The 57671-nt window shown below is 46.0% G+C and carries 45 protein-coding genes (1 of these 45 running past the window's edge); 21 read left to right on the top strand and 24 right to left on the bottom strand.

Translation table 11 applies throughout. The features are described from left to right. The 3 genes from HGH90_RS30870 to HGH90_RS30860 all read right to left on the bottom strand — a co-directional run. Positions 1–1033: the 5' portion of a thiamine pyrophosphate-dependent enzyme gene (locus HGH90_RS30870; RefSeq protein WP_168765019.1), read on the bottom strand. 941 nt of this gene lie to the left of the window's left edge; the window shows 1033 of its 1974 coding nt (coding positions 1–1033); it begins with the start codon at positions 1031–1033; its stop codon lies off the left edge, out of view. A 34-nt stretch (positions 1034–1067) separates the two neighbouring features. Next, positions 1068–1418, bottom strand: coding sequence for a phage holin family protein (locus HGH90_RS30865; RefSeq protein WP_168738248.1), 351 nt, complete (start codon positions 1416–1418; stop codon positions 1068–1070). A 156-nt stretch (positions 1419–1574) separates the two neighbouring features. Next, positions 1575–2510, bottom strand: coding sequence for a hydroxypyruvate isomerase family protein (locus tag HGH90_RS30860; protein ID WP_168765020.1), 936 nt, complete (start codon positions 2508–2510; stop codon positions 1575–1577). A gap of 170 nt (positions 2511–2680) precedes the next feature. Here HGH90_RS30860 and HGH90_RS30855 point away from each other — a divergent pair, with 170 nt between their 5' ends. The 3 genes from HGH90_RS30855 to HGH90_RS30845 all read left to right on the top strand — a co-directional run bounded on the left by HGH90_RS30855 (position 2681) and on the right by HGH90_RS30845 (position 6413). Continuing rightward, positions 2681–3646 carry a formylglycine-generating enzyme family protein gene (locus tag HGH90_RS30855; protein ID WP_168765021.1) on the top strand — a complete coding sequence of 322 codons (966 nt, stop codon included), beginning with the start codon at positions 2681–2683 and terminating at the stop codon, positions 3644–3646. 45 nt (positions 3647–3691) lie between these two features. Beyond that, positions 3692–5023, top strand: a complete 1332-nt coding sequence (locus tag HGH90_RS30850; protein ID WP_168765022.1) for a Gfo/Idh/MocA family protein — start codon at positions 3692–3694, stop codon at positions 5021–5023. Between the two features lie 97 nt (positions 5024–5120). Beyond that, positions 5121–6413: a D-alanyl-D-alanine carboxypeptidase/D-alanyl-D-alanine-endopeptidase gene (locus HGH90_RS30845; protein WP_169192742.1), complete on the top strand. Its 1293-nt coding sequence runs from the start codon at positions 5121–5123 to the stop codon at positions 6411–6413. Here HGH90_RS30845 and HGH90_RS30840 read toward each other — a convergent pair whose 3' ends face one another. After that, a complete protein-coding gene (locus HGH90_RS30840) occupies positions 6414–7070 on the bottom strand; it encodes a hypothetical protein (protein WP_169192741.1) in 657 nt (218 codons plus the stop codon). A 459-nt stretch (positions 7071–7529) separates the two neighbouring features. Here HGH90_RS30840 and HGH90_RS30835 point away from each other — a divergent pair, with 459 nt between their 5' ends. Together HGH90_RS30835 and HGH90_RS30830 are read left to right on the top strand one after the other, a co-directional pair. After that, positions 7530–10598: a SusC/RagA family TonB-linked outer membrane protein gene (locus HGH90_RS30835; RefSeq protein ID WP_169192740.1), complete on the top strand. Its 3069-nt coding sequence runs from the start codon at positions 7530–7532 to the stop codon at positions 10596–10598. Between the two features lie 10 nt (positions 10599–10608). Further along, the gene (locus tag HGH90_RS30830) at positions 10609–12360 is read left to right on the top strand and encodes a RagB/SusD family nutrient uptake outer membrane protein (RefSeq protein WP_168765026.1); all 1752 of its coding nucleotides are present in this window, start codon (positions 10609–10611) and stop codon (positions 12358–12360) included. Positions 12361–12430: 70 nt separating this feature from the next. Here the strand turns inward: HGH90_RS30830 and HGH90_RS30825 are convergent, their stop codons facing one another. The 3 genes from HGH90_RS30825 to HGH90_RS30815 are packed head-to-tail and all read right to left on the bottom strand — an operon-like array spanning position 12431 to position 16383. Continuing rightward, positions 12431–13885 (bottom strand): Gfo/Idh/MocA family protein, encoded by a 1455-nt coding sequence (locus tag HGH90_RS30825; protein WP_145661809.1) that lies wholly within the window; start codon positions 13883–13885, stop codon positions 12431–12433. 48 nt (positions 13886–13933) lie between these two features. After that, positions 13934–14626 carry a gluconate 2-dehydrogenase subunit 3 family protein gene (locus tag HGH90_RS30820; protein ID WP_169192739.1) on the bottom strand — a complete coding sequence of 231 codons (693 nt, stop codon included), beginning with the start codon at positions 14624–14626 and terminating at the stop codon, positions 13934–13936. Between the two features lie 17 nt (positions 14627–14643). Then, positions 14644–16383 carry a GMC family oxidoreductase gene (locus HGH90_RS30815; protein WP_168765028.1) on the bottom strand — a complete coding sequence of 580 codons (1740 nt, stop codon included), beginning with the start codon at positions 16381–16383 and terminating at the stop codon, positions 14644–14646. An 82-nt stretch (positions 16384–16465) separates the two neighbouring features. On the opposite strand from HGH90_RS30815, the gene HGH90_RS30810 reads away from it, so the two are divergent. Beyond that, positions 16466–17932: a gluconokinase gene (locus HGH90_RS30810; RefSeq protein ID WP_169192738.1), complete on the top strand. Its 1467-nt coding sequence runs from the start codon at positions 16466–16468 to the stop codon at positions 17930–17932. 96 nt (positions 17933–18028) lie between these two features. Here the strand turns inward: HGH90_RS30810 and mutL are convergent, their stop codons facing one another. Continuing rightward, the gene (mutL, locus tag HGH90_RS30805) at positions 18029–19930 is read right to left on the bottom strand and encodes a DNA mismatch repair endonuclease MutL (RefSeq protein ID WP_169192737.1); all 1902 of its coding nucleotides are present in this window, start codon (positions 19928–19930) and stop codon (positions 18029–18031) included. A gap of 325 nt (positions 19931–20255) precedes the next feature. Here mutL and msrB point away from each other — a divergent pair, with 325 nt between their 5' ends. Further along, positions 20256–20747 carry a peptide-methionine (R)-S-oxide reductase MsrB gene (msrB, locus tag HGH90_RS30800; protein WP_169192736.1) on the top strand — a complete coding sequence of 164 codons (492 nt, stop codon included), beginning with the start codon at positions 20256–20258 and terminating at the stop codon, positions 20745–20747. An 85-nt stretch (positions 20748–20832) separates the two neighbouring features. After that, the gene (locus HGH90_RS30795; protein ID WP_168765032.1) at positions 20833–21849 is read left to right on the top strand and encodes an SRPBCC family protein; all 1017 of its coding nucleotides are present in this window, start codon (positions 20833–20835) and stop codon (positions 21847–21849) included. Positions 21850–21894: 45 nt separating this feature from the next. Here the strand turns inward: HGH90_RS30795 and HGH90_RS30790 are convergent, their stop codons facing one another. After that, positions 21895–22173, bottom strand: a complete 279-nt coding sequence (locus HGH90_RS30790; RefSeq protein WP_168765033.1) for a YciI family protein — start codon at positions 22171–22173, stop codon at positions 21895–21897. Positions 22174–22391: 218 nt separating this feature from the next. On the opposite strand from HGH90_RS30790, the gene HGH90_RS30785 reads away from it, so the two are divergent. From HGH90_RS30785 to HGH90_RS30775, 3 genes are all read left to right on the top strand, one after another. Then, positions 22392–24170 (top strand): DUF4836 family protein, encoded by a 1779-nt coding sequence (locus HGH90_RS30785; RefSeq protein ID WP_169192735.1) that lies wholly within the window; start codon positions 22392–22394, stop codon positions 24168–24170. Between the two features lie 117 nt (positions 24171–24287). Further along, positions 24288–24938 (top strand): ATP-binding cassette domain-containing protein, encoded by a 651-nt coding sequence (locus HGH90_RS30780; RefSeq protein ID WP_169192734.1) that lies wholly within the window; start codon positions 24288–24290, stop codon positions 24936–24938. A 9-nt stretch (positions 24939–24947) separates the two neighbouring features. Then, positions 24948–26141, top strand: coding sequence for a hypothetical protein (locus HGH90_RS30775; protein ID WP_168765036.1), 1194 nt, complete (start codon positions 24948–24950; stop codon positions 26139–26141). Here HGH90_RS30775 and HGH90_RS30770 read toward each other — a convergent pair. The 3 genes from HGH90_RS30770 to HGH90_RS30760 form a co-directional block, all read right to left on the bottom strand. After that, on the bottom strand, positions 26138–28675 hold the full coding sequence (locus HGH90_RS30770; protein ID WP_169192733.1) for a DUF3857 domain-containing protein: 2538 nt from the start codon (positions 28673–28675) through the stop codon (positions 26138–26140). The two genes, HGH90_RS30775 and HGH90_RS30770, sit on opposite strands and share 4 nt — an antisense overlap. Before the next feature lie 99 nt (positions 28676–28774). After that, the gene (locus tag HGH90_RS30765) at positions 28775–29875 is read right to left on the bottom strand and encodes a DUF2891 domain-containing protein (RefSeq protein ID WP_317166196.1); all 1101 of its coding nucleotides are present in this window, start codon (positions 29873–29875) and stop codon (positions 28775–28777) included. Between the two features lie 15 nt (positions 29876–29890). Beyond that, on the bottom strand, positions 29891–31126 hold the full coding sequence (locus HGH90_RS30760; RefSeq protein ID WP_211172714.1) for an NAD(P)/FAD-dependent oxidoreductase: 1236 nt from the start codon (positions 31124–31126) through the stop codon (positions 29891–29893). A gap of 181 nt (positions 31127–31307) precedes the next feature. Here HGH90_RS30760 and HGH90_RS30755 point away from each other — a divergent pair, with 181 nt between their 5' ends. The 5 genes from HGH90_RS30755 (at position 31308) to HGH90_RS30735 (ending at position 35446) form a co-directional block, all read left to right on the top strand. After that, on the top strand, positions 31308–31610 hold the full coding sequence (locus HGH90_RS30755) for a YbaB/EbfC family nucleoid-associated protein (RefSeq protein ID WP_145661772.1): 303 nt from the start codon (positions 31308–31310) through the stop codon (positions 31608–31610). A gap of 199 nt (positions 31611–31809) precedes the next feature. Next, positions 31810–33042 carry a PepSY-associated TM helix domain-containing protein gene (locus tag HGH90_RS30750; protein WP_169192732.1) on the top strand — a complete coding sequence of 411 codons (1233 nt, stop codon included), beginning with the start codon at positions 31810–31812 and terminating at the stop codon, positions 33040–33042. Between the two features lie 240 nt (positions 33043–33282). After that, positions 33283–33648, top strand: a complete 366-nt coding sequence (locus HGH90_RS30745; protein WP_168765039.1) for a hypothetical protein — start codon at positions 33283–33285, stop codon at positions 33646–33648. Further along, positions 33635–34189 (top strand): N-acetyltransferase, encoded by a 555-nt coding sequence (locus HGH90_RS30740; RefSeq protein WP_168765040.1) that lies wholly within the window; start codon positions 33635–33637, stop codon positions 34187–34189. Before HGH90_RS30745 ends, HGH90_RS30740 begins: the two co-directional genes overlap by 14 nt. A 126-nt stretch (positions 34190–34315) precedes the next feature. Next, entirely contained in the window at positions 34316–35446 is a 1131-nt protein-coding gene (locus tag HGH90_RS30735; protein WP_168765041.1) for a TPR end-of-group domain-containing protein, read from the top strand. On the opposite strand, the gene HGH90_RS30730 is transcribed toward HGH90_RS30735, so the two are convergent. From HGH90_RS30730 to HGH90_RS30710, 5 genes are all read right to left on the bottom strand, one after another. Continuing rightward, the gene (locus tag HGH90_RS30730; RefSeq protein WP_168765042.1) at positions 35443–36135 is read right to left on the bottom strand and encodes a DUF2306 domain-containing protein; all 693 of its coding nucleotides are present in this window, start codon (positions 36133–36135) and stop codon (positions 35443–35445) included. The genes HGH90_RS30735 and HGH90_RS30730 overlap by 4 nt on opposite strands. Before the next feature lie 6 nt (positions 36136–36141). Then, entirely contained in the window at positions 36142–36912 is a 771-nt protein-coding gene (locus tag HGH90_RS30725; protein ID WP_168765043.1) for a hypothetical protein, read from the bottom strand. 37 nt (positions 36913–36949) lie between these two features. Continuing rightward, positions 36950–37642, bottom strand: a complete 693-nt coding sequence (locus HGH90_RS30720; protein WP_168765044.1) for a hypothetical protein — start codon at positions 37640–37642, stop codon at positions 36950–36952. A gap of 82 nt (positions 37643–37724) precedes the next feature. Further along, entirely contained in the window at positions 37725–38753 is a 1029-nt protein-coding gene (gene obgE, locus HGH90_RS30715) for a GTPase ObgE (RefSeq protein ID WP_317166195.1), read from the bottom strand. A gap of 173 nt (positions 38754–38926) precedes the next feature. Next, complete coding sequence (locus HGH90_RS30710) at positions 38927–39514, bottom strand: adenylate kinase (RefSeq protein WP_169192731.1); 588 nt, start codon at positions 39512–39514, stop codon at positions 38927–38929. A 281-nt stretch (positions 39515–39795) separates the two neighbouring features. On the opposite strand from HGH90_RS30710, the gene HGH90_RS30705 reads away from it, so the two are divergent. Further along, positions 39796–42783, top strand: coding sequence for a glycoside hydrolase family 3 N-terminal domain-containing protein (locus HGH90_RS30705; RefSeq protein WP_169192730.1), 2988 nt, complete (start codon positions 39796–39798; stop codon positions 42781–42783). A gap of 108 nt (positions 42784–42891) precedes the next feature. On the opposite strand, the gene HGH90_RS30700 is transcribed toward HGH90_RS30705, so the two are convergent. Then, positions 42892–43350: a hypothetical protein gene (locus HGH90_RS30700; RefSeq protein ID WP_169192729.1), complete on the bottom strand. Its 459-nt coding sequence runs from the start codon at positions 43348–43350 to the stop codon at positions 42892–42894. Between the two features lie 178 nt (positions 43351–43528). Here HGH90_RS30700 and HGH90_RS30695 point away from each other — a divergent pair, with 178 nt between their 5' ends. After that, positions 43529–44590, top strand: a complete 1062-nt coding sequence (locus tag HGH90_RS30695) for a COX15/CtaA family protein (RefSeq protein ID WP_169192728.1) — start codon at positions 43529–43531, stop codon at positions 44588–44590. 83 nt (positions 44591–44673) lie between these two features. Next, the gene (locus tag HGH90_RS30690) at positions 44674–46905 is read left to right on the top strand and encodes a patatin-like phospholipase family protein (protein WP_169192727.1); all 2232 of its coding nucleotides are present in this window, start codon (positions 44674–44676) and stop codon (positions 46903–46905) included. Between the two features lie 4 nt (positions 46906–46909). Here the strand turns inward: HGH90_RS30690 and HGH90_RS30685 are convergent, their stop codons facing one another. Next, positions 46910–47914: an alpha/beta fold hydrolase gene (locus HGH90_RS30685; RefSeq protein ID WP_169192726.1), complete on the bottom strand. Its 1005-nt coding sequence runs from the start codon at positions 47912–47914 to the stop codon at positions 46910–46912. A gap of 263 nt (positions 47915–48177) precedes the next feature. Here HGH90_RS30685 and typA point away from each other — a divergent pair, with 263 nt between their 5' ends. After that, on the top strand, positions 48178–49986 hold the full coding sequence (gene typA / locus HGH90_RS30680; protein WP_169192725.1) for a translational GTPase TypA: 1809 nt from the start codon (positions 48178–48180) through the stop codon (positions 49984–49986). A 218-nt stretch (positions 49987–50204) separates the two neighbouring features. Here typA and recA read toward each other — a convergent pair whose 3' ends face one another. From recA to HGH90_RS30655, 5 genes are all read right to left on the bottom strand, one after another. Next, positions 50205–51215 carry a recombinase RecA gene (gene recA, locus HGH90_RS30675; RefSeq protein ID WP_168765050.1) on the bottom strand — a complete coding sequence of 337 codons (1011 nt, stop codon included), beginning with the start codon at positions 51213–51215 and terminating at the stop codon, positions 50205–50207. Between the two features lie 560 nt (positions 51216–51775). Next, positions 51776–52471, bottom strand: coding sequence for a hypothetical protein (locus HGH90_RS30670; protein ID WP_168765051.1), 696 nt, complete (start codon positions 52469–52471; stop codon positions 51776–51778). 10 nt (positions 52472–52481) lie between these two features. After that, the gene (gene rpoN, locus HGH90_RS30665; protein WP_247679919.1) at positions 52482–53906 is read right to left on the bottom strand and encodes an RNA polymerase factor sigma-54; all 1425 of its coding nucleotides are present in this window, start codon (positions 53904–53906) and stop codon (positions 52482–52484) included. 127 nt (positions 53907–54033) lie between these two features. Beyond that, positions 54034–54633 carry a ribonuclease HII gene (locus HGH90_RS30660; protein ID WP_168765053.1) on the bottom strand — a complete coding sequence of 200 codons (600 nt, stop codon included), beginning with the start codon at positions 54631–54633 and terminating at the stop codon, positions 54034–54036. A gap of 87 nt (positions 54634–54720) precedes the next feature. Next, a complete protein-coding gene (locus HGH90_RS30655) occupies positions 54721–55158 on the bottom strand; it encodes a hypothetical protein (protein ID WP_168765054.1) in 438 nt (145 codons plus the stop codon). A 199-nt stretch (positions 55159–55357) separates the two neighbouring features. On the opposite strand from HGH90_RS30655, the gene HGH90_RS30650 reads away from it, so the two are divergent. Beyond that, positions 55358–57520 carry a S46 family peptidase gene (locus HGH90_RS30650; protein ID WP_169192724.1) on the top strand — a complete coding sequence of 721 codons (2163 nt, stop codon included), beginning with the start codon at positions 55358–55360 and terminating at the stop codon, positions 57518–57520. The last annotated feature ends 151 nt before the right edge of the window (positions 57521–57671 follow it).

The following is a 57671-nucleotide window of genomic DNA, read 5'->3' as shown; positions in this document are numbered from 1 at the left end:
CGTTGATGAAGCGTTTTTCGGAGGAGGGGCCGGTAGCAGCGATTACCGCTGGTGCCGGTGCGTAAACATCGGCCAGCTCTTTCCCGGTGTTCGCCAGGATGGGCGTATCTGCCAATCCCTTGACCACATCCGTTTCAATATGCTGGCGCAGGGCATCGCGGACGTTGGTCATGTCGGAAGCCGACAGCAGGCCCGATTCCTCCAGGAAGGTTTCATATTGCCGGATAGGGTCTTTTTTCGCCCATTCTTCAAACAGGGCCGGGGGCACATACTTAACGCCGCTGGCTTCTTCATGGCCACGCATACGGAAAGTCATCGCCTCAATCAACACGGGCTTCTGCTCCTGGATGGCATAAGCCCTGGCAGTACGTATCGTCTGATATACTTCCAGCAGGTTGTTGCCATCTACCTGTACACCCTCTATGCCATATCCGATGGCTTTGTCTACCAGGTTTTTGCAATGATATTGTTCGGCAATAGGAGTACTTAACCCATAACCATTATTTTCTATGAGGAAGATAACGGGTAAACCCCATACCGCGGCCACATTCAATGCCTCGTGGAATTCTCCTTCACTGGTGCCGCCTTCGCCGGTAAAGGCCAGCGATACTTTCTTTTCTTTTTTCAATTGATGTGCCAGCGCAATGCCATCAGCAATGGAGAGCTGTGGGCCCAGGTGCGAAATCATACCACAGATATGATGTTCGGGGCTGCCGAAATGGAAAGACCGCTCCCGGCCTTTGCTATAGCCATGTTCGCTGCCTTGCCATTGCAGCAGAAGTTTATCCAGCGGCATTTCACGGGTAGTAAATACGCCAAGATTGCGGTGCAACGGCAGTATCCATTCATCTGATTCCAGCGCCAGGGTGGCGCCTACCGCAATGGCTTCCTGGCCAATACCGGAAAACCATTTGCTGATCTTTCCCTGCCGAAGTAACAACAACATCTTTTCCTCTATCAAACGAGGAAATACCAAGGCTTTGTAGAACGATATCAGTTGTGCATCGCTCAGGTTTGACCGGTCAAAATGCATATAAACCAACTTTTTACAGGCTATAAAGACGGAATTAATCCTGGTTGCCACCGGCAATATTGATCAGGATACTATTAATGATGGTCATGATAATACTGAAGAGGAGTGCCCACCAAAAGCCGTCTACCTTAAATCCAGGGACCAGTTTAGCGGCCAGCAATATAATCAGGGCGTTGATCACAAACAGGAAAAGTCCGAGCGTAAGAATGGTAACGGGAAAAGTAAGAATCACCAATAGTGGTCTTACCAAAGCATTCAATACCGCCAAGACCAGGGCGAGTATCAGCGCAGTTATAAAGTCATCTACTTTTACGGCCGGTTTTAGCAGGTAAGCGGTTAACATGGCGGCGAATGCACTAACTAGTATGCGGATTAAGAAACCCATAGCAGATTGATTTACTAGTTAAGTTACCGAAAAAAGCAGAAAGCGGAAAGCAGAAAGAAAAAAGCTATCGTGGAGATTGATAACCGCGATTTTCAAATGCTGGCTAAAAATCAATCTCCACGATAGCTTTTTTCTTTCTGCTTTCCACTTTCTGGTTTACAGAAAGTTGTCAGCGTCTCTATAAGCTTTAATCAGGGCGGATTCACCGTCAGTGCCCTTTCCGGCCATACCGTGCTCCATTCCCAATACGCCTTTATATCCTTTTTGATGGAGATGTTTAAAGATGTTTTTATAGTTGACTTCGCCGGTGCCCGGCTCTTTCCGGCCAGGGTTATCGCCGATCTGTATATAAGCAATTTCATCCCAGCACATATCCATTACAGGAATCAAGTTGCCGGTATTGCGTTGCATATGGTAGAGATCATATAAGATTTTGCAGGAAGGACTTTTTACAGCTTTACAGATTTCAAAGGTTTGCTCGGCGGTACGCAGAAAAAGGTCTGCATTATCACTCAAAGGTTCCAGTACCATTACCAATCCATGTGGTTCAAATATTTCAGCTCCGGCGCGGAGGGCATCCACCACATGAGCAGTTTGTATACCCATAGGCAGATTGCGTTCGAAGTAGCCGGGAACAACCGTAGCCCATTTGGCGTTGCAGCGTTTGGCTGTTTCTATGCTGTCTTTACAGGTTTTGATAAAAGCGTCTTTGAATTCCTGCTTGCCGGTGGTCAATGAAGTTTTCCAGTTGTTGCCAGTATCCACTACAAAAACGCCCATCTGCATACCGAGTTTAGCCAGCAAATCGCCTATTTTGGATTGTTCAGCAGCGGGGCGGCCCAGCATCCCATTATCTTCAATAGCCCGGAAACCCTGATCGTACATGAATTTTATCTGGTCAAGGAAACCATCGCTTTTGGCGCTGTTTTTAAACATGCCATCATGCGGGGCGTAATTCATGTTGAATGTCTTACCTGCAGCAGCTTCAGGATGATTGCCGGTAGCTGCCTGAGCGGCATTGGTAAGGCCGCCTAATGCGAGTGCGGAAATGCCCGCCAGGGTGCCGTTTTGCAGAAATTGTCTTCTTTCCATAACGTTGAATTTTATTCTCCGGAAGCTAAATTTAATAGGTTTTATAAGGAAATGCTAATATCTGTGAAAAATTTTCAATTCATCAGTCATTTTTCGCATTCATCAAAAAAGATTGCTTTCCAGATTAGTTTTTTTTAAATTCACTCCTCATATTCTCAATCAAGCTATAGATGACTAAATCGCATGTGACCTTACTGTTGAGCGGACTGCTCAGCCAGGTTGTTATCGCACAAACCAAAACGGCATTTGAACCATACAGCCAACAGATTCCAGGAACCGATGTCAGTTTTAAGATGGTACCCATTAAAGGCGGCAGCTTTACACTGGGTAGTCCGGCCAGTGAAAAAGGCAGGAAGAATGATGAAGGGCCGGCAAAAACGGTACAGATTTCCGATTTCTGGATGGGCGCTACAGAAGTCACCTTCGATGAATATGATGTATACGCTGATGCGGAAAAAGATAAAACACCCATACCTGATGGCATGACCCGTCCCAGCCCTCCATATATCGATCTTACGTTAGGAATGGGTAAGGCGGGCGGTTTTCCGGCCAATAGCATGAGCCAGTATGGCGCCCTGATGTATTGCCAATGGTTGTACACCAAAACCGGCGTATTTTATCGCCTGCCCACAGCTGCGGAATGGGAATATGCCTGCAGGGCTGGAGCCACTACGGCTTATCCTTTCGGTACTGACGCCACTCAGCTGAAAGACTATGCCTGGTTTAGCGGCAATAGCGAACAGAAATACCATAAAGTAGCACAACTGAAACCCAACGCATGGGGCTTATATGATATGCTCGGTAACGTAGAAGAATGGACCCTGGATCAATATGACGAAAGTGGTGTGGCCAATGCTAAAGACAAAGACCCCTGGACTGTACCCACTGCTAAAACACCTCGTTTGCTGAAAGGAGGTAGTTACCAGGACGATGCAGTATTACTGCGCAGCGCTGCCCGGTTGAAATCAGATCCGGTATGGAACCGCCGCGATCCCCAGATACCCAAAAGCTCCTGGTGGAATGCTGATGCGCCTTTTGTGGGATTCAGGATTATACGGCCAGTGAAACAACCTTCTGAAGAAGAAGCCAAACAGTTTTTTGCAGATATTATCGCGAAATATAAAGGTGCACGCTAGACTAGATTATCATCCTAAAAATCTAAAAAAACATCTTATTCATTTATGAACAACGAAAACAAATTCCACGGTGAGGGCCGCCGCGATTTCGTAAAGCAAACTACCTTACTCGCAGGTGGATTGCTGGCAATGCCCCTCTTATCTAAAGCTAACTTCTTCTCCGGCGCCAATGGCGTGATTAAAATTGCGTTGATCGGCTGCGGCGGCCGTGGTACAGGCGCAGCTACCCAGGCACTCAGCACAAAAGAAAATGTGCAGCTGGTAGCAATGGCAGATGCCTTCCCCGACAGATTGAAAGACAGCTATGACAATATTAAAGATGCCCTGGGCGATAAAGCCGACCGCGTAAACGTACCGGAAAGCAATAAGTTCATAGGCTTTGATGCATATAAACAAGCCATCGCGCTCGCCGACGTAGTGATATTGGCTACACCTCCCGGTTTCAGACCTATCCATTTCGAAGAGGCCATTAAACAGGGTAAGCACGTGTTTATGGAAAAGCCGGTGGCTACCGATCCTGCCGGTATTAAGAAAGTGCTGGAAGCAGCCGCCCTGGCCAAAACTAAAAAACTGAACGTAGTAGTAGGTTTACAACGCCGTTATCAGAACTCCTACCGCGAGTTGTACAAACGCTTCCAGGATGGTATCATCGGAGATATGCTTTCCGCACAGGTATGGTGGAACCAGGGGGCTTTATGGGTAAAACCACGTAAACCCGAGTATACTGAAATGGAATATCAGATGCGCAACTGGTATTATTTCAACTGGCTTTGCGGGGATCATATCGTAGAACAACATATTCACAATATCGACGTTGGTAACTGGTTTATGGGCGCTACCCCGGTAACAGCCAGTGGTATGGGCGGCCGCGCGGTACGTACAGGCAAAGAATATGGAGAAATTTTTGATCACCACTATGTAGAATATCGTTATGCTAACGGCGTAGTAATGAATAGCCAGTGCCGTCACTGGAAAGACGCGCCCAGTAAGGTTGATGAAGAGATTGTAGGAACAAAGGGCCGGATCTACTGCGACAAGGGCACCATCGTAGATCATAAAGGAAAGGTATTGTACCAGTTTGATAAGAAGAAAGAAAACAATCCTTACCAGACGGAGCACGATGAGCTGTTTGCTGCCATTGCGAAAGGAGAGTACAAATTTGCGGATGCAGAAAGAGGAGCACATACTACGCTTTCTGCTATCATAGGTCGGTTGGCTACTTATTCCGGTCAGGTAATTGACTGGAACGTGGCCTTGAACTCAGGCCTGGATATACATCCGAAAAGATACGCGTTTGATGCAGAACCGCCAGTAATGCCGGATGCATCGGGTAATTATGCTTATGCCAAACCAGGTATCACTAAATATTTTACCTGATAAGTAATATAGCCATTTTAAACAGGTCAGGGATTTGCGGGAGGAACCAGTCATAGTTCTTCTCACAAATCCCTGATTCATTTTGTAAATTCCGCCTATGAAAAAGCTTTTCTTCCTGCTTATCTTCTCCTGGATACTAACACCTGTTGCGGCACAAACTGCAGCCATCAAAAAATGGGCGGAAACGGAGTTATTGCATAAAACGCCTATGGAACAGGCCCATGCCGGTATTTGCATCTATGAGCCTGCCACAGGTAAATACTGGTATCAATACCAGGATGATAAATATTTCACCCCCGCCTCCAATATGAAAATTTTTTCCCTGTATGCAGGGATGAAGTTGTTAGGAGATTCTCTTCCCGCAGCCCGTTACTATGAAAATGATACAGCGCTATTTGTAAAAGGTATGGCGGATCCTTCTTTCCTTCATCCCGACTATACTTATCAGCCCTTACTGCAATTACTGCAGCAAACTAATAAGAAAATATACCTGGTGCCAGCAATGAACGCCAATCAACGCTATGGCGCCGGCTGGTCGTGGAGTGATTTCGCAGATGATTACCAGCCGGAATTGAATGAATGGCCTATGTATGGTAATGTGGTGCGTATCCGGCACCATCTGGACAGCAACAGCATTTGCCCCCCATTATACGACCTGGATATTACGGCAGATGATACCCTGAGTGAATCTATTGTTACCCGGGACGAACGCCATAATTTCTTCTACCTGAAATATAACCCGAAAGATAAGAGCGTCCTGGAAGCAGAGGTACCATTCATTGCCGGATCTGTGCAGGAACTTCGGCAGCGGCTGGAAGATACCTTGCATAAACGTATAGGGCTAGCCGTTAATCCTCCGGCTGCCCGGTTCAATGTCTTACACAGTATTCCTGCAGATTCCTTATATACACCGATGATGCAGCGTAGCGATAACTTTTTTGCCGAGCAAACACTTATGATGGTGGCCTCCGCGCTTTGGGATACCATCAGCAGTACCCGCGTCATGGAATACGTGTTGTCGCAAGTGCTAAAGGCGTTACCACACCCGCCTACCTGGGAAGATGGATCTGGCCTGTCGAGGTATAACCTTTTTACGCCCCGGGATTTCGTTACCGTACTGTCGCTATTGAAAGCGCAGTATCCACAAGATCGCCTATGGCACATCTTTCCAACAGGAGGGAAAGGAACATTGAGAAATTATTACCAGCAACAGTTTGTACATGCGAAAACAGGTACGCTAACCGGCGTGGTAGCCCTGAGTGGCTACCTGGTGACGAAGAAGAATAAGGCACTGGTATTTAGCGTACTGGTGAATAACCACCATGAAACGGCCAGCAGTGTTAGGAAAGCAATAGAGCGGCTGCTAACGATGATATGGAGAGAATATTAATCAGGGCATCAGCGTATAAGACACGATCCGTGTAGTATCCTGTTCCTGGTCGGCTTCTATTAGTCCAATGCCTTTACCGTAATAGCTGGTGGAAAGGGTGCCAACCGGAACCGCGTTTCCCAAAACAAGCGCAAAAGCATCCATTCTTACCGCAATTACTTCCGCGTAGTCCTTGCCGTTAACGGCTTTGGTAATGCCTTTTTGGGTAACCGTAAATTGGATAATGCCGGAGGTGCTGATGCCACCATTGGTTACGGAAATGGTATCCTGCCAGGAAGTACCTGCGGGCACATTATCTTTCAGATAGGTAAGTTTCAGATCGTCGGCCTTATAGCCCTGGAAGGTAAGAATACTGGCTACCTGCGTATAAATGCCGGTATTACAGGCGGAGCAGGTGAATACACTGTCGTTGCCAATCTTCTTATATACATTGCCATTAATGGTGGTGTCTCCCGAAACGGTGAGCGTATAATGGGTGGTATCCTTTGCACTGTTCACATTTACATAAGAAAAAGAAGAGCCATTGGTATAGGGTGCATAATCGCAGTTACCCGCGGGTGGCTGGGAGTTATCCCCCTCCCGGCTCATTTCTTTACTACAGGCAAACAGCAGGGTAACTGCAGCCAGCATAACGATGAGGACGTAACATTTCTTCATAAAGAATGGTCTTATACACCTATAACGTTTACAAGTATAAATTTATGCAAAAAAAGCCATTGACGCCGATTGCTAATAGCTTTTTAATGCGGCCATTTATCGGCAACTAATAATGGCCCAACAAGCGTTTCAAAAATTAAGCGCTCACTTCCTCATAAATATTAGAGATAACCGTTAAAAAGACATTTATTTTTAGAAAATAATTAAGACATTTATAAATATCTTACAAAGACGTGATAGCCCGTTTGAAAGATATTGAAAACCGATTCATAGATAAAAAACGTAGCATTATAGATTTCACTTGTTGTAGCGCGATAGGCCCTGATTGGGGAAAATGAAAAACTATTATTAAACCAAAATTTGAGTCGTTCAAAAGCACATGCCGTTATGATTACCGATTTAGCTAAGCGATAGCTAATAAACCAAATTTTTTATTATCATCTCTAAATCACTTGTAGCATGAATCCACGTTATGCAAAGGCTATGCTATTGCTATGCCTCTTTGCGACCACAACGAGCGCCGTTACTGCGCGCGCCCCAATGCCAGGAGTTTGGCAGCAGGGCAATCTAGTTGTTAAAGGAAAAGTAAAAGACATCAATGGGAACCCATTGCCTGGGGTAACCGTGTTGGTGAAAGACACTAAGAAGGGCGCCACCACAGATGAAAAAGGAAACTATGTACTGAGTGATGTAAAAAAAGACGCAGTATTGGTATTCCAGTATATTGGCTTCGACCCACAGGAAATAAAGGTGGAAGGAAAACCCAGCGTTAATGCGGTATTAAAAGAGAACCAGAAGACGCTGGATGAGTATGTAGTCGTTGGATACGGTACCCAGAAGAAAGTAACTAAAACCGGCGCCGTATCTTCTGTAAAAGGAGCGGAATTACAGCAATCGCCTAACGTAAATATCTCTAACTCGCTCGTAGGGCGTATTCCAGGGATTATTGCCGTGAACAATAGTGGAGAACCCGGTTACGATGGTTCCCGGATATTCATCCGTGGTCGTAGCACCCTGGGCAACAGTGCACCACTGGTGGTGATAGATGGATTTCCCCGTGATGGTTTTGAGCGAATGAATCCTAATGACATTGAAAGCGTTTCTATCCTGAAAGATGCGGCGGCGGCTATTTATGGATCCCGTGCAGCCAACGGCGTTATATTGGTAACTACCAAACGGGGGAAAGGTGGTAAACCTACACTGGGATATGGCTACAATCAATCATTTGTTACGCCTACCAGGTTGCCTAAAATGGCCGATGCGCCCACTTATGCACGTGTAGTCAATGAAATCCTGAAGTATGGCGGCGATAAGCCGAAATATACCGAAGATGAAATCAAGAAGTTCGGCGACGGCTCCGATCCCTGGTTGTATCCTAACACCAACTGGTATGATGCCGCTATTAAAAAGATTTCCCTGCAAAACAGGCATGATCTTTCTTTGAGTGGCGGTACCGAAAAAATGTCGTATTACGTATCATTAGGATCGCTGTTCCAGGACGGTATTTATAAAAGCAGCGCCACTAACTACAAACAACAGAATGTCAGGGCCAATCTTGATGCGGTAGTAAATGACTATATCCGCCTGCGTTTCGACCTGGCTGGCCGTTTGGAAAACAGGAATTTTCCGCCACGTAGCGCCGGCTCTATTTTCAGATCACTCATGCGCGGCCGCCCAACAGAAAATGCCATCTGGCCCAATGGATTACCAGGTCCGGATATTGAATATGGTGATAACCCCGTTGTAACAGGAACGAACGCCATCGGTTATACGAATGATAAAAATTACGTTATTAACACCAATATGTCAGCCGTAGTAAATATTCCATGGGTACAGGGAATGTTTGTAGATGGTAGCTTTGCTTATGACCAGAATTTCGATTTCGTAAAATCTTATATTAAGCCATGGACCTTATATACACTCAACGACGTAAATGATCCAACACATAAGTTAAATGCGGGATCAAGAGGCGTGAGTGCACCACAGCTGAATGAATCCTTTGGTACACTCCGACAGATCACTTACAACATTAAGCTGAACTATGTCCGTTCTTTTGGTAAACATAATGTCAGCAGCTTTATCGCCTTTGAACAGGCAACGCTGCGGAACGACAACTTTGCTGCCAGCAGAAAGTACTTTATCAGCGATAAATTAGATCAGCTGAGCTTGGGCGCAGATAAGGAAAAAGATAATAGCGGTGGCGGTTTTGAGTATGCGCGTCGTAACTACTTCGGCCGTGTCTCCTATAACTACAATGAAACCTACCTGTTTGATTTCAACATGCGTTATGATGGCACACAAAACTTCCCTAAAGGTCGCCGCATGGGTCTTTTCCCTGGCGCTTCTGCCGGGTGGGTATTATCTAACGAGCCATTCTGGAAGAAAAGTATCCGCACACTCGACTACTTCAAGATCCGCGCTGCATGGGGACAAATGGGTAACGATCTGATCGACCAGTTCCAGTATCTCAGCACCTACGGTTTCAGCAGTGGCGGCGTAATGTTTGGCGGTGATCTGAATAAAGGACTTTACCAGTTGAGATCTCCCAATGAAGCCATCACCTGGGAAGTGGCCAACAACTATGATGTAGGGGTGGAAGCAAAGGTATTGGGCGATAAACTGGCATTGGAAGCAGACTATTTTATGACGCGCCGTTCCAACATCCTGGTGGCCCGGAGCCAGTCTATGCCGGGATATACCGGAATGACCCTGCCACAGGAGAATATCGCGAAAGTGCAAAACAAAGGCTTCGAGTTAGTGATGAGCCATAAACGGGACATCAAAAAATTCCATTATGAAGTAATCGGAACCGTTACCCATGCACAAAATAAAGTGTTGTTCTTTGATGAAACGCCGAACCTTCCCGTATGGCAACAAGCCACCGGTAAACAAATAGGCGCCCCGCTTTATTACCAGGCTATCGGCATCTATAAAACACAGGAAGAAGTAGACAAGAGCGCGCACGTAGGCGGCGCCAGGGCAGGAGATGTAATTTTCAAAGACGTGAATGAAGATGGCGTCATTGATGATCTCGACCGCATTCGCCAGGACCGTACAGAAAACCCTACCTGGATCTTTGGACTAACGGTTACTGCGAAATTTAAAAATTTTGATTTCACCATGTTATGGCAGGGCGCTACCGGTGCGAGCCAGTACCTGCGCACAGAATCCGGTTTGATTGGGAACTTTCCGATGGCTTATGTAGAGGACCGCTGGACAGAAAGCAACCCCAATGGTTCCTGGCCCAGAGCGTATGACCGTGACCGTGAGTACTGGGTAAATCGCCAGAATACTTTCTGGTATTGGAATACCAACTATGCCCGTTTAAAGACGCTGGACCTTGGTTATAATTTCCCATCGCCCATGTGCAAACGCATAGGTTTACAAAATCTGCGTGTATATGTAAGTGGACAGAACCTGCTCACCATCGACAAAGTGAAGATTTTTGATCCGGAAGCACCCAGTGGTAGCGGACAATACTATCCACAAACCAAGATCTATAATGTGGGATTAAACGTAACCTTTTAACTAGTGTGTTATGAAAAAGACAACCATCATCAAATATATAGCGGGCGCATTTATTGTATGTGCGGCAAGCAGTTGTAACAAGGATTTCCTGGAGAAAAAACCTCTCACAGAATATGAAGAATCGGATGTTTGGAAAGACGTCGGCCTGGTACAGGCATTTGTAAATGACTTGTATGTGCAGATGCGTCCGGGATATAACGAAGTAATGCTGTCTTCAATGACAGATGAAAGCCGTTTTATTCACGATTATAATACTTCCAGGGTAGTACAAGGGAATGCTAGTGCCGATGATGTGGGCGCCATTAATGATTTCGCCCGCTGGGATCCGCATTATAAAGCAATTCGCAATTGTAACATGTTCCTGGAAAAGATAGCCTCCGTACCTATTACCGATGAGTCCCGGCGGACCCGGATGACCGGAGAGGTACATTTTATGCGCGCCTGGTATTACCAGATGTTGGTAAGGTATTATGGCGGTGTGCCCCTGATTACCCGGACATTCAATATCAAAGGTGATGAGCAGGCCATTTTGAATGTAAAGCGCGCTTCTTTTGATGAATGTATCAAATTCATTGTGGCAGAATGTGACTCCGCCATTAAGCAGCTGCCATCAGCTTACGATGTGGTAGCCAATAAGGGAAGGGTAACCGCTGCCGCGGCGATGGCGCTGAAGTCCAGGATACTGCTCTTTGCCGCCAGCGACTTGTTCAATGATAGTAAAGTGCCTAATGAGTTGATGGGATATAAGTCCGGCAGTCAGACCGACCGTTACAAACTGGCCATGGCCGCAGCCGATGATATCATCAAGTTGAATACTTTCCGACTGTATAAACCTACAGACAATGCCACAGATAACTATAGCCGTATATTCCTGGATAAGGATAACCCTGAGCTGATCTTTGTAAAGTTGTATGACAAGGCCTTGTTAGGTACCTCTCACGACCTGTATAATGGACCCAACGGGTATCACAACTGGGGAGGCAATGTGCCAATTGAAAACTTTGTAACTGGTTACCAGATGAAAGATGGTACTCCTTTTTCCTGGAGTAATGCGGCTCAGGCCAAAGCGCCATATACCGACAGAGATCCCCGTTTTTATGCCACTATCTTGTACGATGGTGCAAAATGGAAACCTCGTCCGTCGGATGCGGCTAAAATAGATCCTGTAGGAGTTATCCAAACGGGTAAATATGAAGCACCCAATGGTAAAGACAGTGTATGGGGGCTTGATACGCGCAACAGCACCATCGAAAACTGGAACGGTACCTTCTCCGGCTACTACCTACGCAAGTTCATGGATAAGAACCTGGACGCCCAATTTTTTCGGGGCGACCAGTCCTGGGTGTTCTTCCGGTATGCTGAAATATTGCTGAACTATGCGGAAGCAGCTATTTGGTCGGGCGATGAGGACAAGGGGAGAGCGGCATTAAATCTGGTGAGAGAACGTGCAGGTATGCCGTTGATCACTGCCTCGGGCGCGGCGCTGAAAGCAGCATTGAAATATGAAAGACGGTATGAACTGGCATTTGAAGAGCACCGTTTCTTTGATGCGCGCAGATGGAGAGATGCAGAAACCGCTTTTAATGAAAATGCAAAAGGCATTGAAGTGCTCGGTTCCCAGATTGCCGGCCATCCTTTTAGGTATAATGTGATCAGTATCCAGGACAGGAAGTTTGTAAAAGCTAAAAACTACCTGTTACCTATTCCTGCCAATGAAATCAGGAAAAATTCGAATCTGCAGCAGCAGGTTGATTATCAATAGTATTGACATGGGGTTATAAAAAAAATGCCGCGAGATCATCGCGGCATTTTTTTATAAATAACGTTAACGATTATACGCCGAGTGACCAGCCATCGCGGTACGTACGTTTTACAAACTGGTTAGCCTCATCGAAGTTGGTAATCTTCATATTCTGGCCATCCCATAGCAGTTTTACATAGCGGCCTGGATAGTCAAAGCCTTTGCCATTCGCTTTTGGCTTGCGGATATCGAAGCTGCGTATGGCCAGGTTGGCCATCAGAATAGATTCCGTGAGTGGTCCAGCAATATCAAATGGAGAGCTGAGGGCTTTTTGTTGTTTACTGCCAAAACCGGCAATGGCGGCGTTTACCCATTGTACGTAGTGACCTTCCGGAACACGTGCAATGGTTTGTGGTACATTTGCTTCTGTTGTCCGGGAAGTAGGCAGCAGTTTTGGATACATACCGTAGGTACCGCACATCATTTTACCTTTATCTCCTATAAATAAGGCGCCGTTACCACCGTCTCCCATGGTTTCATTAGGACCCAGTTCTTCCGGACGTTCTGGCTGAATGCCACCGTCCATCCAGTGAAGTGTTACTTCTTTACCATTTTTACCTGGGAATTTCATGATAACATGAGAAGAAGGAGGGCAGCTTTCCGGGAAGTATCCTCGGGTAAATTCACCTACGTATACGCTACCTACGCTACACTCTACGGAAGTAGGATAGCCCAGGCCAAGTACACGGAAAGGCGGTTCAATAATATGACAGCCCATGTCGCCGATAGCGCCGGTACCGTAATCCCACCAGCCGCGCCAGTTGAATGGCACCAGGTTATCTACATAATCCTTTTTAGGAGCAGTACCTAACCACAGGTCCCAGTCCAGTTCTTTGGGAACATCCTGTTTGCCGGTAGGCCAGGGAATACCCTGTGGCCATACGGGGCGATCGGTCCAGCAGTAAACGGTATGTACATCACCTACTAAACCGGCATTGTACCATTCCATCAGCTGACGAACGCCATCGCCGGAGGAGCCCTGGTTACCCATCTGGCTTACCACCTTATATTTATTGGCGCCCTGTGTGAGCATACGGGCTTCGTAAATATCGTGTGTCAGTGGTTTCTGTACGTATACGTCTTTTTTCAGCTGCATGGCGCCCATCGCGGCTACGGCGTGGGTGTGGTCTGGTGTTGACACAGACACCGCATCAAAATTTTTATGCTCCTTTTCGAACATCTGCCGGAAGTCCTTATAGAATTTAGCTTTAGGGAACTTCTTAACTGCTTCCGCTGCGCGGCGTTCATCTACATCGCACAGGAAAGTAATATCAGCAGGACCTTTGGCGAATTCAGAGATATCGCTGAATCCTTTTCCGCCCACGCCGATACCTGCTACGCGCAGGCGATCGCTGGGGGCTACATAGCCGCGGCCAAGTACGTGACGTGGAACTATCATGAAACCGGCGGCAGCCAGCGCACCGTTTCTCAGGAATGATCTGCGGGAAACGTTGTTTTCTCCCTCATTCTTTTTTTCTGGAATCATTGATGTGAAGTTTTCTGGATTTAAATTATGAAATAGCTAGTTAGGTCGTTATTCCCAGGTCATCAGCTTACTCCTGTCTTCGATTTTCAGGCAGGTAGCCAGCGTTTTTTCATCATAAGCATACCCGTACTGTTGTAATACATCGGCAGGCACGCCATCCCATTCGTTGGGGGTGTTGCCTACGTAATTCAGGTCTTTGATGCCTATCTTGCTAGTGAAAAATCCGGTGGCGGTAAGGTTCCGCATCCTGTTAAAAAAGGCAACGCCCTGGCTATTTTCCGGTGCTGCTTTTTCCGGATAAGCAATCAGGTCTACTATCGCAATGCGTTGCTGTTCGCTGCAATCTGCAAATGATTTGTTGTACCGCTTAGCACATTGCAGGTCCAGCCAACGGAGCCCACCCCGCATGGGGAGCTGATGCTCCGGCATATCTTTTACAATAAATTCAATGAATTCAGGCACTTTGGCATCGGATGCGCTACCGGAGTGGGCGTCTGCCGGAATGATAATATCTGCCAGGATGGTGATGGTTTTCATTTCTTCCGGGGAGAAGAATTTTTCATCCATCAGCGCTTTATCCCGTTTTGCTTCATCCGCTGTGCGGCCATAGCCGGGCGTTTTGGCTACCTCGTCTTTATGGCCGGTATCGCCTTTTTTATCTTCACATCCGGTGGCAGCTAAGATGGTACCTACTGATAGGGTTCCCAATGCCAGGGCCTTCAATGATTCTCTTCTGTCCATGAAAAAAGCTTAAATGATTAGATACTCTGTTTTTTCAATTGGTCTACGATATATTCAGATGCTCGCATTGACAGGGCCAGGATGGTCCAGGTAGGATTTTTATCCGCCTGAGATACAAACGCGCCGCCATCTACTACGAAGAGATTTTTAACCTCATGTGCCTGGTTAAATTTGTTTAACACAGATTTACGTGGATCATCACCCATACGGGTAGTACCTACTTCGTGGATAATACGACCGGGATTTTCCAGGCCATACTTGGTATCTGCACCGGGTTTGGTACCGTTGGCGATGCCTCCCATTTCATGGATAATCTGCTCGAAAGTATCCTGCATATGTTTGGCCTGTTTGATTTCGTGGTCGCTCCAGGTATAATGGAAGCGAAGTACCGGGATACCAAATTTATCTACCACGTTTGGATCTATTTCACAGTAATTATCTTCCCGGGCAATACACTCGCCCCTGCCCGCAAAGCCGATGTGGGCACCATAGAAGCGGCGATAGTCGTCTTTCAGGGAAGCGCCGTAACCGCCGGCTGCTTTTGTTTTACCATCGCGGCCAGGGTATTTCCCATTCATATGTTCCATGCCAAAGCCATAGCCATAAGAAGGCATGTGCATACCACCGCCAAATTCAATATGATAGCCACGGGGAAAGTCCAGCTTTTTGTTATCTCCCCACCAGGGTACGTACATGTGCATACCACCAACACCATCTTCATTATAGCGCTTACGGTCCATCAGCTGTGGAAGGAATCCGCCCCTGGAAGACCCGGTGGAGTCATGAAGGTATTTACCTACTACGCCGCTGGAATTAGCCAGTCCATTAGGATGCTTGGCCGATTTGGAATTGAGCAGCAGGCGGGCTGACTCACAGGCGCTGGCTGCCAGTACCACTACTTTGGCATTAACGGAATATTCCTGCATATCCGTTTTGTCGACATAAGCTACGCCGGTGGCTTTACCACTGTCGTCGGTCAATACTTCGCGCACCATCGCGTTTGTATACAGGTCTACATGCCCGCTTTTCATCGCCGGTTTCACCAGTACAGACGACGCGGAAAAGTCGCCATATACGGTGCATCCCCGGTTACACTGGCTACAGTAGAAACAAGGGCTGCGATCTTTATTAACAGAGCGGGTGAGAATAGATAAACGTGCGGGGATAACTGGAATGCCCAAACGGTCGCCTGCCTTTTTTACCATCAGCTCGTGCAGCCTGGGTTTGGGAGGAGGGAGGAAGAAGCCATCGGGCTCGTTAGGCATATTTTCTTTAGATCCGAATACGCCGATCATTTTATCAACGCGGTCATAATAAGGAGCTACTTCTTCATACGTAATAGGCCAATCATCCCCTAATCCATCATACGTTTTGTGTTTAAAATCGCGGGGGCCAAAGCGTAGTGAAATGCGGCCCCAGTGGTTGGTTCGACCTCCTAACATGCGGGAGCGGAACCAGTCGAATTCGGTGCCGTCTTTTTTCGTGTAAGGCTCACCGTTAATTTCCCAGCCTCCGTAGGCGGCGTCAAAGTCGCCAAACGGACGGGTGGTACTTGCCCCTCTGCGGGGCGATTCATACGACCATTTCAATTGGGTGGCCTGTTCAGGATCTGCCGGATCGTATTTGGGACCCGCTTCCAGGAGGGCTACTTTCAGACCGGCATCAGATAAAATCTTTGCTGCCATTCCCCCTCCGGCGCCCGAACCAACAATACAAACATCGTAAGCCTGCCCCTTTTTTTTGATTTCGAAAGCCATTTGCGTGGATATTTTAGACTTTTTATAAGAAACACCGGTTTTAAATCTATAAATTAAATGCGGAAAAAGGAAGGTTTTTTATATGAGCGACCATCATGCGTATATTATCGGCATAGATATAGGCACCAGCAGTGCAAAATCGATTGTGCTAAGGATGAACGGTAAATTTGGGGCAGTTTTTCAACAGTCGTATTCTACCCAACATCCCCAGCCCGGTTATAGTGAGCAATCGCCCGAAGTAATACTGGGTGCCGTCAAAACTGGTATCCGCACTGTAGTAGCCGAAATGGGCTATCCTCCTACGGCTATTGCCTTCAGTAGCGCCATGCATAGCATTATGGCAGTAAGCCAATCTGGTAGAGCGCTGACGCCTCTTATTATCTGGGCCGACAACCGGAGCGAATCCTGCGCCCTGGCCCTGCGCGATACCCCTGAAGGGAAGGAGATATACCGGCGAACCGGTACGCCTGTACATGCCATGTCGCCGTTATGTAAGCTGATCTGGCTGCGGGAGCAGCAACCGGACCTGTTTGCACAGGCGGTCATGTTTCCGGGTATCAAAGAATATATTTTTCACCATTTTTTTGGAAGATATATCACCGATCACTCCATAGCTTCCGCTACGGGCTTATTCGACATTCATGCTTTACAATGGAATGATATGGCGCTCCGGGTAGCGGGCGTTGGGCCGGCACAGTTGCCGGAACCAGTGCCGGCCGACATGGTGATACGGGGGCTTCTACCCGCAGTGGCAGCCGATCTGGGCATTCCGGCCAGCACGCCCTTTGTTATAGGAGGCAGCGATGGTTGCCTGGCGCAATTAGGCAGTGGCGCCATGTCGCCGGGGCATGCCACACTGACCATTGGCACCAGCGGGGCGGTAAGGATGGCCGGCAGCCACGCCCTTACCGATAGTAAGGGCCGCCTTTTTACCTATCTCCTTACAGATCATATATATATTACTGGCGGCGCCTCCAACAACGGTGGAGTGGTATTGCAATGGCTGATCAGGGATTTCCTGCAACAACCGCCGGAAGCGCTGGACCGACTGGTCAATGAAGCCCTGAAAATCCAGTCTGATCACCTCTTATGTCTGCCTTACTTGTTGGGAGAACGGGCGCCTATGTGGAATAGCCACGCCACGGCGGCATTTATAGGTATACAGCCCCAACATACCCCCGCACATTTTACCCGGGCGGTATTGGAAGGTATTTGTTTTGCCTTGTTAAGTATCAAAGCCGCGTTGCAGGAAACCGCAGGGCCGGTGCAAAAAATATTGGTGAGCGGAGGCTTTACCCACTCACCGGGCTGGATTCAGCTGATGGCGGATATTTTCGGGCAAACGATGCATCTGCAACAGGAGCGCGACGCATCTGCCCTGGGCGCTATTATCCTGGCTACCAGTGCATTAGGGTTACCTGAGCCGGTAAATACAGCAACGGCGCCAGCTATAGCATTTGATCCCGACAGGAGTTTATATGATTGGTATCAGCAGAAATACCAGCGTTTCCGGAAGGTATATGAATTGCTGGAGGAGCAGAAAGCATAAGGCAGAAAGCAAAAAGCTATTGTGGAGAAGAACTTAGCGGGTATTAAAAATTCGCTTTAATCATTTTCCACAATAGCTTTTTGCTTTCTGCTCAAATCAATTTCCCCGTTCAAACATACGGGCTAGGTCAGTGAGTTTGAAGGATATAAAGGTGAATTTGCCGCCGGGAGCCACATTGGGCATACTGCAGGCAAATAGTTCGTCGATGATATTCTGCATTTCGCGGGCGGCCAGTACTTTGCCGGCAGGAATGGCGTTGTTACGCGCCATAGAGCGAATGAGTTGTTCTCTCGGGTTGACTTTCAGCTCGTGACTGAAGTTTTTGAATTGTTCCAGCAGGTTTTCTATCGTAGCCTGGTTGTTGTTATTCTGGATGTCGGCCGGTGTACCGCGAACGACAAAGGTATTGTTGCCAAAAGGCTCCAGGTCATAGCCCAGCGTTTGCAGGTCGCCCAGCATTTCACTGATCAGGGCTGCATCCGCGGGAGGCAGTTGCAGGGTTTGCGGGAACAGGCTCTGCTGGGTGGCCATGGGTGCTTCCACTAATGCGCGCTGGTAGCGTTCATACAGGATTCTTTCATGAGCCGCCTGTTGGTCTATTAATATAAAGCCTGATTTGATCTGTGATAAAATGTACTGTTGCTGTATCTGTACCGGTACTTTCTGATCTTTCGGCGTATCCTGCCAGCGTTCATCGATAACGGAGGCCGTAGCGTGAGGCTGGCTTTCATAGGTTACTGCTGGCCGGGTTTCTGGTTCCGGTTCCACTGTATAAGCGCTGGTAGTGTAGTTGTCGCTGCTGCCGGAAGTTTCGTATAGGTCTTTCCAGTGCTTCAGGTTGCTACTATTGCTGCTTTTATCGATCATATGGGCCTGGTTGGCCTGTGTAAAGGATTTATACAGGGAGCTTTGCGTCGACTCTTGCTGTTGCTGTGCAGTAAACGGTTTGCTTACGGCATCCAGCGCCTGGATGCTGGGGTCGAGGTCAAAGTCCAGCGTAGCGGTGATACTAAACTGGGCCAGGGAGTGTTTCACGGCCGACTGAACAAAGGCGTACATCAGTTTTTCATCATCAAACTTGATTTCCTGTTTGGTGGGATGTACGTTGATGTCCACATGTTCCGGATTTACGTCAATAAACAATACATAGAGTGGAAAGCTATCTGCCGGGATAATATCGGCAAACGCGTTCATGACTGCATGATTGAGGTAGGAGCTTTTAATAAAGCGGTTATTGACGAAAAAGAACTGATCGCCCCGGGTTTTTTTAGCGGTTTCAGGTTTTCCTACAAATCCGTACACATTCATGTAGTCGGTAGTTTCCTTTACGCTCACCAGGCGGGCATTATAATGTTGTCCCAGGATGGCAACGATACGTTGTTTAAGGGATCCTTTCTCGAGGTGGAACAGCTGTTGATTATTGCTGGTGAGGGAAAATTGCAGTTGCGGGAAAGCCATAGCTACCCGGATAAACTCATCTACAATATGCCTCATTTCGGCCGCGTTGCTTTTGAGAAAGTTCCGGCGGGCGGGTACGTTAAAGAACAGGTTTTTCATGGCAATGCTGGTTCCTTCTGCCGTTTGACAGGGTTCCTGCTTTTGCACGAAGCTATTGTCTATTTCCACGTAGGTACCTACCTCAGAGCCCCGTTTACGAGTTTTGAGCTCCACTTGGGATACTGCGGCAATAGAAGCGAGGGCTTCACCCCGGAATCCCATGGTAGTGATCTGGAAAAGATCATCGATGGATTGTATTTTTGAGGTAGCATGGCGTTCGAAGCACATACGGGCATCTGTTTCGCTCATACCGCCACCGTTATCAATTACCTGCACTAACTCTTTGCCTGCATCTTTTATGATCAGCTGAATCTCGGTAGCCCCTGCGTCCACTGCATTTTCCAGTAATTCTTTTACCGCTGACGCCGGTCTTTGTATCACTTCTCCTGCAGCTATCTGGTTCGCTATATTGTCTGGTAATAAATTGATGATATCCGCCACTTACTAGCCTTTTGCTGTAAAGTTAACAATTTCTGTGCAGTTGCTCATCGGTGATTATCAGACAGTTTTAAACAAAAAACCCACTGTTTTGTGAAATACGCTATTGATTTGCAGGAAATAACAATCCATTATGCATATTCATACGTACTTTAATTAGGTAAAAAAAGACGAAGCAACAGACTGACAGCAATCGCAACGCTAGTGTTAATGAGAAGTTAACGAATCAAAACTTTACATATGTACCTATGGAAACTAATAATTTTGAAAATCTCTACCAAGGGGTACGAGCTGTACCTGCCTAAGTAACGGCGAAAAATAGAAATCAATGGAAGATGGAAAAAAGAAGGGAGACATTTACTCCCATACAGATGCCACTAAAGTCAATCTGACGGACGAACAATGGAGGGAACTATTGCCACAAGAGGTGTATAACATTGCCAGGGAGAAGGGAACGGAATGGGCTTTTACCGGAAAGTATTGGAGTAGTAAAGAAAGTGGGACCTATTACTGTGCGGCTTGCGGGAATCCTTTATTCGTATCTGACGCCAAATTTGAGAGCACCTGCGGATGGCCTAGTTTCTTTCAGCCGCTTAACAAAACCAGTGTTATTTACGCCCCGGATAATACCCATGGCATGCACCGGACGGAGGTTTTATGCGGTCGTTGTCAATCGCACCTGGGACATGTGTTCGACGATGGTCCGCCACCCACAGGTCTCCGCTATTGTATTAATTCCGTGATTCTGGACTTTGAAAAAGCACAGGAAGCGAATGAGCGGTACGAGCAAAACAAAGCCAGCAATAATGAATTAGAGTAACCTGCATTCTTCTGCCTGATGCCAACGTGAGCTGTCGGTTGACAATAAAAAGATGTATTTTTATTATCATCAACCCCCGATAGTCATGAAAGTACTTAAAATACTCGCCTGGATTATAGGACTCATCCTGTTTATTGCTATTGTGTTGATCCTTTTTGCACCCACTGTGATGCATGTGGAGCGCAGCGTTGAAATCAATGCTCCTGCAAGCGTTGTATGGAATGATATTGTCAGATTCGAAAAGTTTAACGAATGGAGTGCCTGGAGACAGATGGATTCTACCGCCAAATATACCATCAGTGGAGATGATGGCACGGTAGGCGCCACCGATTCCTGGTCAGGTAAAAGAATAGGAGAGGGAAGATTACAACACCTGTCTCTAGAGCCTTATAAGGCGGTAACCCAGAAACTTACCTTTACGAGTCCTTTTAAGTCAGAGTCAGATGTATACTTCCAATTGTCTGAAGCAGCAGGGAAAACCAAGGTGATCTGGGGGTTCGATACACATTACGACCGACCCCAGAACGTGATGTCGCTTTTCATGAAAGGTGCGCTGGAGAAGGATTTTGACCAGGGATTACAACACCTGAAAAGCATGGCGGAAGCCGAGGTCAAAGGCCCCGGTACCCCTAACGGGATTGATGTCACCGTAAAAGAAATGAACTTCCCGGCCACTACCTATGCAGCCGTCAGGAAAACCATCCCGATGAGCAGGATTACCGACTATTACCGCCAGAACCTGGAAACGATCTACAAAGCTACCACCGCGGCCAATCTGCAGCCAGGGGTGCCTTGCGGCATTTTCTTCACCTGGGATCAAAAGCAGCACCAAACTGATATGGCAGTAGCGATTCCCGTACCAGAAGGCAGTAAACCGGGTAATGGCTTTGAAATTATCACCCTACCCGCGGCACAGGCAGCTTATGCGGATTATTTCGGACCGTATAGTAAAGTAGCCAATGCACACGTGGCTATTCAAAAGTTTATTACGGATAAAGGCAGAAAAATTGTTCCTCCCACAATAGAGATGTATCTGACAGATCCAGGCAAGGAAAAGGATAGTAGCAAATGGCTGACGAAGGTCATTTACTTTATGCAGTAATTATCCGGAGAAAGAAGCGTAAGCAGTTGACAGTCAAAAAGAAAGCTATTTTCCAAGGGTGTTGGCGTACCCTGTTGGCTCAAACTCAATAATCTCATAAAGGGCCAGCTGGTATTTTTCCAACGGATCTTCACTCATAATTTCCTCTACCTCTCTACGACTGGACGCATTACAGAGAATAACGGAGCCGGATCTGGGTTTTCTTCGGCCAGACAGAATAAAACGACCGCTGTCGTAGTGCTTTTGAAGGAACGCTGTGTGCGCCTCCATATAGTGCTCTATAGCGGCTACTGGCCGTATGTATTGCAGCATGATCAGGAACATAATGGTTTTTCTATGGTATTTAATAATAGTTTCATAGTTAGTAGCAAAGGTATAAACTTAAACAGTATTGAATTATTGTATGTCGAAAGGGAAAAATCAGACATATGTGCTACAAAAATATACGTACTTTTGCACGAATGAAATACCACGATGGTGGTAGTGTATTGTTAGCAACCCTTGTTGTTGCTCCGAATCAACTCTTAATTTTTATATCTTTTATGAAAAGAACAATTTCCAAAGTTTTGTTAACCGCTGTAGCTGCAGCGGTTATCCTGTCGTCCTGCTCCAAAAACCCCGAAGAGAGCCGGTATATTCCCAAGACAGCCGGTGTGGTGATTGACCTCAATGCCAAACAACTGACAACCAAACTGGTGACCAACGGGATCACTATGGATAAGCTGTTTGCCGCTGCCGACACCAAAGACACTGCCAATGAAGTAATGAAAGCATGGAAAGATGCCGAAAACTCCGGTATTGATCTCCAGAGCCACTTCTTTGCCTCCATCGTATTCCAGGGACAGGCCGCTGAGAAAAAATCATACGTGGCACTTACTGCCAGCCTGAAAGATGCCGACAAATTTGAGGCCTATCTCAAAAAAAATGTCGCTGACTTCTCCCTGAAAACGCAAAATGATTTCAAATATATCTGGGAAACCAAGCAACACGCAGTAATTGGCTGGAATAAATCAGCCGTTATCTATATCAGCGCTGTAGACCCGAACAACCTGGAGCAATACGCTCCCGGTGGCTCGAGCCAGCCCTCTCAAGATGAACCAATGGTGGATAGCGCTGTAGCAGTACCTGCTGCACTCAAAACCAATGATGACGACCCCACCATCAAAAATTGGGTGGCCGAAGTAGACCACCTTTTCCACCTTAAAAAGGAAGAATCTGCCGGTTCTATCGAACCATTTGCTAAACTGTTGAAAGAAAATGCAGATGCAGGCGTATTCGTAAATCCTGAAGCCATTTATAATAGCGGCCAGTTCACCATGATTCCGGCCAATGTGAAAAAGCTGATGGAAGGCACCTATTACACTGGTACCGTTAACTTCGAAAACGGTAAGATCCTTTTTAATGGCAACACCTTCATGGGTAAGGAAATTGCAGGCATCTACAAGAAATATGGTAAAAAAGAAATTGACCTGGACATGCTGAAGAAATATCCGGCTGAAAGCATTACCGGGTTTATCTCTTATGCCTTTGACTTCCGCATGATCGGCGAAATCATTAAAGCAACCGGCATGGACGGCGTAGTAAACATGGCCATCTCCGGTAAATCCGGGCTGAGCATGGACGATATCCTGAATGCTTTTGAAGGACAACTGGTATATGTTGCTTCTGACCTGGCTATCACCAAGAAAGAATCTGAATACATGCCCGGCGAATTCATAGAAAAACCTTCTGCCAAATGGATTTTTAGCCTTAAAGTGGGTAATAAAGATGCTTTCAATAAGGTAATGACTTCCCCCATGCTGAAAGAAGTATTTACCCGCGAAGGCGACCATTACGTGATTGCTAATCCTATGGCCGCCGCCACTATGCCACCGGTATCTATCACTGAAAAATTTGTGACAGTAGGTTCCGATAGCGCAGTATTACAACAATACCTCGGCGGCAAAGGCAGCGTGAAATTGCCAGAAGGCGTAGAAAGTAAAGTAAAAGGAAGCATGCTGGGTGGTTACGTAGACCTGGAAAAAGTGATCAGTATCGTTCCGGAAGACAAAGCGGAAGGCGATGAAAAAACAGTATTGCAGAAATCCAAAGCTTTGCTGAAAGACTTCACCGTAGTAAGCAAAGCTGATGGCGGCGATGTACAACATACAGAAGCAGTATTAACCTTCAAAAACAAAGATCAGAACAGTCTCGTGCAATTGGTGAACCTTGGTACAGAAGTAGCCAAGGTAATGAAGGAAAAGAAAGCGAAAGAAAAAGCATACGAAGACAGCCTGTTTGCCGCACCGGTAGACACAGCTACTGCTGTTTCTCCTAACTGATAACCAACGGATAAAGCTATAAAGGGCGCAGGGGAATTCATCCTCTGTGCCCTTATTTCTTACACGCCCGCGTGAAATTTATAAGTTATATTCGCTACCGTTAACAGTAATGCCACTATGCAGATTCAGCTTAATCACCTCATGCCCATTCCATTGCAGGATAAACTCCAGCAACGGTCGTCGGACATCTGGAACCGGGAGATCACTTTTCAGCAAGGCCGTTTTGTGAAGATAAAAGCACCTTCCGGTTCCGGCAAAACCACTTTGATTCATTACCTGTATCATATCCGCTACGATTACACCGGTCAGGTAGCGGTAAATGGCCAACCATGGCCCTCCTACAGTAAAAATGATATAGCCCGTATGCGGCAGCAGGAGCTAAGCGTAATTTTCCAGGACCTGCGGTTGTTTGAACAGCTTACCGCCCGTGAAAATATAGCACTCAAGAACGTGATGCAGGGCAAACCGTATTACCCTCCTGAAAAAATAGCCGATATGGCTGCCCGCCTCAATGTATCGCATATACTGGAACAAAGCGGCAAAACGCTTTCCTATGGCGAACGGCAGCGGATCGCGATCATCCGGGCACTGGTACAACCCTTCCAGTGGCTGCTGATGGATGAACCCTTCAGTCACCTCGACGAAGAGAACACACAACGTGCCGCTGCCCTCATTGCAGAAGAATGCAAAACCCGTAACGCGGGATTCATTTTAACCGACCTGGATAATGACCAGCACTTCGCCTACGATGTGCATTACCACCTTTAATGTTGTTTCATGCATCCTTTTTTCGATTTACTTAAGAAGATCATCCAAACGGGAGTGGGTAAAACCCGGTTTTTAATGGCAGCTGTGGGGCTGGGCATCGCTATGTTATTGATCCTGATAGCTATACAAGCTCATACCAATTTCAGTCAGCTCCTGTATAGCAGCAAAAACCAAAACGAAACAGCCGATTTCCTTGTTATTAATAAAACCATCACCAACGACATGATGGGACAATCGGCCAAGAGCATTTTTACCCCCGAAGAAATTATCAATATCCGGAAACAACCATTCGTACAGGCTTTTGGGTTAGTGACCTCCAGCCAGTATAAAGTGGTGATTCAGGCGCCCGGCGATCTGCATTTTGCCACCGACATGTTTTTTGAAGCAGTACCCGACAGCTTCCTAGATGTGAAAAATGAAGACTGGAAATGGAATGAGGGAGATAGAACGATTCCTATTATCCTGCCTAACGATTTTTTGAACCTCTATAATTTCGGTTTTTCCCTCAGCCAGGACCTGCCGCAGATATCCCAGGAAACAGTGAAAGCGCTGCCTCTGCAGGTAAACATTTCCAATAACCAGGTATCGGACCAGTATATGGGACATGTAGTGGGCTTTTCAGACCGTATCTCTTCTTTCCTGGTGCCGGCCTCCTTTATGGCCTGGGCCAACCAGAAGTATGGTACCGCTACTACCAAGGGTACCTCCCGCGTGATTATCAAAACCCCCGATCCATCTAATCCAACGCTGGTAAAGTTCCTGGAAGATAATGGTTATACCACCAACCAGGATAAACTGAAGTTCAGTAAAACCAGGATGATTGTACAAACCATTGTGTCAGTAGTAGGGTTCTTTGGCCTGATCTTGTTATGCTTTGCCCTCTTGGTTTTCAGCATGTTCATTCAATTGGTGATTGCCTCCTGTAAGCGGGAAATCCAGCTATTGGTGATATTGGGTACGGCGCCTCAGCAACTGCAGCGTTATTTGCTTAAACAATTTGTGCCCCTGTATATCGTGGTGGGACTGCTGTCGTTACTGCTCGTGGCGGTATTACAATACTGGACTGCCGCTATACTGGCCACGCACCAGATGTTGATCACTCCATGGCCGGGAGTACTTGTTTTTGCTGGTATGGCGCTGGTATTGGCGTTGGTATACGTGGTCAACTGGCTGACAGTGAAGAAGTATGTCAACAATATTTAAGCTTCTTCTTTGGAAGCCTGGTAAGGCTGGATAAAAGTAGTTTTACCCCGTTCGGATGTTAATAAATAAGGTATCCAGATGGCCATACGCAACAATGGCCATAGGATAGAATTCAGGCTGAGCATAGAACTGGGCTGTCCTTCGTGGAAATAATAGCTATTCACCGCGTTATCTGCATAGATAAAAAGAATACAAATAAAATAGTAGGTGGCCAGTGCGAAAGGAAAAGTATCCCGCCTGTTAAAGAACAACACGGCCAGCAATACGCTATAGCACAGGAGGAAGACATTGAGAATCATCTCCAGGATCAGGAAAAGCTCCACCAGGGTAATGTTTCCCAGGTCTTTCCTGCCGGTAATAGTTATCCAGTACTGGTAATTGAATACCGGCATTTTACAGAGACTCATTAATTCTCCCATAGGTGTGAAAAGTAGTCCTATGGCCAGAAGGGCAAGTCCGCCTCCAATAGGAACGGGTTCCGCTTGTTGGCGGCGGGGTAAGATGGAATAACGGTATGCCACATACGCCAGCAGGGAAAATATGATCGCAAATATCAGTGCCAGCGTAATGGCGAGCCAGTTGCCTGGCACTCCCGGGTGAGGCGCCGGGGTAAAGTCTGGTTTCCACGTAAGATCCAGGGAGCTGGTTTCATTGATGATTTTCAGGTCTTTTATATACTGTGGAATAAATTTTACCGGAATATGATTGCTGAAAGTTTTAAAATGGTAGGATAAGGTAAGCAGCTGTTCATTTTTTTCCGCAGTATAATCAAACTGGTAGTATTCATTAGTGATATGCACCGGATCCTGGTCTAATGACCATTCAACAGGTGTGTGCATAACAATCTGGTAGTCGAGGTCGTACGGATAGCGGAGGCTAACCGGCACTTTGCGCTGTGTATCGGTGATATAGGATAATATATCATAAAGAGATTGGGCATTGGCAGTAAACAACAGTTTATTGCTGCTGCTGTCTTTCTTCCAGGGGTGATGCATCTGGTAGCTTTCCTTAACGCGTATGGTGTTGCTGTTGGCGCTGTCCTGTACGGTGATAGAATCTTTAATGATCACATCTCCATATAACTTCTTGTAATAGTTGAGATACGATTTTTCTTTATCCTTCATGCTGGTACCGGCCAGGTCGGCGCGCTGTGCATCAGCTTCATCCCGTTGATAGGTAGTTATCACGTCTAGTTGCCCATCTTTATTTTCATTGTCTGGCAGCTGAAAGGTTTCCCGCACGGTAATGTGTCCGCGAGTGGTAAGTGGTATGGGGCTGAGATGTGTTGTTGTATCAGTGATAACCAGTGCTTGCTGGTAATTAGGTTCGCAGAAGTCGGACAGTCTGCCGCGTTGGTAAGACATGGTACCATCCAGCCAGTACGTTTTATGGTTAAGTATTACCTGTACAAGCACATGGTTAAAAGCATTGGGAGAAGGCAGCATTTCACTGACAGTACCTTTCAGATCGGTATTTACGTAAGCCATATTAGCAGTGATACCATATGCCTGCAGCAGAGTACAAAGCAGCAGGGCCTTGTCTTTGCAATCGCCAAACCGCTGAGATAGCACTCTGTCGGGGCTATTGGGGCGATGGGAGTATTCTCCCATTTCAATACCCATGTAACGAATATCGTCCTGAACAAAGCGGAGCGCCTGTAGCAGATAGTTGCCTTTATCTCCTTTAGCTGCTTTTTTAAGGGCTTCAATTTTATTGGACAGTGCAGGGCCGGGAGGAGTGGTGGTATTGATTTTCTGTCCCCAGTCGGCCACTTCTTTCCAGGAGGTATATTCGCTTATCTGTACACGGGTGAATGGATTATACCAGGAAGGAACGTAACTGCTGTTATCTGCGTCCCGGATGTCTACCTTGTTCCATTCATACACATTGAGCCCATTCCATTTTTTCAATGCCGGAGCCACGGCATTGTTGTATAGCTTAATGCTGATGGGCCTGTCGGGCCTTACAATCAGGTTTTTATAATAGTTAACAATGGGCTCATAGGCCACAAAATAAATCCGGCTATCCAGCTTCCCCTGGAAAATGGGGTTGTCGCCGGAAATAGAGTAGGAGTATTCAATCTGGTCGCCTTTTCTCACGTCTTCCAGGATGAGGTAAGCGGTATAGGTACCGCTGTAAATGAACCTGGACAGTTCCTGTTCTTTTTGGAGCAACTTAAAAGCCGCGCCGGGCAGACGGTTAATCTCTTTCCCATTGCGGTGAATTACTATTTTATGGAAACTTAATTTTTCATATTGAGGGTCGTAGTCCACAGAAATTTCTGACCCATTTTGGATGCCTGCTTCTGAAATAATTTGCCGGATGAAGTGGTGGTAATGAGATTTCAATTCTACCTGCCTTTGTTCTTCCAGCAACAGCAGGTAATAGCCATCGCTGATATTTTTGGCATTAGGCTTTTGGGTAAGGTCGGGGGTATAAGGAACCAGCCAGGTGGGCGCGGCACTGGTATTTACTTTTTGCGCATAGGGGAAAAAGGGGATCAGTATCAATAATATTGATAATAGTTGCTTCATTGTCAGGGCTATGATAGGGCGCATACTAGTAGTAGTTGACACATTATACCGATCGACTAAACTATAGCTTGTACAGGGTAATAGATTATCTGGTTGAAATTACGGTTGTTTTCCGACAGTTAGCATATAAACTGCAAAAGAGGCCAGCCAATGTTCGCCTGCATAGCTGCCGCTGAATACCTGTTGGAGGCCGGCATCCATATGTTGCTGAGCCAATTCCAGGACTGCGGATTTGTTGTTGCCGGTGTAGGAGGCAATGGCCTGCAAGCACCAGGTGCGGCTGAGGTTTAGTCCATTAAGGTGAACGAGCTTGCCATCTGTATGGTCTTTTACTTTGGCTACCTGTAGGATATCAATCTTCTTTTCGAATAATCCGGGTAAAAATGCGTGCAACCATTTACGATAGTCGTCGGCTGGCATTACGCGTCTCATCAGGTCGGCTTCTTCCAGGCTGGGCGACAGGAAGTCGTATCCTCCCGGTTCCCAGGCAACCGGCGCATTTTTGTCGGCCGCATAAAATCGCATGGCAGCATTATGTATCGCCTGCTGCAGGGCGGCATCTTTGGTGGTAATGGAGTAATCCCAGGCCAGGCACAAGCCGAAGGCCAGGTTGGTATGTTCGCCTACCCGGATCGGGTACATAATTTTATCGAGGAATTGTACGTAGGCGGCAGAAAACTGCGAGGCCAGCGGCTGCAGGTTTTGACTGAGCGACTTACCCAGGGGATCGTTCCAGGTGAGCAGTTCATTTTGCAGTTGGAGCAGCCAGCTCCATCCATAGATGCGCTCAAAGCTTTTGTTTTCCGGGTTGCTGAACAGCTGTTGTTCAATTTTTATATTTTCGGCAGATAAATGCGCCGCCAGCTTGCCTCTGATGTAGTCAGCCTTTGCCAGGTCGGGATATATTTTCAAGAGGCGTACCAACATCCAGTGACCGTGTACACTACTATGCCAGTCGAAGCAGCCATAAAACGCCGGGTGATAATTTTTGGGCGCCGTCAGCAGTGAGCTGTCGGTAAACACAACCCCCGTTTTGTACGGGAATTCCAGGTCCAGGCATTTCAGTGGTAATGCTGCCAGCTTATTGGCTATTTCCAATGTCAGGTGCGGACGCCGGACCGGACCGGGATTGTTAGGTACCTGTGCGCTCATGGCAAATGATGTAAATACGATAATAGACAATTGGCTTAGAAATTTCACGGCAGGAAAATATTTTTATCTGTTAAATAACAACTTTACGTAAAACATAGGTTGTCCCAGCTTTTTACGAAGGTCAACCTCATGAAACATGCACGACATCAGGTCTTTCAGCTGCTTGTTCCGGGAGCCCATTTTCATAAGGATATTGAACAACCAGGGATATTTAATGAGCTTCTGTAGCTTCGTGCTTACTTGTAGTTCCGGTCCCAGCACACGGTATACGTCGTTGTCGTAAGCCTCCAGGAATTTGTCAGAGAAATCGTTGGCAGCTATGGCGGCCGCCGCTTGTTGGGCTGCAAACCTGCCGGAATAGAGCGCGTTGCCTATGCCTTCTCCGGTAAAAGGATCTATAAGATAACCAGCATCACCTACCAGCATATAGCGTTCGCCGCGTAATTTTCTTTTTTTACTGCCCAGGGGAAGACCATATCCATCTATGGTGCCTACCAGTTCCGCGTTCTTAAAGCGTTCTTTCATAACGGGGTCGGTAGTCAGCGTATCCAGCATCAGCTGTTTGAGGTTTACCTTATTATTACGGGCAGAGGTGCTAAGCATTCCTACGCCTACATTGGCTTCGCCATTGGGAAGCGGGAAAATCCAAAGGTAGCCCGGCAACATGTTTTTCAGGAAGTGCAGCTCTATGAAGGCATCGGTGTGTAAGCCGGTAATGCCTTTATAATAAGCGCGGATGCCGGCCACATAGTGTTCCGGTTCCATTTTGATGCCGGCCACGTCCTTGGTAAACGCGGAATGGGCGCCATTGGCTACAATCACCAGGTCGGCTTTTACCTGGAAAGATCCGTCTTTGTTAGACAGGTAATAACCATCTGGTTTCAGCTCGTATTTATCGATGCTAACTCCTTCGAATAAACGGATTTCCGGGCGGCGTTTCAGTTCATCCACCAGGAAATTATCAAAGTCAATGCGTTTGCAAACGAAACCACGGGGATTGCTCTTATCCTCCTGGTAATTGAGACGGTAGGGGATATCTATCCCGATCCGGTTGGGGGCTACAAAGGTAACTCCCCAGCTGTCTTTTTTAAATAGGGCTTGCTGGAGGCGTTCGCCGATACCCTTATCAATACGTTCCAATAAGGTGAGCACCTTGCCGCTTAATCCGTCTCCACATACTTTATCTCTTGGGAATACCGCCTTATCCACCACTATACATTCAATACCGAGTTGAGCTAATTGCAATGCAGCGGTAGCGCCACCTGGGCCCGCACCTATGATACAAACTTTTGTTTCCATTATTGCTATTAATAACTTTTACGCGGAGGTAAGATACGCAATTGTTAATTCTACTGTTTCGTATAAGCATTAATGATAATATTATTCTGGCTGAAAAGCGGATTGGCGGCGGATATTGCGGCTTAAATTTCATTACAGCAACCGGAACGCTTATATTTGCCGTTCTTAAAACACACGAAACATGTTTGGTGATTTATTTGGAAAGCTGACGCAGATCAAGCAAAAAATGGCGGAAGGAAAAGAGCGTTTGGCTACAGTAACTTTATCCGGAGAGGCCGGAAATGGCGCGGTAAAAGTAACCGTTGACGGCAACCGCCAGGTTAAAACAATTGATATTGCTGCCCATCTCCTGACCCCCGAAAACAAGGAAGAGATGGAAGACCTGTTGCTGTCTGCGTTAAACCGTGCATTGAAAGATGGGGAAGCTGCCTGGGAAGCTGAAATGAAAAATGCCGCTGGCGGTATGCTGGGTGGTTTGATGTAATAAATTTTTCTGCAGGGAAAGCGCAGGGATGCCTTAGGTGTCCCTGCGCTTTTTTTGTGTTTGTAAGATACGAATGTCGTTGATTTCTATATAGATAGGATTAAAGAGAAAAAATTTCCGTTTTGGATAGATCTTTTTCCCGATCCGACAGCTTAATACCCCGCACGCATAGTTCCTTTGCAGCTACGATCAACATAACATGAAAATTTTTTTCCGGCGCATTCATTTATACCTGGGTCTTACTGCAGGACTGGTCATTACCATCAGCTGTTTAACCGGCGCGTTACTAGTTTTTGAAAAAGAACTGACAGAAGCGTTTAACCATGACCGTTACTACGTTACTCCGGCCGGAGAGCGTTTATCGCTCGATAAAGTAGCTGCCCTGGTAAAGGAGCAGGTGCCTGGCGCCGGTATATCCCGTATGCAGATATTTGCAGACCCCGCCCGTACTATTCAAGTAACGCTGGAAGAAGGTAGAAAAGGAAGTAAGAAAGAAGCTGCCGGAGAGAAGAAAGGTCCGAAAGAGAATACCTCCCCGATGGGCAACGGTGAAAAAGCGCCCAAAAAAGGAAAAGGACGCATCGCGTTTGTAAACCCCTACACCGGTGAAATAGTTGAATTATACAGCTATTCAAAAACATTTTACTATAAAGTATTTTCCCTGCACCGTTGGTTGCTGGCAGGTGATACCGGGAAAGCAATTACCGGCGCGAGCACGTTAATATTTGTATTTATCCTCATCACTGGTATCATCCTGTGGTGGCCCAAGACCAGGAATATCTTTAAACAACGGATCAAGGTAAAATGGGATGGTGGCTGGAAACGGCTGAATCACGATCTACACATTGTGTTAGGGTTCTACGCTGCTATTTTCCTGTTTGTATCTGCCTTTACCGGCTTAACCTGGTCGTACGAATGGTTTAGCAACGGTCTTTATGCTGTATTGCATACTTCTCCCAAACCGGTGGCAGCCCCATCATCAGCGCCCGCAGAGATCATTAACAGTAAAAGCATAACTTTTGAAGCGGCATTAGCCAGCGTGCAACAAACCGCCCCGGGCGCTGTTTTTTATGCTCTTAGTGCGCCGAAAGACAGTACCGCCGCCTTTATGGTGAGCTTATTGCCAGCCCATACGCTCAATGAAGCGGCTACCACTACCTATTACCTCGACCAGTTCAATGGTAAGGTATTGAAATCTGAAACCTTTGCCCAGCGCAACCTCGGGCAGAAAGTACGTAGTACCATCAAGCCTTTACATACCGGCGCCATTTTCGGCACCGCTTCTAAAATATTTGCATTGATCATTGCCCTGCTGGGCGTTACCTTTCCCACTACCGGAACCATTATGTGGATTAACCGGACCCGGAAGAAGAAAAAGAGCGTAAAAGCTCCAGTGCGCGCGCGCGAAGCGGAGCCTGCACCGGCAGCATAATATTATTTATCGCATTGTAAAGTGGGTATACTCATTAAGAGGTTACCCATTTTTCATTTATGCCCCAGGTGACATAGACTCCCGTTTTTGAAAAAACCGTGCAAAAACGGAAGACTTTAAAAGGTTTAATGGTGTTGCCGGATTTAACGTTTCCTTTGCAAACCCCCGTCCCCGCTAAGTTTTAACATTCTATGTGAAGAATATGGAATAAGGTTTGGCATATGATAGGAAACGATGTATATGATTAATCAATATGAAGTACCAGCCTGTATTGAAGACACCATCCCGGCGTTGAGAAAGGCGTTACACCAGTTCCCTGCGGTTTTTCATATATACGATACAGTTAGCTGTCTGAGTGAATATACAGATCAACAATTGCGGGAGCAGAATTTTTCCGTAGCAGATAAATGTATGAAGCTGGCTGGCAAGTTATACGAACGAGGCAACGCGGTAGTCAGGGAATCCATCACCCGTGTTTTTTTACCAACAGTTTGCAGGGTGCCGCTTGCAGATGCTGCCAGTAAAATCCGGATGTATTCCCTTATCCCGGAAGTACTCTATCCTCTTTACATTCAATATCAACTTACAGATAATGGAAACAGATGAAGAAATTGTCGTCCGTTTGGCTACAGCCATAGACGTTGATTTTGCCCTGCCTATTGTGGCAGAAATGGAGGCATCCGCCCAGGCAAGGGGTACCGGTATCGCCAAAAGAGATCCTGCAATTATCAGGAAGAAAATCCTGGAAGGAAAAGCGGTCATCGCTTTTACGGCAGATGGTGTATGGGCGGGGTTTTCCTATATACAGCCCTGGGAAGAGGGCCGCTTTGTATCCAACAGTGGGTTAATCGTAGCGCCGGCTTTTCGTGGATTGAAAGTAGCGGCAGCTATTAAACGGAAAATATTCGAGTTGAGCAGAACCATGTATCCTGCCGCAAAAATATTCAGCATTACCACTGGCCTGGCCGTCATGAAAATGAATTCACGACTTGGTTTTGAACCGGTTACGTACGATCAGTTACCTCAGGAACCGCTTTTTTGGGAAGGATGTAAAAGTTGCGTAAACTACCCGATACTGGTGGCAAAAAATTACAAAAACTGTTTGTGTACCGCCATGTTGTTTCAGCCACAGGAAGCACTGGCTTAGGGAAGAGTTAGTGAATTTACAGCCAATAACTTAAACCGGCGATACATCTGTATGGCCGGTTTTTTCGTTTCCTGTGGCTAAAATACCGTTGTTTGTTTCCTATCTTTACGATACAAATCCTATCTTATGCGAATAGCATCATTGCTTGCCTTAAGTGCTCTGTTAGCCTCCTGTGGTAATACAGGAAAGAAAACGGATCAAACGGCCAAACTCAGTTTGGCATCACTTTATAATGCTGACTCGGTTAAATGGGTGGCGGCCAATTCCCCCGAGAAGAATAACGCAGCTGAGAAAGAATTTCTCAAGGCTATTGATGAATTCAGGAATAAGAAGAATGCTGCCGGCAGTATAGATAAGTTTACCAAATCTGTCCTCCTGCAACCCCAAGCCAAAACTTATTATGAGCTGGGAAATGCCCTGATGGAAACCCGTCAGCTGGCAGATGCTATACAAGCTTTTAATATGGCGGAACTGCTTGACTATAAGCCGATATCAAAATTGCTATATAATAAAGCCTGCGCTTACTCGCTGTCTAAAAAAACTGATTCCTGCCGCTATTATCTGATAGCCGCTATTGAATTTGGCTATAATAATATGAACAATGCGATGAAAGATCCTGACCTGAAATATTTCCGGGAAGAGGATTACAGCGCACAATCGCAAATACTCACCGCCTTCAGCGGAAGCGGAGAGCCGGGTAAGCTGGAATGGAATCTTTTTGCGAGACAATTCAAACAACTGCCTATGCCACTCACCATCGATAAGGCGTATGCAAAAGAACTAGGCAAGAATTTCATTTCATATGACTTTGAAATGTATGTGGCGGAAATGCGCGACTCCAAGTTTTCAAGAGATGTGGGCAGCTCCTTCTTTTATGTAGGTACAGTGAAAAAAGTGGATGCCTTTAAAACATTGATATACGCTGTAAACGATGAAGTTTCTGATGAGGGAAGTACAGAAGATGCCAATCATGCCTATTATTTTATGGCGAGCTATGATAACAGCGGGAAGCTTATAGATAAGTTGTTGGTAGCAGGACAGCCTAACTTCGATGCACCATACAGGGTGGCGACCATTGCTTCAAATACCGATTTTGAATTAACAGATTATAAAGTAGAGTACGAGAAGGATCCGGCAAAAGAAGGATTTATCAACAACCCGGAAAAATCCCGGACCGAAATAAAGAAGGCTAGCTACTACATTACTGAAGACGGCCACTTTGCTCCAAAGACCCAACAGCTGGCGCTCAATCGCTAGTTTAACTTACTTAACTGCGGCGTTTCTTTCGGGGAGGCCGCAGTTATTCCCATCTTTTTCATCAATATCCGCTTGATGATAAATTCTGCCACCAGTAAATTCAGCGTCCAGCTTAGCCAGGAAACTGTGATATAGGCAGTTACCGGCCGTAGCGGCATGTGCATCAGCCCGAGTAACAACGTATATAAGCGTAGGGTAAGTGCCGACAGGGTGAGTGCGTAACTCCGCAACATCCAGGTAAGATGTTCCGGCCAGCGACGCTGCACAGCCCGTACCCAGCCCATGATAGTAAACACTATCCAAAGGATAGCGAGTAGTACAAAGCTGATGCGTGCATATTTGCCGCCGTTAGCATACCAACCCATTACCAGCCCGGTGGGACCGCTGAGGCCAATTACCACTATCGCATAAATTTTTCCACTGAAACGATGCAGGCGGGGAAATTTATCCAGCAGGTATTTGCTAAACTGTGCCAGGCCGGTAACTAATACGGTAATGCTGACAAAAACGTGTACATAAAAGCTGATGCGCCAATGGCGGATGGGATATACACGTTGTTTGGTGATCAGAAAGTCGGTATATTTTTCAAATGCAGCATAGGGGATGGTTAGCAGGAGCATTAGCCATGCCCCATAAAGTATAATCATGGCCGTTAGTAACCATCCCGCTTTCCTGAATAATGTTTGCATAAATAATTATGGTCCCTGCACAAACTCCAGGGTATCGATCCTTATGCCATAGTCATATACCTGTGGGTCGTCTCCCTCTCCGTTTCTGTTTCTTAAAACGAAGGCAGGGGTATTACGTTCTTTAAATATGGTATTCTGTTCCCAGGAAATCTGGAAGGTGCTGTCATTCACCTTTTGATAAGTACCTCTAACCTTGATCATCTGTTTGGCGAAGGTAGAGTCGTTGATTTTTTCATAGTACTGCAACACGCAGCTGCCGTCCTGGCTAAAGGTAAGGTCGCTGCCTCCGCCCTGCATACCTATCAATATCGCGTTGAAGGTATTGCCAGACAGGCTGTAGCCGTTATTATCCGGTTCCCCGCTTCTTTTGAGCGTAAAAGATTTTTCTTTTGCTGATTTATCGTTAACGGGTGTCCAGGTGCCTTTGGCGCTATTGAAGAGATGATCGAAGGTAATAGCGAATTTACCATCAAACTGGTGGTCACCTGGTTCGCTTAAGGTTACGATCCAGTTGTCGTTATCTTTTTTCAATTCTCCCTGGAGGTTGCGGCGCAGGCCTTTATGCGTATTATATCCCCCTACTAATTTTCCGTTGAAAAAGTTGAGTGTGATATAAATGGGGCTATTGCCAAAATCGCCAGTATAGGTACTTACCAGGCGGTTCAACGAAGTATCATTATCCGTTTTTACGGCGGCATCGGTTGCTGTAGTGGCGCCGGGTTTACAGGCATACAATAGCAACAGTACAATGATGAGGTAACCGGTTAATCGTTTCACAGGTTTTTTTGTGTAAATATAATGAATGGAGGGCGTATCATTTTTTAAAGGAGACATCGATAACCAGCAGTTTGTTGATTTCGTCCGATATATGCCTTTGCAGTCCATTAAGTCGGATATAGTACCGGCTGATGGCAATGCGGGCCGGGGGCTGCGGGAAGCGGGTGAGTGGTGCAACCCTGGCATAGGCAGCAGGGGAAGCGTGTTGCTTTACATATCGTTGAAATAAAGACAGGCTTACAGGGGGGAACTGGGTACTTTCGTCTGCGCGGTATTTTCTGCAGACGAAGAAATTGCTGGCTTCTGCCGGCAGGCTTTCCCAGGGAGAGCGGTAATGTTTCCAATCGCGAAGGGGCTCGTCGCCAATGACCACGCTGGTTTCATATCGCTGTGAAACCTGTATCCGCAGGGTTTCGCCGGTGGTAACGGCCAGCATTTGCCCTTCGATGCTGTGTGAGGGAGCTAACCAGAAAAAAAGACTATCGGGATGACGCTCAAAGTCATTCCGCGCTGCATCTGGTTTAATCCAGTCCAATGAAAAATAGCAATTTCCGAAACGGATGTAGGTGGTGGTATCGCGGCTTACAACGCTTACTTCGTTGGACGCCACCTGTTCAGATGGCGCTGGCGGAGCAACCAGTTGCATCGTATCGATCTGCACTGGTTTTTCTTTTTCCGGTATAGCGGTGTGTTGGCATGCCGGCAACAACATCATGGATGTTGCTGCCATCAAAAAAATTATTTTCATGGTATACGGGATACTATAACGAACATCTGCAATTGAGTTTGTTTCCCCGTATGTCTGGAGCCAGTTATTCTGTATCTTCTATACCGGCGCTGGTATCTACTTTTCTGTTAAGGGCTTCCCACAATATGTCTTTTAATTCGCTGAGGCCTTGGTTGGTAACAGAAGAGATAAATACGTGTGGCACATCTTCCGGTAGTTCCGCTGATATAGCGGTTTTGAGCTCATCATCCAGCATATCGCTTTTACTGATGGCTAACAGGAACTGTTTATCCAGCAATTCGGGATTATACTGTTCCAGCTCATTCACGAGTACCTCAAAATCTTTGCGGTGGTCTGCGCTATCTGCTGGAATAAGGAATAATAATACGGCGTTTCTCTCAATATGTCTTAAAAATCGATGTCCTAATCCTTTTCCTTCGTGGGCACCTTCGATAATACCGGGTAAATCGGCGATACAGAAGGATTTGTTATCACGGTAGGCTACCATTCCCAGCTGGGGGGTGAGGGTGGTAAACGCGTAGTCGGCTACTTTAGGCTTGGCAGCTGTAATGGTAGACAGGAGCGTAGATTTACCGGCATTGGGAAACCCTACCAGTCCTACATCAGCCAGAACTTTCAGTTCCACAATTTTCCAGCCTTCCTGGCCCGGCATGCCCGGTTGAGCGTATTCTGGTGTTTGGTTGGTAGCAGATTTAAAGTAGGCATTGCCTTTTCCTCCTTGTCCGCCTGGAATCCAGATGATTTCCTGGCCGTGATGGAGAATTTCCGCTTCCACTTCGCCGGTTTCTTCATCCTTAGCCTGGGTACCCAATGGGACTTCGATAATGATATCCTTCCCAAAACGCCCGGTGCAGTTGTCGCCGCTGCCATTTTCTCCATCTTCTGCCAGCAGGTTTTTATGCCAGCGCAGGTGAAGGAGGGTCCACAACTGGGAGTTGCCTCTCAGGATAACGTGTCCGCCTCTGCCGCCGTCGCCACCATCAGGACCAGCCTGCGCATTAAATTTAGTACGCATAAAATGCATACTACCAGCACCGCCTTTCCCGGATTTACAAAATACACGGATATAATCTACGAAGTTCGCTTTTTCCACTATGCTTGAATTTTAAATACTGCTGTTTCTTCACAGCAGGCAAAAAATAAAACGCAAAGATCGTGAAGTTTAGGCTAATTAGCGCTACCTGGCGCCAAGAGCCGTACCTACAATCTTTGCGTTGTATAATAAAAATACTAAAAGTCGCTGTGAGCGCGGTTGCCCGCTGATAACTACACTCTTTCTCCTACCAGTTCATCCAATTCCTTTGACAGCAATTCGAAGACCTCCTCTTCTGTGCCATCGCCTTTCACCTTCTTGAATTTACCAAATTTGGCATAGTGATCAGCTACCGGAGCGGTTTTGTTGTGGTATTCCACGATACGTGCTTTTACTACTTCTTCAGAAGCATCGTCGCTACGACCGGAAGTTAAACCGCGGTTCAGTAAGCGCTTAATCAGTTCATCTTCCGGAACTTCGAGGGATAATACCACGGAGATAGCTGTTTTCTTCAATGTTAACAGCTTATCCAACGCCTCTGCCTGGGCAGTGGTACGTGGAAAACCGTCGAAAATGAAGCCACGTGATTCCGGGTTAGCTTCCAGTTTGGAACTGATCATGCCAATCACCACTTCATCAGGTACCAACAGGCCCTGGTCCATGAATTTCTTGGCCTCCAGCCCTAACGGAGTTTTATTACCAATCTCGCTGCGAAGTAAATCGCCGGTAGACAGATGAATAAGTCCATACTTCTGGATAATATTAGCACTTTGTGTACCCTTGCCGCTACCGGGAGGGCCAAATAAAATGAGATTGACCATGTTTTATTAAAATCTACTTTACTCGCAAGGCTGCAAATATAAGAAACAGTTGAATGTATTGGTAATTAAAATTACGATTGATTGAACTAAATGTAAATATTCTGACAAAATAGTAAACATATTTTAATTTTTAACCAGAATATCTAAATTATCTTCAATAGGGTATTCTAATTTAACAAAATCCTTCCTATCTAACAAAATCATATGGTTATTATTAGTAATTCTTTGATATTCAGCCCTGCTGCCCATGTTTTACGCCTGAATATTTGTAAGTTTATGACATGAGTAAAGTATTATTGGTTGCAGGACTTACGGGTTTATTAATGACCGGGAGCGCTATTTCTGCGCCCCATATATTTAAAGACAAGAAGAAACATAAAAAGGAAACTTCACGGGCTGTTACCCCTCCACAGGATCGTGCGGGACAATGGGCAGACAGCGTATTTCAATCACTCACTCCTGAAGAACGTATCGCCCAGCTGATCATGATCCGAGCGCATTCCAACCTGGGGCAGGACCATATTAACGCCGTAATAAAGGATATCCAGGACAATAAAGTAGGCGGGTTGATCTTTTTCCAGGGTGGCCCGGTAAGACAAGCCAACCTTACCAACTATTATCAGTCTATTTCAAAAGTACCACTACTGGTGGCTATTGACGGTGAATGGGGCCTCGGCATGCGCCTCGATAGCGTTATCTCCCTGCCACGCAATATGATGATAGGCGCGGTACAGGACAGTACGCTGGCCTACGATGCCGGAAAGATCATGGGCGAACAATGCAAGCGGCTGGGGATACACCTCGACTTCGCGCCAGACATGGATGTAAACAACAATCCCGCTAACCCTGTGATCAACGACCGCTCCTTTGGAGAAAATAAATACACCGTAGCCCGTATGGGCGTAGCTACCATCCGTGGTATGCAAGATGCTGGCGTGATGGCCTGCGCCAAGCATTTCCCCGGACATGGCGACACCAATGTAGATTCTCATCTCGACCTGCCCACTATCAATAAAACAAGGGCACAGCTGGATTCCCTTGAGCTATATCCCTTCCGGGAAGCCATCGCCGCTGGTGTCGGATCTATCATGATTGCCCATCTATATATACCCGCTATTGATAAGAAACCGAATACGCCTACCTCTATTTCTTACAATGCAGTTACAAAACTGCTTAAAAATGAACTGGGCTATAAAGGACTGATCGTTACTGACGCCCTCGAAATGAAGGGCATTGCTAAGTTCTACACAAAAGGCCAGGAATCGTTACAATCCCTGTTGGCGGGTAACGATCTGATGATATTGCCTTCTACCGCCGCCGGTAGTGTGGAAGCCATCAGGAAAGCCATCAAGGCCGGTAAAATTGACCAGGACGAAGTAAATGCGCGGGTAAAAAAAGTATTGAGGGCCAAATACAATCTTGGCTTGTGGAAACCGCAACATATAGATACCAACAACCTGGCAGCCGACCTGAACGCCGGAACAGATTCCTTGCGCAGGCGCATAGCGGAAGCCGCTATTACCCTGGTTCGTAATGATAAAAAATTGGTGCCGTTTTCTCCAGCTATGACCCAGCAAAAATTAGCGGTAATAGCCGTTGGCGCCGATGCCAGCAATACATTTCAGCAGGCGGTAAAAGCATATAAACCGGGTACAGATGTTTTTGTCTTTACTGCCCGCCAACCAATAGAGCACATTGCTGCCATTGTATCACGCATTCAGCGCGATTATCAGGCGGCCATTATCAGCCTGCACGACTATAGCCGCCGGCCGGCCAATAACTTTGGGCTTTCTCTGGCAGAACGTCTGATCGTCCGGCAGTTACAATCAGAAATGCCTACCGTCACAGTAGCTTTCGGAAATCCATATGCCCTTCAATATTTCTGTGATGCGTCCACCCTTGTTGCAGCTTATGAAGACGATAGTACTACTCAGCAAGTGGCTGCAGACCTGTTGTTCGGGAAGCTGGGGGCCTCTGGGAAATTGCCGGTGACAGTTTGCCCGGGCTTGCCCTCTGGCACCGGTATTACGTATCAGGTAAACCAATTTACTTCTCTACCGGAAACCACCCCTAAAGATGCCGGCATGGATGAACAAACGCTGGCGAAAATAGATGGTTATGCCAATGAAATGATTGCCCGCGGTGCCGCTCCTGGCGCCCAAGTGCTGGCCCTGAAGAATGGAAAAATTGTATATGACCGCTGCTTCGGTCATTACGAATATAATAAAGCAATACCGGTTTCTCCCCAGTCTATTTACGACCTGGCGTCAGTTACCAAAATATGCGCCACTACACTGGCGGTAATGCGCCTGTACGATGAAGGGCGGTTAAACCTGGATGCCACCCTGGGCGTATATCTTCCATCGGTATTGGGTACGGATAAGGCAGGGCTGCGTATCCGGGATATCCTGCTGCATCAGGCGGGCCTCGTGGCATTTATCCCATTTTATAAAGAAACCCTGTATCCCGATGGAGCTCCCGATACTATCCTGTATCATAAAATACCGGACCCTTCCCATACCGTCCGGGTAGCCGATAATATGTATATGGAAAATACTTACCGGGATAGCATCTGGAAGAAGATATTGGATAGCAAGTTATCTCCTCACCAGGGGTATGTATACAGCGACTGTGACTTTATTTTCCTGGGAAAAATCGTGGAACAGCTCACCGGGAAAAAATTAAATGAGTATGTAAAAGAAACTTTTTATGCTCCCATGGGATTGGCCACCACCGGCTTTTTGCCCAGGGAGCGTTTTTCGTTGTCCGAAATTGTACCTACTGAGCATGAATATACTTTCCGGATGCAACAGCTGAGAGGTGATGTGCATGATCCCGGCGCTGCTATGTTTGGCGGGGTATCGGGACATGCAGGGTTGTTTTCCAATGCACATGACCTGGGAGTAATTATGCAGATGCTGTTGAACAAGGGTAGTTTCAATGGCGTGCAATATATAAAGCCGGAAACAATCGCCCTGTTTACCGCTTATAACAGTAACATCAGTCGCCGTGGCCTGGGTTTTGACAAGCCTGAGAAAGACAATATAAGCAGGAGAGAGCCTTATCCGGCCAAAAGCGCATCGGCGGCTACCTTTGGCCATACGGGGTATACCGGCACCTGTGTATGGGCCGATCCGGAATCAGGCCTGGTATTTATATTCCTTAGCAACCGGGTATATCCTAACGGCGGCGCCAATACGAAATTATCAACATTACATATCCGGGAAAAGATGCTGGAAACCTTATACGAAGCGGCAGTGAAAAGGTAACGAGCATAAAGCAAAAAGCTATTAAAGCGAATGATCAGGGCGAATAATTAAAAATCGCTTGGTTCATTCGCTTTAATAGCTTTTTGTTTTATGCTTTACACTTTCTGCTTATTCGATAACAGAAACGTTCCTGTTGATCATTGTCTGGGTCTTGATAGCAATGGATTTTTCGGCCAACTTGGTTTTTCCACTTCTGATTTCGAAGGTATAATCTCCGTCTTCCAGGGAACCGAGATTATAGCGCGCTTCGAAGCGCAGGGTAGCTGGTAAGACTTCGCGGTGCAGTGTGTTGTTGAAATTGTCTTTTATATAAAGCGTCAGCTTATCATTTGAAGGATTGTCGACAGACAATTGAAATAACAGCTGATCTTTTTGTAGTTGCATAATGCGAACGTTAAAAGATTCTACCGGTGCTCCATTATCTACTGTTTTTTCATTTGCCATTCTGGATGTACTATAGGCAAATGTTTTTGTTTGTGCTGCTGCATGTAAAATTGGGAACATGATAGTAGCGAATAACAACAATGCTGCTTTGGGTGCTAAGAAAACAAAACGTAAATGTTTCATGACTATTTTTTTTATTTTGTTCGTCGTTTTTAAATGAGGGCGGTATTAGCTAATCGTGCCTTTATTATTTCACCGCAAATCTCCGACGTGTGAATTAACAGAACATTACGCCTTTGTTAAAATAATGTGAGAATTTAGCTGTCTTGTTCGCCATTCATTCCCTATTTTTGCACCGTTTATGGAAGCAATTACAATGAAAAGTAACCGCCCGGTGGCCATTTGGCTATATATAGGCGTGGGCATGTTGATCGTACAGGTTTTGCTGGGGGGAATTACCCGTTTAACCGGCTCGGGGTTATCCATTACAGAGTGGCAGCCGTTACTGGGAGCGTTTCCTCCTATGAACGAGGAGGCATGGCAGCGTGCATTCGATAATTATAAGCAGATTGGACAGTATCATTATATTAATAACCATTTCACGTTATCGGATTTCAAAGCCATTTATTTCTGGGAATGGTTGCATAGGGATTGGGCCCGGTTGATGGGATTTGTGTTTATTATCCCATTTATTTATTTCCTGGTTAAAAAGAAGATTAACAGAAGCATGGTCAACCCCATGATCATCTTATTTTTCCTTGGTGGCCTTCAGGGTGCTATCGGATGGATTATGGTGAAGAGCGGGCTCAACGAAGAAAATTTATATGTAAACCATATCCGCCTGGCTATTCATTTTATTTCTGCGCTGATATTGTTGTCGTACGTGTTTTGGTTTGCGCTGAAACTCAGCATTCGTCCGGTAGAAGTATTAAAGGTGCCTGTTTTACGTAAACTGAATTGCTGGCTGTTGGCCCTGTTAACTATCCAGCTGGTATACGGGGCTTTTATGGCGGGATTACACACAGCGTTGGTGGCCAATACCTGGCCTGATATCAATGGGGCCTGGATGCCGGCTGGAATGTTCTCCCAGGGCGGTTTCCTGACCGATATTGCACATAATCCCATCACGATTCAATTTATACACCGGGGCCTCGCCTATGGTATTACCATCTTGATTGGGCTCTGGTGGTGGAAAGCGGCGCAAACGCCTACCCATAGCCTGCTCCACGCCACCCGCTACCTCCCATTACTGCTGGTATTATTACAGGTATTGCTGGGTGTACTGACCCTATTAAACAGCCAGGTTAAAATTCCCATCAGCTATGGTATATTGCACCAGGCCGTAGGTATGTTGTTGTTACTGTCGCTGATCTGGACATATTACCTCAGTAGGGGTGATAATGCATCGCCGGAGTTAATATAGAAGCTATACAGAAACAAAATTCCTGTCTTCGTAAATCTGTAAATCCGTAAATTTTCCGTAGGTTTATTTGTAATAATCGTCTGATGAAGGTGAAGTTATTACTTATAAAAACTTACTATTCTTTCCCTATACAGCTGCTGCTGCTCCACTTCAGGAAGTACCAGATATTGCTTGTTTTTTGGGTAATTCTGTTTAGCACCATCAATGGAGGCTTTGCCAAGGTGTTTGGCGGTGATGCGCTGTACCTGGCGCCAGAATACCTGGGAAAGGTAAACTTCTACAGTACTACACTACTTGGGCTGGCTAACGGTATGTTTATCATGAGCTGGCAAATCACCACTTTCATCCTGCATACGGGGCGATTTAAATTTTTGGCTACTACTACCCAACCCTTTTTTAAGTATTGCCTCAATAATGGCATTATCCCATTATTATTTATCATCAGCCTACTCTTTCGGGGGTGGGAGTATCAACGGTACGAGCAACTGACCAGTATTCCGGATATTTTGTTGTTGGGAGAAGGGTATATCTGCGGGGTGCTATTGATCTTTTTTTTCTGTTTCTTTTACTTTTTTAACGCAGATAAAAATATCGGACGCCGACTGGAGAAGCGTTTCGGTAACCCCCGCAACTTCGTGCGGATGATCCTTAAGCCTACCCAGGAGCCCGATGAGAACGCCTTACCGGTACATAACTACTTCACTACGCCCTGGCGCGTCCGGCGGGCCCGGAATGTGGATCATTATAATAAACACTACCTGGACAGTATCCTTAAACAACACCACTTTGCTGCCATGATTACAGTGGGATGCTCGCTGATATTCCTGGTTATATTGGCCTACATGATGGATTACAATGTGTGCAGAATTCCTGCGGGCGCCAGCGTATTCATTTTCTTCGCTTTTCTGATAGGCGTGGCCGGCGCCTATTCCTATATGCTGCAAACCTGGTCTATTCCTATTTTGCTGGTGATGTTGTTCGGACTCAATTGGATGGTAGAACATAACTGGGTAGATAACCGTAACAAGGCCTATGGCCTTAACTACCATCAGCGGAAAGACCGCCCGGAATACAGTGTGGGAGCGTTGCAGCAGTTTTTTACCCTGCAAAAATATGAGGCGGACAAAGCCTCGACTATCCGGATTTTAGATAACTGGAGAAAGAAATTTCCCGCCGATAAAAAGCCTCCATTAATCGTAATGAATTTCAGCGGGGGCGGAAGTCGCTCTGCTACCTGGAGTGTTAATGTTTTGCAGCGGCTGGATAGCCTTTTGCAAGGCCGCTTAATGAAACACACTGTACTGATGACAGGTGCTTCCGGAGGCATGTTGGGGGCTACTTATTTCAGGGAGTTATACTACCGGCAGCAGCAGGGAAAACCGATACTCTTGGGCGATAGCAAATATGTTGAAAACGTATCGGACGATTTGCTGAATTCCGTTTTTACAGCTATGGCGGTAAATGATTTTATTACGCCCTGGCGAAGTTTCCGGATTGGTAAAAACCAGTACGCCAAAGACCGGGGATACGCTTTTGAAATGCAGCTGAACGAGCATACCGACAGCGTGATGGATAAAACCCTGAAGGATTACCGGGTTCCGGAAGCGAGCGCGGAAATTCCGATGCTGATTTGGAATGCTACAATAAATGCTGATGGACGCCGGTTGATGATTTCTCCACAGCCCGTAAGTTATTTGTGCAGCCCTGAATATTTGTACCCAACCCGTCAGGTGCGGGATATTGATGGGGTGGATTTTGCGCAGTATTTTGCTGCACAGGGGGCTATGGATCTGCGTGTCACCAGCGCGATCCGTATGTGTGCAACTTTTCCGTATGTATTACCCAATGCTTTTTTGCCCAGCAACCCCATTGTGGACGTAATGGATGCAGGAATCCGGGATAACTTTGGGCAGCAAACGACCCTGCGCTACTTATATACTTTTCGCAAGTGGATCGATGAAAATACGAGTGGGGTGGTGTACATACAGATCAGGGACACCCGTAAAAATGATATTTCTCCTATTAAGAAAACGAAGGACCTCAGCGACCTGCTTTTTGAACCACTGTTTACCATGCAACAGCACTGGAGCGCTATGCAGGACTTTGATCAGGATGGCTTACTGAATTATATGGAAGGGTATTTCCCCAATAAGTTTCACCGGGTAATTTTCCAGTATGTACCACAGAAACAAGATAAGGCGGCGGCATTATCCTGGCATCTTACTTCCAGGGAAAAGCTGGACATTGCCCATGCGCTGGACAATCCGGCCAATCAGAGCGCCCTGGAATATGTAGTTAAGCTCCTGCGGGAATAAGGCATTATTCCTGTAGAAATTTCAACAGGGGAGTAATAAATTTCGTGTATGCTTCGATGTGAGGGAGGTGACCTACTCCTTCAATAGAGACCAGGGTGGCGTGTGGAATTTTTTCAGCAGCTATTTTCCCCAATTCCGGGTAATTCCCCAATGTTTTCCGTACCTCTTCCGGTACATTGGCTTTTCCCAAAGCTGTGCGATCCCGTTGCCCGATAATCAGCAGGGTAGGAGCCTGTATGTTTGGGAATTCGTAGATCACAGGTTGTGTAAAGATCATATCGTAGGTAAGGGCGGAATTCCATGCTACGCGCGAATAATCGGGGTTGCTGATCCAGCTGGCCTGCAGCTGTGCCCATTTATCATAGGCAGCCGACCATTTGCCGGCGTAGTAGCTGTCCATCATATATTGTTTAATTTTTTCGTAGTTCTGTTGCAGCTCAGTCTTGTACCATTTATCTATGGATTGATAAGGTACTTTCACTTTCCAGTCTTCGAGGCCGATAGGGTTTTCCAGTATTAATTTTTCCGTTACTTGGGGATACAGCAGGGCAAAACGTACTGCCAGCATGCCTCCCATAGAATGTCCGAGAATAGCCGCTTTACTGATCTGAAGCGTATCCAGCAGGGCCTTGGTATTTTGAGCCAGTTGTTGAAAGGAATATTGGAAGCTGGCCGGTTTAGAAGATTTACCAAAGCCTATTTGATCAGGTATGATAACGCGATACCCGTTATTACTAAGATCGGCTGCGGTGCTGTCCCAATAAGCGCCACAGAAATTTTTCCCATGTAACAGCACCACTGTCTTGCCATTAGGTTTGGCTGGTTGTAGGTCCATATAGGCCATTTGCAGTGGTTGGCCCTGTATATGCAGCTGTAAATAATGTACAGGAAAAGGGTATTTATATTGAGAAAGGGTGATATCCTGGGCTGGTATCTGTTGTGCGTAGGTGGTACTTGTAAAGACGATGTTGACAAGAAGGAAGACCATGAAGTATAATTGCAGGCGCATGGTAAATGAGTGATGTGGTTAAAATGGAGTAAAGAGTTCAAAATTGACGCCACAACCGGTCTTAAATGCAATAGTCGCTTATGTTTAATTGTAAGTAATTGATTATTAGTAATTTGCATGGTTATAATCTGACATGACCAAATGATTACATTTATTTAAAACCCGTTTCCTTCATTCTCGTCAGGTTTTCGTACCTTTGCGCCTTCTTTTTGTAGCTATTAGCGTAAATTTTGTTAATGGCTGATAGCGAAAGACTTAAGTATATGAACATTCGTAATATCGCAATTATTGCACACGTAGACCATGGTAAAACTACCCTGGTTGACAAAATCCTTCATCAGACAAATGTGTTCCGAGCTAACCAGGAATCGGGAGAGCTGATCATGGATAGTAACGATCTTGAAAGAGAACGTGGTATCACCATATTCAGCAAGAACGCATCTGTTGAGTATAAGGGAACCAAGATCAATGTGATTGATACTCCGGGCCACGCCGACTTTGGTGGTGAGGTAGAGCGGGTATTGAAAATGGCTGATGGGGTTATCCTGCTGGTAGATGCCTTTGAAGGACCGATGCCACAAACCCGTTTTGTGTTGCAGAAAGCATTACAGCTGAACTTGAAACCTATTGTTGTAATCAATAAGGTAGATAAGGCTAACTGTCGTCCTGATGAAGTACATGATGCGGTTTTTGAATTGTTCTTTAACCTGGACGCTACAGAAGAGCAGTTGAACTTCCCAACATTTTATGGTTCCGGTAAAAATGGCTGGTTCAACAGTTCATTGGAACAGTGCGAAGATATTACTCCTCTGATGGATGGTATCCTGGAATATGTTCCAGAGCCAAAGACTCCGGAAGGTAACCTGCAGCTGCAGATCACCTCACTGGATTATTCTTCTTTCCTGGGTCGTATTGCGGTAGGTAAAGTATCGCGTGCTTCTATTGAAGAAGGACAGTGGATTACCCTGATGCAGGCAGATGGTACTGCCAAGAAGCAGAAAGTACGTGAACTGTACATCTTCGAAGCATTGGGAAAGAGAAAAGTACAGAAAGTATTTGCCGGTGATATCTGCGCAGTAGTAGGTATTGAAGGTTTTAATATTGGTGACACCATTGCGGATGCAGAAACTCCTGAAGCATTACCGGTTATCAGCGTGGATGAGCCTACCATGAACATGTTGTTTGGTATCAACAATTCTCCGTTCTTTGGTAAAGATGGTAAGTTTGTTACTTCCCGCCACCTGCGTGACCGCCTGGTAAAAGAAACTGAAAAGAATCTGGCGCTGCGTGTAATGGATTCCGACAGTGCGGATAGCTTTATGGTATATGGCCGTGGTATCCTGCACTTAGGTGTATTGATTGAAACCATGCGTCGTGAAGGGTACGAATTAACTGTTGGTCAGCCACAGGTAATCGTAAAGCATATTGATGGTAAAAAATGCGAGCCGTACGAAACCTTGGTGGTAGATGTTCCGCAGGATTTTGCCAGCAAGGTAATTGACCTGGTAACGCGTCGTAAGGGTGAAATGCTGATCATGGAAACCAAAGGTGAAATGCAACACCTGGAATTTGAAATTCCTTCCCGCGGTTTGATCGGTTTACGTACACAGATGCTGACTGCAACAGCTGGTGAGGCTGTAATGGCGCACCGCTTCAATGACTATAAACAATGGAAAGGTGCGATTCCTGGCCGTAACAATGGTGTATTGATTGCGAAAGAAGCAGGTACTACTACCGCTTACTCTCTTGACAAACTGCAGGATAGGGGTTCTTTCTTTGTAGATCCGGGAGAAGAAGTATACAAGGGTATGATCATTGGAGAAAACAACAAGCCAGGTGACCTGGTCGTAAATCCAAATGAAGGTAAGAAACTGACCAACATGCGTGCAAGTGGAACAGATGGTGCCGCTAATATTGCACCTAAGATCCTGATGACATTGGAAGAATGTATGGAGTATATCCAACATGATGAGTGTATCGAAGTAACGCCTAACTTTATCCGTATGCGTAAAACCATCCTGGATGAAGAAGAACGTAAGAGAACTGCTAAGAGCATGAAAGCGGAAGCTTAATTGTTCAGGTAAGATAACTAGTGAAAAAATAAGAACCCGCTCTGGTAAACAGAGCGGGTTCTTATTTTTCGGGGTTAAGGGTCAAATAAAATCCCCGCCCAGGATAAGGCAGGGATGTGCATACTAACCCAATGCTTACTAAAACTAAAACTAACTTTGAGTATATTAAATACTAAGATCTTTTTATACTTCAGCAAAAATTCAAAGACAACGCTGGCTTATTCAGCATCCAGTTTTTCCTGGATTTTCACTTTGATTTTTGTTTCGATTTCTGCTGCCAGTTCCGGATTATCGATCAGCAGTTGTTTTACTGCATCGCGGCCCTGACCTAATTTATTGCTATCGTAGCTAAACCAGCTACCGCTCTTCTGGACAACACCATATTCAACACCCATATCGATCACTTCACCCATTTTAGAGATACCTTGACCATACACGATATCAAATTCTGCCTGGCGGAATGGTGGAGCTACTTTGTTTTTCACCACTTTCACTTTCACACGGTTACCTACGGCTTCATCACCATCTTTAATCTGGCTCATGCGGCGGATATCCAGTCTTACAGAAGCATAGAATTTCAGGGCATTACCACCGGTAGTTGTTTCCGGGTTACCAAACATTACCCCGATTTTTTCACGCAGCTGGTTGATAAAGATGCAGCAGCAGTTGGTTTTGGCGATGGTGGCAGTTAATTTACGCAGTGCCTGTGACATCAAACGGGCTTGTAATCCCATTTTGCTTTCACCCATTTCACCTTCCAGCTCGCTCTTTGGTACCAGGGCAGCCACAGAGTCTATTACAACTACATCTACTGCTCCGGAAAGAATCAGGCGATCTGCGATTTCCAGCGCCTGTTCACCATGGTCTGGTTGTGAAATCAACAGGGAATCTACGTCCACTCCCAGTCTTCTGGCGTAGCTGCTGTCAAAAGCATGTTCCGCGTCTATAATGGCGCAAATGCCACCTTTTTTCTGTGCTTCTGCAATTGTATGTATAGCGATGGTTGTTTTACCGGAAGACTCAGGTCCATATATTTCAATGATTCTTCCTTTTGGTAAACCACCCACTCCAAGCGCAATATCAAGACCCAGAGAACCTGTGGAAATCACTTCCATTGGTGCTTCTGCTTTTTCACCCATCATCATCACGGATCCCTTGCCGAAATCCTTTTCTATCTTGTCCATTGTGAGGCGCAGGGCCTTCAGTTTTTCTGCATTGGCTGTAGACATATCATTAATGTTTTTACAAATTTAAAAGATAGCTGATCACAATTAGAAAGCAAATCAATTGGATTGCTAAGTTATAACTAATTTTTTATTTTCCTAAATATTTTAGCAATTTCTTTTAAATGCTAAATAAAATAGTATTCTCTTTTTGTCGTTATGCCCGTTTTTACAGGGTTTGATCGTAACGACATAACAAAGATGCGAAACCAATACGCATTGAATATGCGTAACAACAAAATGCGTTAAAAATTTTTGCGGGGTATGAGAATTCTACTGCATTTTTAAAAAGCGTAGTTATACGCTTGAGTATAAGCCGGGAATGTATGACTTTTGTATTGTCAAGTTTAGTTGTTAAAGTTAATCCCCTTTTGTTTGTTAAGGTTGTTTGTTAACCTGCCTTGCGGCCTTACATCCAGTGTGAGTAGGTAATAGTGAAGAGGTCTGGTTTACCCCAAAAAGTTTTATTCGCCATTCTGAAATTTGTTTACCCCTGTTTCCGGTCAGATTTACCGATGCTACAGAGGAAATCCGGCTGGAAACAGGGCCCCGAAAAGGGCACCTCTTTATTTCACCAGTATCAGGCAGGCAGCCAGCTGGCAAACAACCCCAATCAGCAAACCTATATAAATTTCCCGGGGAGTATGCGCCTGTAGCACCATCCGGGCTGTGGCCACCACCGCAGTTACGAAAAAGGTAATCACCAGCGGCACTGACACATTCATGTGCATACCCCAGGCGAGCGATAGCAAAAATCCAATTACACCGCCCCAGCCGACGGTATGCATGCTGGTCTTTATAAAGTTATTGGTAATAAAAGCGATAGAAATACTCAGGAAAACACCCAGGAAAAAGGCGGTATAAAACTTCGGCGCCCGTCCTTCTTGTAGAAAGGTATAGAATGCCCAGAAGTAGTAGGTGATCATCGCTACATAAGGAATGATCCGGTCGCGCTGGGTCTTCATATATATAGAAGAAACAAACTTCAGCGCCTTGGCCAGCAGCAGCGTTAATACCGGAAAACCGATACTGATGATCGCTACCCGGAAATACAGCATATCAAAAGCGAAGCGCTTACTCAGCGGCTTAAATGCTACCATATACTCGGGAATAGACGTCAATATCAGGAAGGTAACCAGCAAAGGAATGAACAGCGGATGCGAGATATAGGAAATAGCCTGTGCGAGGGATCGCATACCAGGTGAAAATTCCGGCGCTTCGTGTAAGTTCCCGTTCCGGTCTAAAACTGCATGTTCTTGCATGGTATGGTGCTTATAATTCTTTACGTAAACGGGCTACCGGAATATTGAGTTGTTCCCTGTACTTGGCCACCGTACGGCGGGCAATATTGTATCCCTTGTCCTGCAACATCTTCGTCAGATTCTCATCACTCAAAGGCTTACGTTTATTTTCCGCCTCTATTAGGTCTGATAAAATCTTCTTCACCTCCCGGGTGGATACTTCCTCACCACTGTCGGTTGACAGGGACTCAGAGAAGAAAAATTTCAGTTTAAAGGTACCAAACTCCGTTTGTACATATTTACTGTTGGCCACCCGGCTAACAGTAGAAATATCGAGTTGTGTACGGTCGGCGATATCTTTCAGAATCATTGGCTTCATGGTGGTTTCATCCCCGGTGAGGAAAAATTCCCGCTGATAATCCATAATAGATTCCATGGTGGAAAGGAGCGTATGTTGCCGCTGTTTGATGGCGTCTATAAACCATTTGGCGGCATCTATCTTTTGCTTGATAAAGAGTACTGCTTCTTTCTGGCGCTTATCTTTTTTGTCGCCCCGGTCGTACTCCTTCAGCATTTCGCGGTATCCGCCGGAAATACGGAGGTCGGGAGCATTACGGGAGTTTAGCGTCAGCTCCAGTTTGCCGGCATTGTTGAGGATAAAAAAGTCGGGGAGCACATAGCTTTCTGCTTTATTCAGGGTGGCAAAATTACCCCCTGGTTTAGGCGTAAGCCTGATAATCTGTGTGATAGCTTCTTTCAGGCCTTCATCCGTTAAGCTCAGCGCCTTTTGTATCTTCTCGTAATGCTTCTTGGTAAATTCATCGAAGTAGTTTTCCAGGATCTGGTAGGCATTATATACACCTGGATCTTCCTGTGACTTGCGTTTCAGCTGCAATAACAGGCATTCTTTCAGATCGGTAGCACAAACGCCGGCCGGATCGAAATCCTGTATCTTTTTAATCAGCAATGCAATCTCTTCTTCTGTAGTGTCGATATTCTGTGAAAATGACAGGTCATCCACCATAGAGCTGATTTCCCTGCGCAGGTAACCGTCGTCGTCTATACTGCCAATGATATGTTCTGCAATGGCGTTCTGGTGCTCATCGAGTTCCAGCATGCCGAGTTGACTGAGTAAGTGTTCATGAAAAGAAGTTTCCACCCGGATCGGAATGGTTTTGTTACTTTCATCAGGATCGGGATAATTATCATCGCGTAGTTTATAGTCGGCCACGTCATCATCTCCCTCACTTACATATTCAGAAATATCTATATTGTCATATTCGTTTTCACTGCCGTCGGGTTCAAATTCATCTTCTTCGGAAGGAGTTTCATATTCTTCCTGTTCTTTGAATTCGTCTTCCCCGGCTTCTTCCCCATACTCCAGGGCGGGATTTTCCTCCAGCTCTTCTTTAATTCTCTCTTCCAGGTTTACAGTAGGTACCTGCAGCAATTTCATGAGTTGAATTTGCTGAGGTGAAAGCTTCTGTAATAATTTCTGCTGTTGTGTCTGCTTTAACATAATTGTTCCCTAATAGGGCAAAATTAATAAGTCTAAGGTTAACAGAGCCCTAAGCTTTCGCTTTCTACAGGTCTAACTCCAATTGCTCTGGTAACAAGCGAAATGATTTCCGGTGGAAAGGCGTTTCACCAAACTCACGTAAGGCATCCCGGTGTTGTTTGGTAGGATACCCCTTATTTACATCCCAGCCGAAATGCGGATAGTCGCCGTGTAACTGTTGCATATATTCATCCCGGTAGGTTTTTGCCAGGATGGACGCTGCTGCAATAGAGGCATATTTTCCATCGCCCTGGATAATACAGGCGTGGGGCGTACTGCCGTAGGCATAAAAGCGATTTCCATCTACCAGGATAAATTCGGGTTGTTGTTGCAGCTTTTCCAATGCCAGGTGCATGGCCTTGAAAGAGGCTTTTAATATATTTATCTTGTCAATTTCTATATTATCTACACTGGCAACGGCATAACAGATGGCTTTTTTTTCAATCACCGGTCTAAGGATATCCCGGTCAGATGCCTTCAACTGTTTAGAATCGTTGAGCAGCGGATGACGGAAATCCTTCGGCAATATAACGGCTGCCGCAAACACAGGACCCGCGAGGCATCCCCTTCCGGCTTCATCACAGCCGGCTTCTGTTAATAATTCCTGATAGTAAGAAAGTAACAAATCAAATCTATTAATCCGGGTAAAATTACAAGATTAATGTTCACGGAACAAGGATTACCGAATTTTGAAGATATACCGCAGTATTCTTTAATCCTTTTTAAACAGATCTTTAAAATCCTGTTTGAAATCTGTCCACTCTTTGTCCGATTTTTTCATCAGTTGATCCACAGCTGTACGCGTACTGTCCCATTTTTCCGCACTACTGCTTTTTACATCTTCCAGCTTCCTGTTCATCTCCGCTTTTAATGCTCCCAGCTTTCTGCGGGCCGACTTGCTTTTTTCATCCCCCTCTTTTTTCAACTCCTCAGATGTCTGATCTATTTCCTTGATCCGTTCCCGGATGGCCTCTGCTGCCTGGTCTTTCTGTTCAGACAGGTAATCGCCGGTACTATTGGCGGCGGATTTAATGTCTTCCGTCGCACTTTTGATGTTTTCTTTTACTTCTTCTTTCTTCTCTTGTTGCTGGCTGCTTTCGTTGCAGGCAAAAAATGCAGCCAGGCCCAGTATTAAGAATATCTTTTTCATATCATCACTCTTTTTAAATGAAACAAATAATTGGCATGGCCGTCAGGCTGTTCCCCTTAAGCAAATCATATTCCAGTTTTTCTTTCAGGCGCTATTATATAAAAATAATTATTATATATGTGGGCGGACCTGCCGATCCCTGCCCAATAGGAAAAAAATAGGTAGGTTTGAGGTCCTAAAAAACAAAACCTGATTTAATATGAGAAAAAAATTACTGGTTTTGCTCTTGCTGTTTAGCGTATCTGTCAAGTGGGCTAAAGCAGATGAGGGCATGTGGTTACCTTATTTACTGGGGCAACAAACATACAACGACATGGTAAAGCGTGGATTAAAGCTTACCAAAGAACAGTTGTACAGCATCAACAAAGCTTCCCTTAAAGATGCCATTGTTATTTTTGGCGGTGGTTGCACCGGAGAAATTGTAAGCAACGAAGGCCTTATTTTTACCAACCATCACTGCGGCTATGGCGCCATTGCCGCAGCCAGCTCTGTAGAGCATAACTACCTGAAAAACGGATTTTACGCTAAAAATAAACAGGAAGAAATTGCCTCTTCCCAGCTCTCTGTACAATTCCTGGTCAGAGTGGAGGATGTGAGCAAAGAAGTGGAAGATGCTCTGAAAGGCCTCGATGGCTCGGATAGAGCCAAGAAGGAACAACAGGTATACGGCGATATCATCTCTAAAACTACCGCTAATACCGGCTACGAAGCTAAAGTGGTGCCTATGTTCAAAGGTAACCAGTACCTGCTGTTTGTATATGAGCGCTATAAAGACATCCGTCTCGTAGGTACGCCTCCTGAAAGTGTGGGTAAATTCGGCGGAGATACCGATAACTGGGAATGGCCCCGTCATACCGGCGACTTTTCCATCTTCCGCGTATATACCGGGAAAGATGGTAAGCCAGCGCCTTATGCGGCCGACAACGTGCCCCTGAAACCCAAGCACTTCCTGCCGGTATCTATCAAAGGCGTGAAGGAAAACGATTATGCTATGATCTTTGGTTATCCCGGCGGTACCAACCGTTACGAAACCTCTTATGGCATACAACTGAAAACCAGCATTGAAAACCCTTACCTGGTAAACCTGCGCGATGTTAGGCTGAAAGCCATGTTTGAACAGATGAAGAAAGACCCTGCGGTAAAACTGCAGTTGGCTTCTTCTTACGCCGGTATCGCCAACTACTGGAAATTCTTTGATGGCGAAACCAAACAACTGGAAAAACATGGTGTACTGGCCGATAAACAAAAACAGGAGGCCGCTTTTGCTAAATGGGCACAAGACAAACCCGAATTTGCCAACGTACTGAAAGATTACGAAGCCACTTATAAAGCATGGACTCCTTACGCCAAACAACGCGTATATCTGAATGAAGGTATCCTAGGTTCCCCGCTGACATCTTTTGCAGGTTCCCTCATGGGTGTGGAAAGGGCACTGGTAACGCCAGGCGCTCCTAAAGACGCCGTGAAACAGGCCATAGAAGCGGCAGACAAAGCCCGCACGGCTTTCCTGGAAGGCGAAAACAAACCCAGCGACCAGAAAATCCTGGCAGCTACCTGCCATATGTATTACACCGACATCGCTAAAGACCAGCCGCCAGCGGGTTTCTATGAAGCGCTGAAAGCTAAATATGGCAGCCTGGATGAAGACAATACATATCGTACCTGGGCCACCGGCGTAATGAGCAATACCATGATTTTTGACGATGCCAAATGGAAAGCATTCGTAGCCAATCCAGATGCAGTAACCCTGCAGAACGATCCGGCTTTCGCATACGCCAGCACATTTATCAAAAATTATGTGGGTAAATACCTGCCGCTGTATACCCAGTTTAATACCAAAATAAATGACCTGGGCCGCACTTACCTGAAAGGCGTTATGCAGATGAATCCCAACGCCAACAGGTACCCTGATGCAAACTTTACCATGCGCTTATCTTATGGCCAGGTGAAACCATACTCTCCCCGCGATGCGGTACATTACGATTACGTAACTACGATGAAAGGCGTGATCGAGAAATATGTTCCCGGAGATTATGAATTTGATCTGCCGGCTAACTATGTGGATCTGTATAACAAAAAAGATTTTGGTCAGTATAAAGATGCTAAACGCAACGATATCGTAGTTGGTTTTATTACCACTAACGACATTACCGGTGGTAACTCAGGATCTCCTGTTATCAACGCCAACGGCGAACTAATAGGCCTGGCCTTCGATGGTAACTACGAAGCACTGAGCCACAAAATCCAGTTCGACTCTGAATTCAATCGTACTATCTGCGTGGATGTACGCTATGTATTATGGTGCATTGAAAAACTGGGCGGTGCAAAAAATATCATCAATGAGCTGAAGCTGATAAAATAAAGCTGAAAGCTTAAAGCAGAAGGCGGGGCTGACCAAAAAGTAAAATAAGGCTTTTTGGTCGGCCTTTTTTTTAAGTGATAAATTTTCAGCTTTTAGATCTTGATTTGATTGTCGGGATGTTTAAATGTCTAAAAGTGTGATTTTAGGACAG

Origin of the sequence: Chitinophaga sp. Ak27, from assembly GCF_012726295.1 — a bacterium.
Classification (GTDB): domain Bacteria; phylum Bacteroidota; class Bacteroidia; order Chitinophagales; family Chitinophagaceae; genus Chitinophaga.
This window is presented reverse-complemented; position numbering and strand designations above follow the sequence as displayed.

What these genes read in the sequence shown, in the direction of transcription:
- HGH90_RS30785 (WP_169192735.1), top strand. Translation starts at nt 22,392, where the DNA reads ATGAAAAGAACAATTTCCAAAGTTTTGTTAACCGCTGTAGCTGCAGCG.
- HGH90_RS30750 (WP_169192732.1), top strand. Translation starts at nt 31,810, where the DNA reads ATGAAAATTTTTTTCCGGCGCATTCATTTATACCTGGGTCTTACTGCA.
- HGH90_RS30845 (WP_169192742.1), top strand. Translation starts at nt 5,121, where the DNA reads ATGAAAAAGCTTTTCTTCCTGCTTATCTTCTCCTGGATACTAACACCT.
- HGH90_RS30775 (WP_168765036.1), top strand. Translation starts at nt 24,948, where the DNA reads ATGCATCCTTTTTTCGATTTACTTAAGAAGATCATCCAAACGGGAGTG.
- HGH90_RS30815 (WP_168765028.1), bottom strand. Translation starts at nt 16,383, where the DNA reads ATGGCTTTCGAAATCAAAAAAAAGGGGCAGGCTTACGATGTTTGTATT.
- HGH90_RS30780 (WP_169192734.1), top strand. Translation starts at nt 24,288, where the DNA reads ATGCAGATTCAGCTTAATCACCTCATGCCCATTCCATTGCAGGATAAA.
- HGH90_RS30795 (WP_168765032.1), top strand. Translation starts at nt 20,833, where the DNA reads ATGAAAGTACTTAAAATACTCGCCTGGATTATAGGACTCATCCTGTTT.
- typA (WP_169192725.1), top strand. Translation starts at nt 48,178, where the DNA reads ATGAACATTCGTAATATCGCAATTATTGCACACGTAGACCATGGTAAA.
- HGH90_RS30865 (WP_168738248.1), bottom strand. Translation starts at nt 1,418, where the DNA reads ATGGGTTTCTTAATCCGCATACTAGTTAGTGCATTCGCCGCCATGTTA.
- HGH90_RS30790 (WP_168765033.1), bottom strand. Translation starts at nt 22,173, where the DNA reads ATGTTCCTGATCATGCTGCAATACATACGGCCAGTAGCCGCTATAGAG.
- HGH90_RS30690 (WP_169192727.1), top strand. Translation starts at nt 44,674, where the DNA reads ATGAAGGTGAAGTTATTACTTATAAAAACTTACTATTCTTTCCCTATA.
- HGH90_RS30650 (WP_169192724.1), top strand. Translation starts at nt 55,358, where the DNA reads ATGAGAAAAAAATTACTGGTTTTGCTCTTGCTGTTTAGCGTATCTGTC.
- HGH90_RS30810 (WP_169192738.1), top strand. Translation starts at nt 16,466, where the DNA reads ATGAGCGACCATCATGCGTATATTATCGGCATAGATATAGGCACCAGC.
- HGH90_RS30670 (WP_168765051.1), bottom strand. Translation starts at nt 52,471, where the DNA reads ATGCAAGAACATGCAGTTTTAGACCGGAACGGGAACTTACACGAAGCG.
- HGH90_RS30855 (WP_168765021.1), top strand. Translation starts at nt 2,681, where the DNA reads ATGACTAAATCGCATGTGACCTTACTGTTGAGCGGACTGCTCAGCCAG.
- HGH90_RS30770 (WP_169192733.1), bottom strand. Translation starts at nt 28,675, where the DNA reads ATGAAGCAACTATTATCAATATTATTGATACTGATCCCCTTTTTCCCC.
- HGH90_RS30860 (WP_168765020.1), bottom strand. Translation starts at nt 2,510, where the DNA reads ATGGAAAGAAGACAATTTCTGCAAAACGGCACCCTGGCGGGCATTTCC.
- HGH90_RS30825 (WP_145661809.1), bottom strand. Translation starts at nt 13,885, where the DNA reads ATGATTCCAGAAAAAAAGAATGAGGGAGAAAACAACGTTTCCCGCAGA.
- HGH90_RS30820 (WP_169192739.1), bottom strand. Translation starts at nt 14,626, where the DNA reads ATGGACAGAAGAGAATCATTGAAGGCCCTGGCATTGGGAACCCTATCA.
- HGH90_RS30710 (WP_169192731.1), bottom strand. Translation starts at nt 39,514, where the DNA reads ATGGTCAATCTCATTTTATTTGGCCCTCCCGGTAGCGGCAAGGGTACA.
- HGH90_RS30760 (WP_211172714.1), bottom strand. Translation starts at nt 31,126, where the DNA reads ATGGAAACAAAAGTTTGTATCATAGGTGCGGGCCCAGGTGGCGCTACC.
- HGH90_RS30840 (WP_169192741.1), bottom strand. Translation starts at nt 7,070, where the DNA reads ATGAAGAAATGTTACGTCCTCATCGTTATGCTGGCTGCAGTTACCCTG.
- recA (WP_168765050.1), bottom strand. Translation starts at nt 51,215, where the DNA reads ATGTCTACAGCCAATGCAGAAAAACTGAAGGCCCTGCGCCTCACAATG.
- HGH90_RS30835 (WP_169192740.1), top strand. Translation starts at nt 7,530, where the DNA reads ATGAATCCACGTTATGCAAAGGCTATGCTATTGCTATGCCTCTTTGCG.
- HGH90_RS30720 (WP_168765044.1), bottom strand. Translation starts at nt 37,642, where the DNA reads ATGGCAGCAACATCCATGATGTTGTTGCCGGCATGCCAACACACCGCT.
- HGH90_RS30745 (WP_168765039.1), top strand. Translation starts at nt 33,283, where the DNA reads ATGATTAATCAATATGAAGTACCAGCCTGTATTGAAGACACCATCCCG.
- rpoN (WP_247679919.1), bottom strand. Translation starts at nt 53,906, where the DNA reads ATGAAATTGCTGCAGGTACCTACTGTAAACCTGGAAGAGAGAATTAAA.
- HGH90_RS30705 (WP_169192730.1), top strand. Translation starts at nt 39,796, where the DNA reads ATGAGTAAAGTATTATTGGTTGCAGGACTTACGGGTTTATTAATGACC.
- msrB (WP_169192736.1), top strand. Translation starts at nt 20,256, where the DNA reads ATGGAAGATGGAAAAAAGAAGGGAGACATTTACTCCCATACAGATGCC.
- HGH90_RS30755 (WP_145661772.1), top strand. Translation starts at nt 31,308, where the DNA reads ATGTTTGGTGATTTATTTGGAAAGCTGACGCAGATCAAGCAAAAAATG.
- HGH90_RS30735 (WP_168765041.1), top strand. Translation starts at nt 34,316, where the DNA reads ATGCGAATAGCATCATTGCTTGCCTTAAGTGCTCTGTTAGCCTCCTGT.
- HGH90_RS30850 (WP_168765022.1), top strand. Translation starts at nt 3,692, where the DNA reads ATGAACAACGAAAACAAATTCCACGGTGAGGGCCGCCGCGATTTCGTA.
- HGH90_RS30700 (WP_169192729.1), bottom strand. Translation starts at nt 43,350, where the DNA reads ATGAAACATTTACGTTTTGTTTTCTTAGCACCCAAAGCAGCATTGTTG.
- HGH90_RS30685 (WP_169192726.1), bottom strand. Translation starts at nt 47,914, where the DNA reads ATGCGCCTGCAATTATACTTCATGGTCTTCCTTCTTGTCAACATCGTC.
- HGH90_RS30830 (WP_168765026.1), top strand. Translation starts at nt 10,609, where the DNA reads ATGAAAAAGACAACCATCATCAAATATATAGCGGGCGCATTTATTGTA.
- HGH90_RS30730 (WP_168765042.1), bottom strand. Translation starts at nt 36,135, where the DNA reads ATGCAAACATTATTCAGGAAAGCGGGATGGTTACTAACGGCCATGATT.
- HGH90_RS30655 (WP_168765054.1), bottom strand. Translation starts at nt 55,158, where the DNA reads ATGAAAAAGATATTCTTAATACTGGGCCTGGCTGCATTTTTTGCCTGC.
- HGH90_RS30695 (WP_169192728.1), top strand. Translation starts at nt 43,529, where the DNA reads ATGGAAGCAATTACAATGAAAAGTAACCGCCCGGTGGCCATTTGGCTA.
- HGH90_RS30740 (WP_168765040.1), top strand. Translation starts at nt 33,635, where the DNA reads ATGGAAACAGATGAAGAAATTGTCGTCCGTTTGGCTACAGCCATAGAC.